General features: G+C 72.7%; 46 protein-coding genes and 2 pseudogenes (1 of these 48 only partly in view). 27 read left to right on the top strand and 21 right to left on the bottom strand.

The features are described from left to right. The 6 genes from ABZZ04_RS10640 to ABZZ04_RS10615 form a co-directional block, all read right to left on the bottom strand. Window positions 1-5458: the 5' portion of a type I polyketide synthase gene (locus ABZZ04_RS10640; protein ID WP_356931820.1), read on the bottom strand. Its footprint begins 2870 nt before the window's first position; the window shows 5458 of its 8328 coding nt (coding positions 1-5458); its start codon is at window positions 5456-5458; its stop codon lies off the left edge, out of view. Continuing rightward, a complete protein-coding gene (locus tag ABZZ04_RS10635) occupies window positions 5455-5994 on the bottom strand; it encodes a PQQ-binding-like beta-propeller repeat protein (protein ID WP_356931819.1) in 540 nt (179 codons plus the stop codon). Before ABZZ04_RS10635 ends, ABZZ04_RS10640 begins: the two co-directional genes overlap by 4 nt. A gap of 127 nt (window positions 5995-6121) precedes the next feature. After that, a complete protein-coding gene (locus ABZZ04_RS10630; protein ID WP_356931818.1) occupies window positions 6122-6301 on the bottom strand; it encodes a hypothetical protein in 180 nt (59 codons plus the stop codon). 385 nt (window positions 6302-6686) lie between these two features. After that, entirely contained in the window at window positions 6687-7373 is a 687-nt protein-coding gene (locus tag ABZZ04_RS10625; RefSeq protein WP_356931817.1) for a DUF402 domain-containing protein, read from the bottom strand. Between the two features lie 160 nt (window positions 7374-7533). Next, entirely contained in the window at window positions 7534-8532 is a 999-nt protein-coding gene (gene gap, locus ABZZ04_RS10620) for a type I glyceraldehyde-3-phosphate dehydrogenase (protein WP_356931816.1), read from the bottom strand. A 107-nt stretch (window positions 8533-8639) separates the two neighbouring features. Beyond that, window positions 8640-9596, bottom strand: a complete 957-nt coding sequence (locus ABZZ04_RS10615; RefSeq protein ID WP_356931815.1) for a helix-turn-helix domain-containing protein — start codon at window positions 9594-9596, stop codon at window positions 8640-8642. A 722-nt stretch (window positions 9597-10318) separates the two neighbouring features. Here ABZZ04_RS10615 and ABZZ04_RS10610 point away from each other — a divergent pair. Continuing rightward, window positions 10319-11113: a GH25 family lysozyme gene (locus ABZZ04_RS10610; protein WP_356931950.1), complete on the top strand. Its 795-nt coding sequence runs from the start codon at window positions 10319-10321 to the stop codon at window positions 11111-11113. A gap of 305 nt (window positions 11114-11418) precedes the next feature. After that, complete coding sequence (locus ABZZ04_RS10605) at window positions 11419-12561, top strand: glycoside hydrolase family 3 N-terminal domain-containing protein (protein WP_356931814.1); 1143 nt, start codon at window positions 11419-11421, stop codon at window positions 12559-12561. Between the two features lie 83 nt (window positions 12562-12644). Here ABZZ04_RS10605 and ABZZ04_RS10600 read toward each other — a convergent pair whose 3' ends face one another. Both ABZZ04_RS10600 and ABZZ04_RS10595 read right to left on the bottom strand, forming a co-directional pair. After that, window positions 12645-13205 (bottom strand): cysteine hydrolase, encoded by a 561-nt coding sequence (locus ABZZ04_RS10600; RefSeq protein ID WP_356931813.1) that lies wholly within the window; start codon window positions 13203-13205, stop codon window positions 12645-12647. A gap of 121 nt (window positions 13206-13326) precedes the next feature. Continuing rightward, entirely contained in the window at window positions 13327-13947 is a 621-nt protein-coding gene (locus ABZZ04_RS10595; RefSeq protein ID WP_356931812.1) for a TetR/AcrR family transcriptional regulator, read from the bottom strand. Between the two features lie 96 nt (window positions 13948-14043). Between ABZZ04_RS10595 and ABZZ04_RS10590 the strand changes: the two genes are divergently transcribed. Next, window positions 14044-15306, top strand: a complete 1263-nt coding sequence (locus ABZZ04_RS10590; RefSeq protein ID WP_356931811.1) for an NADH:flavin oxidoreductase/NADH oxidase family protein — start codon at window positions 14044-14046, stop codon at window positions 15304-15306. Window positions 15307-15577: 271 nt separating this feature from the next. Here ABZZ04_RS10590 and ABZZ04_RS10585 read toward each other — a convergent pair whose 3' ends face one another. The 3 genes from ABZZ04_RS10585 to ABZZ04_RS10575 all read right to left on the bottom strand — a co-directional run bounded on the left by ABZZ04_RS10585 (window position 15578) and on the right by ABZZ04_RS10575 (window position 19409). Beyond that, window positions 15578-16447 carry an endonuclease/exonuclease/phosphatase family protein gene (locus ABZZ04_RS10585; protein WP_356931949.1) on the bottom strand — a complete coding sequence of 290 codons (870 nt, stop codon included), beginning with the start codon at window positions 16445-16447 and terminating at the stop codon, window positions 15578-15580. Between the two features lie 268 nt (window positions 16448-16715). After that, a complete protein-coding gene (locus tag ABZZ04_RS10580; protein ID WP_356931810.1) occupies window positions 16716-18092 on the bottom strand; it encodes a deoxyribodipyrimidine photo-lyase in 1377 nt (458 codons plus the stop codon). A 195-nt stretch (window positions 18093-18287) separates the two neighbouring features. Then, window positions 18288-19409, bottom strand: a complete 1122-nt coding sequence (locus tag ABZZ04_RS10575; RefSeq protein ID WP_356931809.1) for a PP2C family protein-serine/threonine phosphatase — start codon at window positions 19407-19409, stop codon at window positions 18288-18290. Window positions 19410-19579: 170 nt separating this feature from the next. Between ABZZ04_RS10575 and ABZZ04_RS10570 the strand changes: the two genes are divergently transcribed. Continuing rightward, the gene (locus ABZZ04_RS10570; protein WP_356931808.1) at window positions 19580-20614 is read left to right on the top strand and encodes a helix-turn-helix domain-containing protein; all 1035 of its coding nucleotides are present in this window, start codon (window positions 19580-19582) and stop codon (window positions 20612-20614) included. A gap of 135 nt (window positions 20615-20749) precedes the next feature. Then, window positions 20750-24142, top strand: coding sequence for a S8 family serine peptidase (locus ABZZ04_RS10565; protein WP_356931807.1), 3393 nt, complete (start codon window positions 20750-20752; stop codon window positions 24140-24142). A gap of 82 nt (window positions 24143-24224) precedes the next feature. On the opposite strand, the gene ABZZ04_RS10560 is transcribed toward ABZZ04_RS10565, so the two are convergent. Together ABZZ04_RS10560 and ABZZ04_RS10555 are read right to left on the bottom strand one after the other, a co-directional pair. Further along, window positions 24225-25757, bottom strand: coding sequence for a hypothetical protein (locus ABZZ04_RS10560; RefSeq protein ID WP_356931806.1), 1533 nt, complete (start codon window positions 25755-25757; stop codon window positions 24225-24227). A 129-nt stretch (window positions 25758-25886) separates the two neighbouring features. Then, on the bottom strand, window positions 25887-26651 hold the full coding sequence (locus ABZZ04_RS10555) for an aminoglycoside adenylyltransferase family protein (RefSeq protein ID WP_356931805.1): 765 nt from the start codon (window positions 26649-26651) through the stop codon (window positions 25887-25889). 535 nt (window positions 26652-27186) lie between these two features. Between ABZZ04_RS10555 and ABZZ04_RS10550 the strand changes: the two genes are divergently transcribed. From ABZZ04_RS10550 to ABZZ04_RS10530, 5 genes are all read left to right on the top strand, one after another. Further along, window positions 27187-27768, top strand: a complete 582-nt coding sequence (locus ABZZ04_RS10550) for a restriction endonuclease (protein ID WP_356931804.1) — start codon at window positions 27187-27189, stop codon at window positions 27766-27768. 190 nt (window positions 27769-27958) lie between these two features. After that, window positions 27959-28798: a type II CAAX endopeptidase family protein gene (locus tag ABZZ04_RS10545; protein WP_356931803.1), complete on the top strand. Its 840-nt coding sequence runs from the start codon at window positions 27959-27961 to the stop codon at window positions 28796-28798. Next, complete coding sequence (locus ABZZ04_RS10540; protein ID WP_356931802.1) at window positions 28795-29952, top strand: histidine kinase; 1158 nt, start codon at window positions 28795-28797, stop codon at window positions 29950-29952. Before ABZZ04_RS10545 ends, ABZZ04_RS10540 begins: the two co-directional genes overlap by 4 nt. Next, window positions 29949-30608: a response regulator transcription factor gene (locus ABZZ04_RS10535; protein ID WP_356931801.1), complete on the top strand. Its 660-nt coding sequence runs from the start codon at window positions 29949-29951 to the stop codon at window positions 30606-30608. The genes ABZZ04_RS10540 and ABZZ04_RS10535 overlap by 4 nt, the downstream gene beginning before the upstream one ends. Window positions 30609-30722: 114 nt before the next feature. Continuing rightward, window positions 30723-31592, top strand: a complete 870-nt coding sequence (locus ABZZ04_RS10530; protein ID WP_356931800.1) for a hypothetical protein — start codon at window positions 30723-30725, stop codon at window positions 31590-31592. Window positions 31593-31670: 78 nt separating this feature from the next. On the opposite strand, the gene ABZZ04_RS10525 is transcribed toward ABZZ04_RS10530, so the two are convergent. Together ABZZ04_RS10525 and ABZZ04_RS10520 are read right to left on the bottom strand one after the other, a co-directional pair. Beyond that, a complete protein-coding gene (locus ABZZ04_RS10525) occupies window positions 31671-32108 on the bottom strand; it encodes a hypothetical protein (RefSeq protein ID WP_356931799.1) in 438 nt (145 codons plus the stop codon). A 225-nt stretch (window positions 32109-32333) separates the two neighbouring features. Continuing rightward, window positions 32334-33185, bottom strand: coding sequence for a helix-turn-helix transcriptional regulator (locus ABZZ04_RS10520; protein ID WP_356931798.1), 852 nt, complete (start codon window positions 33183-33185; stop codon window positions 32334-32336). Between the two features lie 211 nt (window positions 33186-33396). Here ABZZ04_RS10520 and ABZZ04_RS10515 point away from each other — a divergent pair, with 211 nt between their 5' ends. Then, on the top strand, window positions 33397-34872 hold the full coding sequence (locus tag ABZZ04_RS10515) for an MFS transporter (protein ID WP_356931797.1): 1476 nt from the start codon (window positions 33397-33399) through the stop codon (window positions 34870-34872). Window positions 34873-35069: 197 nt separating this feature from the next. Here ABZZ04_RS10515 and ABZZ04_RS10510 read toward each other — a convergent pair. Further along, window positions 35070-35247, bottom strand: a pseudogene (locus ABZZ04_RS10510) (alkene reductase); the annotation flags it as partial. Between the two features lie 181 nt (window positions 35248-35428). Here ABZZ04_RS10510 and ABZZ04_RS10505 point away from each other — a divergent pair. Beyond that, window positions 35429-35977: a GNAT family N-acetyltransferase gene (locus ABZZ04_RS10505; protein WP_356931796.1), complete on the top strand. Its 549-nt coding sequence runs from the start codon at window positions 35429-35431 to the stop codon at window positions 35975-35977. A gap of 156 nt (window positions 35978-36133) precedes the next feature. Beyond that, complete coding sequence (locus ABZZ04_RS10500) at window positions 36134-36823, top strand: maleylpyruvate isomerase family mycothiol-dependent enzyme (protein WP_356931795.1); 690 nt, start codon at window positions 36134-36136, stop codon at window positions 36821-36823. Window positions 36824-36830: 7 nt separating this feature from the next. On the opposite strand, the gene ABZZ04_RS10495 is transcribed toward ABZZ04_RS10500, so the two are convergent. Beyond that, window positions 36831-37754 carry a LysR family transcriptional regulator gene (locus ABZZ04_RS10495; RefSeq protein WP_356931794.1) on the bottom strand — a complete coding sequence of 308 codons (924 nt, stop codon included), beginning with the start codon at window positions 37752-37754 and terminating at the stop codon, window positions 36831-36833. Window positions 37755-37912: 158 nt separating this feature from the next. On the opposite strand from ABZZ04_RS10495, the gene ABZZ04_RS10490 reads away from it, so the two are divergent. The 7 genes and pseudogenes from ABZZ04_RS10490 to ABZZ04_RS10460 form a co-directional block, all read left to right on the top strand. Beyond that, complete coding sequence (locus ABZZ04_RS10490; protein WP_356931948.1) at window positions 37913-38788, top strand: EamA family transporter; 876 nt, start codon at window positions 37913-37915, stop codon at window positions 38786-38788. Window positions 38789-39020: 232 nt separating this feature from the next. Further along, window positions 39021-40043 (top strand): MBL fold metallo-hydrolase, encoded by a 1023-nt coding sequence (locus ABZZ04_RS10485; protein ID WP_356931793.1) that lies wholly within the window; start codon window positions 39021-39023, stop codon window positions 40041-40043. Between the two features lie 380 nt (window positions 40044-40423). Beyond that, window positions 40424-40711, top strand: a complete 288-nt coding sequence (locus ABZZ04_RS10480; protein ID WP_356931792.1) for a transposase — start codon at window positions 40424-40426, stop codon at window positions 40709-40711. Continuing rightward, the gene (locus ABZZ04_RS10475; RefSeq protein ID WP_356931791.1) at window positions 40665-41225 is read left to right on the top strand and encodes a transposase; all 561 of its coding nucleotides are present in this window, start codon (window positions 40665-40667) and stop codon (window positions 41223-41225) included. The genes ABZZ04_RS10480 and ABZZ04_RS10475 overlap by 47 nt, the downstream gene beginning before the upstream one ends. 47 nt (window positions 41226-41272) lie before the next feature. Next, entirely contained in the window at window positions 41273-41872 is a 600-nt protein-coding gene (locus ABZZ04_RS10470) for a TetR family transcriptional regulator C-terminal domain-containing protein (RefSeq protein ID WP_356931790.1), read from the top strand. Further along, window positions 41869-43659, top strand: coding sequence for an alpha/beta fold hydrolase (locus ABZZ04_RS10465; RefSeq protein WP_356931789.1), 1791 nt, complete (start codon window positions 41869-41871; stop codon window positions 43657-43659). The genes ABZZ04_RS10470 and ABZZ04_RS10465 overlap by 4 nt, the downstream gene beginning before the upstream one ends. Before the next feature lie 181 nt (window positions 43660-43840). After that, window positions 43841-44405, top strand: a pseudogene (locus ABZZ04_RS10460) (transposase family protein); the annotation flags it as partial. 36 nt (window positions 44406-44441) lie between these two features. Here ABZZ04_RS10460 and ABZZ04_RS10455 read toward each other — a convergent pair. Together ABZZ04_RS10455 and ABZZ04_RS10450 are read right to left on the bottom strand one after the other, a co-directional pair. Further along, on the bottom strand, window positions 44442-45275 hold the full coding sequence (locus ABZZ04_RS10455; RefSeq protein WP_356931788.1) for an SAM-dependent methyltransferase: 834 nt from the start codon (window positions 45273-45275) through the stop codon (window positions 44442-44444). After that, complete coding sequence (locus ABZZ04_RS10450) at window positions 45272-46141, bottom strand: helix-turn-helix transcriptional regulator (protein WP_356931787.1); 870 nt, start codon at window positions 46139-46141, stop codon at window positions 45272-45274. The genes ABZZ04_RS10455 and ABZZ04_RS10450 overlap by 4 nt, the downstream gene beginning before the upstream one ends. 165 nt (window positions 46142-46306) lie before the next feature. Between ABZZ04_RS10450 and ABZZ04_RS10445 the strand changes: the two genes are divergently transcribed. From ABZZ04_RS10445 to ABZZ04_RS10435, 3 genes are all read left to right on the top strand, one after another. Continuing rightward, a complete protein-coding gene (locus ABZZ04_RS10445; RefSeq protein ID WP_356931786.1) occupies window positions 46307-46606 on the top strand; it encodes a hypothetical protein in 300 nt (99 codons plus the stop codon). A gap of 37 nt (window positions 46607-46643) precedes the next feature. Beyond that, window positions 46644-47312 (top strand): aminoglycoside phosphotransferase family protein, encoded by a 669-nt coding sequence (locus ABZZ04_RS10440; protein ID WP_356931785.1) that lies wholly within the window; start codon window positions 46644-46646, stop codon window positions 47310-47312. 142 nt (window positions 47313-47454) lie between these two features. Then, window positions 47455-48504 (top strand): aldo/keto reductase, encoded by a 1050-nt coding sequence (locus tag ABZZ04_RS10435; protein WP_356931784.1) that lies wholly within the window; start codon window positions 47455-47457, stop codon window positions 48502-48504. Window positions 48505-48563: 59 nt separating this feature from the next. Here ABZZ04_RS10435 and ABZZ04_RS10430 read toward each other — a convergent pair whose 3' ends face one another. Further along, on the bottom strand, window positions 48564-49391 hold the full coding sequence (locus ABZZ04_RS10430) for an acetylxylan esterase (RefSeq protein ID WP_356931783.1): 828 nt from the start codon (window positions 49389-49391) through the stop codon (window positions 48564-48566). A 594-nt stretch (window positions 49392-49985) separates the two neighbouring features. Between ABZZ04_RS10430 and ABZZ04_RS10425 the strand changes: the two genes are divergently transcribed. Together ABZZ04_RS10425 and ABZZ04_RS10420 are read left to right on the top strand one after the other, a co-directional pair. Further along, window positions 49986-50930 (top strand): tetratricopeptide repeat protein, encoded by a 945-nt coding sequence (locus ABZZ04_RS10425; protein ID WP_356931782.1) that lies wholly within the window; start codon window positions 49986-49988, stop codon window positions 50928-50930. Window positions 50931-51011: 81 nt separating this feature from the next. After that, window positions 51012-51710, top strand: coding sequence for a nucleotidyltransferase domain-containing protein (locus ABZZ04_RS10420; RefSeq protein WP_356931781.1), 699 nt, complete (start codon window positions 51012-51014; stop codon window positions 51708-51710). A 93-nt stretch (window positions 51711-51803) separates the two neighbouring features. On the opposite strand, the gene ABZZ04_RS10415 is transcribed toward ABZZ04_RS10420, so the two are convergent. Then, window positions 51804-52673, bottom strand: coding sequence for a hypothetical protein (locus ABZZ04_RS10415; RefSeq protein ID WP_356931780.1), 870 nt, complete (start codon window positions 52671-52673; stop codon window positions 51804-51806). Window positions 52674-53308: 635 nt separating this feature from the next. Between ABZZ04_RS10415 and ABZZ04_RS10410 the strand changes: the two genes are divergently transcribed. Together ABZZ04_RS10410 and ABZZ04_RS10405 are read left to right on the top strand one after the other, a co-directional pair. Continuing rightward, window positions 53309-55909 carry an SdrD B-like domain-containing protein gene (locus tag ABZZ04_RS10410; protein WP_356931779.1) on the top strand — a complete coding sequence of 867 codons (2601 nt, stop codon included), beginning with the start codon at window positions 53309-53311 and terminating at the stop codon, window positions 55907-55909. A gap of 162 nt (window positions 55910-56071) precedes the next feature. Further along, a complete protein-coding gene (locus ABZZ04_RS10405; protein WP_356931778.1) occupies window positions 56072-56902 on the top strand; it encodes a hypothetical protein in 831 nt (276 codons plus the stop codon). The last annotated feature ends 185 nt before the right edge of the window (window positions 56903-57087 follow it).

The following is a 57087-nucleotide window of genomic DNA, read 5'->3' as shown; positions in this document are numbered from 1 at the left end:
ACACCTCGCCGGCCGCCCCGGAACCGTTCGCGGCGAGGCCGTCCAGGGCCAGGGCGTGCAGCGCCGCGTCGAGCAGCGCGGGATGCAGGACGAACCCCGCACCGCCCGCCCCCGGGCGCGGTGTCCGGACCGCTTCGGGCAGCACGACGTCCGCGTACAGCTCCTCCCCGTGCCGCCAGGCGGCGCGCATGCCCCGGAAGGCGGGGCCGTAACGCAGCCCGCCGACGGCCAGCAGCTCGTACGGCCCGGCACCCGGATCGCCGGAGTGCAGGGGCCGGGCGCCCTCCGGCGGCCAGGGCGTGTCCGGCAGCGCCGCGCCACCGCCTCCGTCCGCGGACGGAAGTGCCGGGGAAAGGGTGCCGACGGCGTTGCGGAGCCAGGGCCCGTCACCCGCCGGAGCGTACGGCCGGGAGTGGAACAGCACCGCCCGCCGCCCCGTGTCGTCCGCTCCGGCCACCTTCACCTGCAGGGCGACGGCACCGTCCGGGGGCAGTACCAGCGGTGCGGTCAGAACGAGCTCGTCCAGGACGGGTGCACCCACCGACCCGCCCGCGTGGAGGGCCATGTCGACGAAGGCGGTCGCCGGCAGCAGGACCTGCCCGGCCACCACGTGGTCGGCGAGCCACGGCTGCTCGCGCACCGACAGCACCCCGTCCAGCAGCACCCCGTCGTCGTCGGCGGTCCGGGTGCCCGACCGCAGGAACGGATGGGCGGGCCCGGCGACCGGGGACACGGGCGGATGTTCCGGGACGGCCTCCAGCCAGTACCGGCGGCGCTGGAAGGCGTACGTGGGCAGCGCGACGCGCCGCCCGCCGCGCCCGGCGAAGAAGGCCGGCCAGTCGACGGGCACACCGCGGGAGTGCAGCGCGGCCAGCGTGTCGAGCAGGGCGTCCGCCTCCGGCCGCTTCCCGCGCAGCGTCGGCAGGACCAGCGGTGCCGGGCCCCGCCCGCCGCCCCCCGTCCCCGTCCCTGTCCCCGTTCCCGTTCCCGTCCCCGGACCGGACGGGTCGAGGCAGTCCCGTACCAGACCGGTGAGCACCCCGTCCGGCCCCAGCTCGACGTAGTGTGCCGCGCCCCGCTCACCCAGGCGCGCCACCGAATCGGCGAAGCGGACCGGACGGCGGACGTGGTCCACCCAGAACTCAGGCGTGCACACCTCGTCGACGCTGGCAGCCCGGCCCGCCACGGCGGTGACCAGGGGAAGCTGCGGCGCGGTGAAGGACAACTGCCGCACCACATCGGCGAATTCGGCCAGCACGGGCTCCATCCGGGCGGAATGGAAGGCGTGACCGACCCGCAGCGGCGTCACCGAACGGCCCCGTTCCCGGAAGTGCGCGGCCACCTCCCGCACCGCCGGCCCGTCGCCCGAGACGACCACCGACGCGGGCCCGTTGAACGCGGCGATCTCCACCGCGCCCCCGGTCCCGGCGAGGTGGGCGGCCACCTCCTCCGCACCGGCGGCCACCGCGGCCATCGCGCCGCCCGGCGGCAGCGCGTCCATCAGCCGGCCCCGGGCCGCCACCAGCACGCACGCGTCCGCGAGGGACAGCACCCCGGCGACATGCGCCGCCGTCACCTCGCCGACCGAGTGCCCGGCCACCTGGCCGGGACGCACCCCCCACGCCTCGAACTGCCGGAACAGCGCCGTCCCCAGGGCGAAGAGCGCCGGCTGCGCGAACCGGGTCGTGTCCAGCAGCGAGCCCGCCCCCGCCTCCGTACCCGGCCCGGCGAACATGACGTCCAGCAACGGCACCGGCAGCAGCGGGTCGAACAGGGCGCAGCACTCGTCCAACGCTTCGGCGAAGGCCGGATGCAGGTCCCGCTCCCCGTACAACTCAAGGCCCATGCCGATGCGTTGACTGCCCTGTCCGGTGAACAGGAAGGCCGGCGAGGCGTGTCGGCGGGACACACCCGTGTGCACCCCGGCCCGGCCGTCGCCCTCCGCCACGGCCCGCAGCGAACCGAGCAGTCCGGCACGGTCCCGGGCCACCACCACGGCCCGGTGCTCCAGGGCCGCACGCGTGGTGGCGAGCGAGTGCCCGAGGTCCACCGGGGACACGTCGTCGGCAGCGGCGGCCACGTGGTCGTACAGCCGCCGTGCCTGGGCCCGCAGCCCCGGCGCACTCCTCGCCGACACCGGAAGGACGACCGCGGCCCGTCCGGGAGACGCCGAACGCCCCGGTACCGCCCCGCTCGTGGCGTCGGGCGGCGCGTCCGCCCCGCCCCCCGGGGCTTCTTCGAGGACCACGTGGGCGTTGGTGCCGCTGATCCCGAACGACGACACCCCCGCCCGGCGCGGACGGTCCGTCGCGGGCCACTCCAGCGCCCGGGTCAGCAGCGCGATCCGCCCCGACGACCAGTCGACCCGGGGCGTCGGCTCGTCGGCGTGCAGCGTGCGCGGCAGCACACCGTGCCGCATCGCCTGCACCATCTTGATCACACCGGCCACCCCGGCGGCGGCCTGGGCATGGCCGATGTTCGACTTCACCGAACCCAGCCGGAGCGGATGCTGCCGCGCGTGGCGCCCGTACGTCGCGAAGAACGCCTCCGCCTCGATCACGTCGCCCAGCCGGGTGCCGGTGCCGTGCGCCTCCACCGCGTCGATGTCCCCGGTGCCCAGCCCCGCGTCCGCGAGCGCCTGCCGGATCACCCGCTGCTGCGCCGGACCGTGCGGTGCGGTCAGCCCGTTGCTCGCCCCGTCCTGGTTCACCGCCGAGCCGCGCACCACGGCCAGCACCGGAAGTCCGGCGCGGCGCGCCCCGGACAACCGGCTCAGCAGCAGCATCCCGGCGCCCTCGGCCCACCCCGTGCCGTCGGCGGACGCGCCGAACGCCTTGCAGCGGCCGTCCGGGGACAGCGCCCGCTGACGGCTGAACTCCACGAACGACGAGGGCCCCGACATCACCGTGGCACCACCGGCCAGCGCGAAGGCGCACTCGTCCCGGCGCAGCGCCTGGGCTGCCAGGTGCAGGGCCACCAGGGACGAGGAACACGCCGTGTCCACGGTGAGGGCCGGACCCTCGAGACCGAAGGCGTACGCGATGCGGCCCGAGGCGACGCTTCCGGCGTTGCCGAGACCGAGGTACCCCTCGACCTGTTCGGGCGTCCTGGCCAGGCCGCGCGCGTAGTCGCTGTACATCAGCCCGACGTACACCCCGGTCGCCGAGCCGCGCAGGGTGTCGGGGACGAGACCGGCGTGTTCGAAGGCCTCCCACGCCACTTCGAGCAGCAGCCGGTGCTGCGGATCCATGGCCAGCGCCTCGCGGGGCGAGATGCCGAAGAACCCGGGGTCGAAGCGGTCCGCACCGGAGAGGAAACCGCCCTCGCGCACGTATGTCCGTCCGGGCCGCCCGGGGTCCGGGTCGTACAGCGCGTCGACGTCCCAGCCCCGGTCGGCGGGGAAGGGGCCGATGGCGTCCCGCCCGTCGGCCACCAGTTGCCACAGCTCCTCGGGAGAGGTCACGTCACCGGGATAACGGCACGCCATGCCCACGATCACCACGGGGTCGTCGTCCGGCCGGGCCGAGCCCCGGTTCACGGGGCCGGCCCCGGACGGCACGGCGGCGTCCCGTTCCCCGAGGTGGGCGGCGAGCGCGGCGGCCGTGGGGAAGTCGAAGGCGACGGCCTCGGAGAGCGGCAGCCCGGTCGCCGCCGACAGCCGCTCCCGCAGCACCGTCGCCGTCAAGGAGTCCATGCCCAGATCCCGCAGCGCCGTGTTCGGCTCCACCGCCTCGGCCGTGCAGCCGAGCACGGCCGCCACCTCGCCCCGCACCAGGGCCAGCAGGTCCTGCGACGGCCCCCCGGCGCCCTCCGTGCCCAACGCCCGCGCCGGCAGGCCGGCCAGGTCCCGTCGCAGGATCTTCCCGGAGGCGGTACGGGGAATGCCCGCCACCTCGAAAAGTTCGACGGGCACCTTGGAACCGGACAGCTCCGCACGGCAGGCGGCGAGGACACGTCCCCGGTCCAGCACGTCACCACCGGACCCGGCGACCAGATAGCCGACCGGCACCTCGCCGAAGACGGGGTGCGGGCGTCCGGCCACGGCCGCGTCCGCCACCCCCGGCAGCCGCCGCAGCACCGCCTCCACCTCCGTGGGATGCACGTTCACCCCGCCCCGGACGATCAGATCGCTCGCCCGGCCGGTGATCGTCAGCCCGCCGGAGGCATCGACCCGGGCCAGGTCGCCCGTGCGGAACCAGCCGTCGCGCAGCACCTCCGCGGTGGCCTCCGGCCTGCCGTGGTAACCGGCCATCACACCGGGCCCGCCGACCCACAACTCGCCCTCGCCCGTGTCCCGGCCGTCGGGGCCCCCGCCGACCCGGACCCGGGTGCCGGGCAGCACCCGGCCGCACGAACCGGCCCCCGTGGCCCCGCCCGGCGCCGACATGGTGACCGGGCCCGCCTCGGTGCTGCCGTAGTGCTCCAGGTAGGGCACCCCGCAGACCGCCTCGAAGGATTCGCGGAACCCGGGCCCCGCCGCGGCGCCACCGCTGACGCAACCCCGCAGCGCGGGGGCGCCGAGACCGCCGCCGTCCGCGCCGCCCCCTTCGCCCGCCTCGCCCCGGACCGCGTCGAGCAGCGCCGAGTACGTGGTCGGAACCCCGCCGAGCAGGGTGAACGAGGCATCCTCGCGCCGCAGTTCGCCGAGCACGCCCGCCACCGAGAACCGGGGCAGCAGCACCGCGCCCGCCCCCACCGCGACCACTCCGAGGAAGCCCACGACCTGGCTCATCGCGTGATGGAGCGGCAACGGCCACAGCACACGGTCCCGTTCGGACAGGCCCAGCACCCCGACCAGGCCCGCCGCGACCGGCGAGAGCCGGTTGCGCTGGGTGGACAGGACTCCCTTGGGCACACCGGAGGAGCCCGAGGTGTAGAGCAGCCAGGCCACTTCGTCCAGTGCGAGATCGTCCCGGGCCGGCGTCCGCGGCTCCGTACCCGCCAGCTCCTCGTACCGCAGGACACCGTTTGCGTCCCCGCCCGTGACGCCGTCCGCGAGTCCGACGGGCGGCCGGTCCCCGGCCCCGTCCCCGGCGTCTGCCTCGGCGCCGCCCTCGGCCATCACCACGGCAAGTCCGGCGCGTGACAACAGCGTTCGCCGCCGCGCCGTGCAGGCGGCATCGGTGATGAGCACCCGTGCGCCGCTGTCGTCCAGCAGGCGGGCCAGCTCCTCCTCCGGGCTCCCCGGGTCCAGGGGCACGCCCACACCGCTCGCCCGGGTGACGGCGAGCAGGCTCTCGACCGCCTCGACGCGGTTGCCGAGCAGTACGGCCACCCGGTCGCCGCGCGCCAGACCGAGCCCGGCCAGGTGCCCGGCCAGCCGCGCGGTTCTCCGCTCCAGCTCCCGGTAGGTCACACGGCGGAGCCGGTCCTCGAAGCAGACCTTGTCCCCGAGCCGCCGGGCGTGCCGCCCGAGCAGTTCCGGGAGCGGCTCGACGACGTCGGCGTGGCTGATCACCGAATGACCTCCTTGGGACGACCCGCCGTTGAGGACGGTGGCGCGGTGGACCGGGTTGCCTCCCGAGGACGGGACACCACCAACGGGGTACCACGCACGCAGACCGCCCACGGGGTGCCCCGCCCCGCCGGGCGCAGGCACCCGGGCCCCGCGTCCGGGCGGCGGCCTCGATGACGGCGCTGTTCAAGGCGTAGACGCTCCTGTCGTCGCTGCCCACGTACATGAAGCCGGCCGGCCACGGCCGGGGACGAGGTGACCACACCACCGGTGGCGTAGGACCATTTCTTCTTCCCGGTTGCCGCGTCCAGGGCCAGCACCCTGCCCTCCCAGTCGTCGCCCGTGCCCTCGTAACTGCCGACGTACACGACCCCGTCCACGACGGCCGGTGTCGAGCAACCGCCGTAGGGATTGGACTTGATGGCGTGGGCCCACTTCTTCTCACCGGTCGTGGCGTCCAGGGCGTACACGGTGTGGACGCTGCGGATGTACACGATCCCGTCGGCCACGGTCGCGCGGGGCCGTTCCGGAGATCCCATGCCCGTTACCGGCGCATCGGCGGAGGGCCGGAATCGACTCGAACCCGAGATGTCGGGCGCCCTCGTGCCGGACACGACGAAAACCCCGGCCGCCGGGCGCGACCGGGGTTTTCGTCGAGGTGCCGATTCAGACAGCCCGGCGGATCCGCACGCACCTGAGCAACGGGACGGCGGCCAGGCCGATGAGCTCGTGCGGGGCCTGCGGGAGCAGGAGGAGCACGGCGCCGGCGATGGCCGTGTTGAAGGCGTCCTGCCATTCGGGGCGCCGGTACTGGAGGCCGACGGTCTTCCACTTCTGTGGTTGCATGGATTCGTCCCTTGCTCGCGGTTCGTCTCGTGCACGCGGACACCGCAGGGACCGCCCCGGCCAGGGGGCGGTCCCTGTCTGCGTTGCCGATGACGGTATGCGGCGGGCGCGGGCCTTGACGTGACCATGGGCAGGCGTCGGCCAAGACGATATTCCTCCGCTGGTCCACGAACGGTCCACGCGGATCACTGGAAGAAGAAGCCGCAGGTCGGAGCGGCCCGGTGGTTCCCGAGAACCGATGTCGGCAACCAAGTCTCCAGTAAACAGGGGAGAGTTCAATTTTGGCCGGTTCTCGCCGACGTGCGCGGTGACGTGCCTCGACCCCGGGCCGTTTCGCCGGTCGTACCTTCGGTCCCTGTCGGTGGGCAATTGTCCGGCCGGCGGTTCAGCCGTTCGCGGGCCCGGCCCCCTCCACGGTCGGAGCGGGCCGCGGCAGGCGCGGCGTGGGCCAGTCCGGCTCCCACCGCCAGGCCGCCCACCGCTGCGCGTGCGCGAAGAAGCCGGTGCGTTCGGCGAGCATCGCGAGGACCTGGGCGCGGGCGGCGTCGACGGCCCGGTGCTCGATGTCGGAGATGATGCCGAGCCGCCGCACGTGCGCGTACTCGTCCTCGTCCTTCCACTCCCAGCGGGTGAGGTCGGGGTCGACGAGCAGGTCCACGGCGAGGTCGAAGGTGTCGAACCCGGCCCCGGTGCGGAGAGCGGGGTGCTCGAAATTGACGTACCAGTTCCGCAACCGGCGTCCGTCGCCGTCGGGGACGAAGAAGGCGTTGATGCTGAACCAGGCCGCCGGGGGCTTCCACAGCAGCAGGTCGGTCTCCTGCCACGTGGCTGCCCCGAGCTCCCACCGGCCGGTCGCCATCGCGTCGAACGCCGCCGTGCGCACCGAACGGTCCCCGTCCGCGCGGGCCTTCGCGTACAGGACGGGCCACCGGGCCTCCGCTCCGGGCGCGCAGGCGGTCACCAAGGCCTCGTCGGTGTCGCCGACGACCCGCATCGCCTGCTCGCTCCACACCCGGCCGGAGTGGTGCACGTCGCGCCGTACGACCGTCCGGCCCGTCTCGAAACCGCGCACCGCGTCCTCCCCCTGCACCGGCCACGGCCGGGACGTCCGGCGGGGCGGCACCATCTCAGCGCGCCCCGGCCGGGGTGGGCAAGCCGCCGCCCGGGGGCGGCCCGCACACGGCCCGGCCGGTTGGAGCGTTCGGACGCGGTCGCCGGAGGAGGGCGCCGCCTCAGTGGCCGGCGAGGAGACCGAGCGTGTCGATCACACGGTTGGAGAAACCCCACTCGTTGTCGTACCAGGCGACCACCTTGATGTGGCGTCCGTCGACGCGGGTGAGGGCGGAGTCGAAGATCGACGAAGCCGGGTTGCCCGTGATGTCGGACGACACGAGCGGGTCCTCCGAGTACTCCAGCACGCCGGCGAGCGGACCCTCGGCGGCGGTGCGGTACGCGGCCAGCACCTCGTCGCGCGTCACGTCGCGGGCGACGGTCGTGTTGAGCTCGACGATCGAGCCCACCGGGACCGGCACCCGGATCGAGTCGCCCGACAGCTTCCCGTCGAGGTTCGGCAGCACGAGACCGATCGCCTTGGCGGCGCCCGTGGTGGTCGGCACGATGTTGACCCCGGCGGCGCGGGCACGGCGGGGGTCGCGGTGCGGGCCGTCCTGCAGGTTCTGCTCCTGCGTGTAGGCGTGCACCGTCGTCATGAAGCCGTGCTCGATGCCGGCGAGCTTGTCGAGAACCGCGGCCAGCGGCGCGAGCGCGTTGGTGGTGCAGGAGGCGTTCGAGACGATGGTGTGCACGTCGGGGTCGTACGCGTCGGTGTTGACGCCGTACGCGAGCGTCACGTCCGCACCGTCCGACGGGGCGCTGACCAGGACCTTTTTCGCACCCGCATCGAGGTGGCCGCGAGCGGCCTTGGCCGAGGTGAAGCGGCCGGTGGCCTCCAGGACGATGTCCACGCCGAGCTCCGCCCACGGCAGCTGCGCCGGCTCGCGCTCGGCCAGCACCTTGATGCGGCGGCCGTCCACGACGAGGACGTCCCCGTCGACGCTCACCGGACGGCCGAGGCGGCCGGACGTCGAGTCGTAGGCCAGCAGCCGGGCGAGCGCGGTGGGCTCCGTGAGGTCGTTGACGGCGACGACCTCGAAGTCGCTGTCGCGCTCCAGCAGTGCGCGCAGCACGTTGCGTCCGATGCGGCCGAATCCGTTGATGGCGATGCGAGTCATGAATGGTGTCCCTTCGGTTCGCCACCAATGTCGCGTGCCGCGCCCGCCCGCGACAGCGGCATGATCGCCATGGTTCAAAAGGATCTCGCCACACGGTGGGCGGCGGGCTACTCGCCCTGGGTGAAGGTGCGCCGGTACTCGCTGGGCGTCGTGCCGAGGATCCGCTGGAAGTGCAGCCGCAGATTGGCCCCGGTGCCGAGGCCGACGTCGATGGCGATCTGCTCGACGCTCCGTTCCGAGCGTTCGAGCAGCTCGCGGGCCAGGTCGAGGCGGGCGCGCATGATCCACTGCATCGGTGTGTACCCCGTGTCCTCGACGAAGCGGCGCGAGAACGTGCGCGGCGACACCGCCGCGTGCCGGGCGAGCGCGTCGAGGGTGAGGGGCTCGCCGAGCCGGTGGAGCGCCCACTCGCGGGTGGCCGCGAACCGCTCGCCGAGCGGCTCGGGCACGCTGCGCGGCACGTACTGCGCCTGGCCGCCGCTGCGGTAGGGGGCGGCGACGAGGCGCCGGGCCGCATGGTTCGACGCGGCCACCCCGAGGTCGCCGCGCAGGATGTGCAGGCACAGGTCGATGCCCGAGGCGGCACCGGCCGACGTCAGTACGCTGCCCTCGTCGACGAACAGCACGTTCTCGTCGACCCGGACGAGCGGATGCCGTGTCACCAGCGCCCGCGTGTAGTGCCAGTGCGTCGTGGCGCGCTTGCCGTCGAGCAGGCCCGTCGCGGCGAGCGCGAAGGCGCCCGTCGAGATGGCGGCGAGCCGCGCGCCCCGGGCGTGGGCGGCGATCAGCGCGTCGAGCACGGCCCGCGGAGGATCGTCGCGGTCCGGGAACCGGTAGCCGGGAACGAAGACGATGTCGGCCCACGCGAGTGCGTCGAGGCCGTGGGCGACGTCGTACGACAGGCCGTCGCCACCGGTCACGAGGCCGGGTGCGGCCCCGCACACCCGCACCTCGTACGGCATGCTCGCGCGGGTCGCGAAGACCTGCGCGGGGATGCCGACATCGAGCGGCTTCGCCCCTTCGAGCACGAGGACGGCGACGCGATACAGACGGGAGGCTGACACGGGAGAGAGGTTACGTGGGGCGCGTCCCCGACGTGTCCACCGCGTGGACCGGGCGGCCCGGACGGACGGCACCGACCGGACCCTCTTCCTTCGCGGCCCACCGGTCGTCCCGCCTCGCCCCGTCCCGGGCGGCGGCGCCCACCGCACCGTGTCCGTCGTCCTCCCGTGTGCCCGTGTCCCGTGTGCCGGCCCGTCGGCCCGTACGGCCCCGCCACTTGTAAAAGTTCTGTCGGCATCGTTGTGTTTCCGCAGCTCATCGAAGCGCAGATCGGTCTAGACCACTAACGAGGCGGAAAACCGTTTACCGCATGCGTGTTCCTGTGGCTCACTATGACGTGTCCGCATCAAGTAGACGCGCGTAGACCGCTCTGCGGGAAGCGCGCGGCCGAGCCTTTCGACCGGACGCGATCGGTGTCGTCCGGGCACGACCACCACCACCGGGACCCGCGCCACGGCGCATGTGTTCCCGCGGCGCGGCAAGGGCCGTCCGCTCCCGGCGGCCGACCCCGCACCACGCCCGCCCTCCCGTCCGTCGTACAGCCTCCCGCCCCGGGCGCGTGGGCATCCACCGCGCCGGAGCACCGACCGGCACCACCGCATCCCGTCCCTCGACCAAGCAGGAGGAAACCTTGTTCTCCCGGATCCGTTCCGCGAAGTCCGTACAGGGAAGATTCGCTGTGGCCGGTGCCGTCGGCGCGAGCGTCGCACTGACCCTCGGCCTGATGTCGGGCACCGCCTCCTCGGCGCCGCTGCCGTCCGACAGCGCCGTGCCGCAGGGCAAGGGCTACATGGGCGTGGGCTACGTCCAGGACAGCAAGGACTTCAAGCCGGACACCCGGCAGCTGGACCTCGGGAAGAAGGCGCCGGGCGCGGACCTCCTGGCGAACCCCGTGGGCGTGGACGTCTCCAACTGGCAGGGCGCCATCAACTGGGGCTCGGTGCGCGCCGCGGGCATCGAGTTCGCCTGGATGAAGGCGACCGAGGGCACCACCTACAAGGACCCCAGGTTCAGCGCCAACTACCTGGGTGCCTACAACGCCCGCGTGATCCGGGGCGCGTACCACTTCGCGCGGCCCGACGTGTCCGGCGGCGCGGCGCAGGCGGACTTCTTCGCCGGCAACGGTGGCGCCTGGTCCCGAGACAACCTGACGCTCCCGGGCGTGCTGGACATCGAGGGCAGCTGCTACGGCAAGACGCCCGCGGCGATGCAGTCGTGGATCCTCGACTTCTACAACAGGTACAAGGCCCGCACCGGGCGCGACGTCGTGATCTACACCAGCGCGAGCTGGTGGAACTCCTGCACCGGCGGCTGGACCGGCATGTCCGCCCGGAGCCCGTTGTGGGTGGCCCACTGGACCACCGCGGGCAGCCCGAGCATCCCGAAGGGCTTCCCGTACTGGACCGTCTGGCAGTACACCTCCACCGGTTCGGTGAGCGGCATCTCCGGGAACGTCGACCGCGACCGCTTCAGCGGCGACCGCTCCCGCCTGCTGGCCCTGGCCAACAACACCCCGTGACCGCGGGGCCGGGCGTACGGTGATCTTCCCCGGGGGCCTGTGACCCCCGTGCGATCGGCTCCTCGGGGCGGAGCGGGCCAACGGGCCCGTCCCGCCCCGAGGTTGTGACCGACGGCCCGACAGTTCGGCGGTCCGACGGTCCGACGGTCCGACGGGCCCGACAGTCCGGCGGTTCGGTACGGCGGGGAGGCGCCCCTCGCCCCGCCGGGCGGCCCCGCTCGGGTCCGTGCCGTCCGACCCGGGCTGTCCGACCTGTGCCGTCCGACCCGTGCCGGACACAACGGCAGTTCACGAAGGAGAGAGCCATGAGTTCGACACCGGAGTTCCTCAGCAGGCGCGGCGCCCTGCTCGCCGGAACGGCCGCCCTGGTCGCCGGGCTGGGGCCGGCTGGCCGTACGGACGCGGAGGCGCGCATCCCCGACAGGGTGCGTTCCCCGCTGCCCGCCCTGACCCCGGCACAGCGCGCCGGGCAGTGCGTCATCCACTCCTACCCGGGACTCACCCCTCCGGACCGGCTGATGGAAGCGATCGGCCAGGGCCGTACGGCCGGGGTGATCTTCTTCGGGGAGAACATCGGGAGCCCGAGCCGGATCGAAGGCGTCGTCCGGGAGATGAACGAGGCGCACGCCTCCGCCCCGGTCAAGGCACCGCTGCTCCTGATGACCGATCAGGAGGGCGGCATGGTGCGCCGTCTGCCGGGCGAGCCCGTGCTGTCCGCGAAGGACGTCGGCGCCTCCGCGGACCCGGAGGGGCAGGCGGAGTACACCGGCAACGGGGCGGGCCTGAACCTCGCGGGCGTCGGCATGAACGTCAACCTGGCGCCGGTGCTCGACGTGTACCGCAGGACCGGTGACTTCACCGACCGGTACGAGCGGTCGTACGGCAAGCGCCCGGAGGCGGTCGGCGCCTGCGGCTCGGCCTTCATCACCGCGCAGCAGGACGTCGGGGTGGCGGCCACCGCCAAGCACTTCCCGGGCCTCGGCCCCGCCGCCGCGAACCAGAACACCGACCTGGGCCCCGTCACCCTCACCACGTCCGCGGCCACCCTGCGCGGCGTCGACGAGGTGCCGTACCGGGCGGCGATCTCCGCCGGGACGAAACTGGTCATGCTCTCCTGGGCCGTCTACCCGGCACTGGACGCCGACCGGCCCGCCGGTCTGTCCCCGGTCGTGGTGGGCGAGCTGCGCGACCGGCTCGGCTTCCGGGGCGTGACGGTCACCGACGCCCTGGAGGCCGGAGCCCTCCAGGCGTACGGCGGCACGGCACGGCGCGCAGTACTGGCCGCCGCGGCCGGCATGGACCTGATCCTGTGCTCGGCCCGCGACGTCGACCAGGGGGACGAGGCCGTGGCCGCGCTGAGCGGGGCCCTGGCGGACGGAACCCTCGACGGGACCGCCTTCGACGCGGCGGCCGGGCGCGTCGGCACCCTTCGCGGCAGCCTGTCCTGACCGGGACCGCCGCCGTCTTCCGGCGCCGACGGCCCGGCCGCGCACCGGTCCCTTCCCGGTGGGTCTGATCCGGACGGGAGGCCCTAACGGGATGCCAGGGCGGTGACCCAGTCGTCGACGGTGACGACGTCCGCCCACTGCGGGAACAGCTTCTCGGTGAGGAACCGGTGCACCTCGGCGTCGAGGTCCAGGCAGGCGTCGCCGAGGACGGTGAGGCCGAAGTCCAGGTCGTTGGCCTGGCACAGGGTGTGCAGCACCACGGCACTGGTGGCTATGCCGGTGAGGACGAGGCTGTCGATGCCGCGTGCCCTGAGCACCACGTCGAGGTCGCTGCCCGAGAACGCGCTCGCCCGCCTCTTGGTGACCACCACCTCGCCCGGCAGGGGCGCGATGTCGGGGTGGATCCCGGTGCCGGGATCGCCCTCGACATGGAGCCCGGCCCGCGCGACGGCGGTGAGCGCCCTGTTGCGCGGGCTCACTTCCGGGAAGCCCGGACGCAGCGCGATGACCACGTAGACGACGGGAATGTCCGCCGCCCGGGCGGCGTCGATCGCCCTGCGCAGGCGCGGCAGGTATCCGGAACCGTCGTCGGCGATGTCCACGACGTCGCGCTGGACGTCCATGACGAGAAGGGCGCTGCTCATACGGTCTCCAAGAAGGTGTCGGTTCGGACTGGGGCTGGGGGCGAGGGGGCCGACCGGGTCCTTGCGGCGTACGGGCGGGGCGGCCGGGGCGTTGCCTTCCGCATCCGTGACGGGCGCGGGCTCAGCCGGGAGGCGTGGGGGCTTCCGCGGTCCGCCGCCCGTGCCATGCCGACGAGGCGTCGAACAACGCCTGCACGGCGCTGCGGACCTGTCCGGCGACCACCTCCGGGGTCGATGCGTCGAGATTGCCGTCGAGGTGCAGGAACGCCAGGCCGTGGACGAGGGCCCACACCGTGGTCGACAGGGCGGCCGGGTCGGTGCCCGGGAACGTGTCGTGGGTGATGCCGTGGACGTACTCCCAGATGGCGGCGGTCGCGGCGACCCGCTCCGTGTCGTCCGGGTCGCACGGTTCCGCGAACATCACCCGGAACATCGCCGGGTGGTCGAGCGCGAAACGGACGTAGGCGACGGCGACCGTCGCGAGGTCGTCGGCCGACCTGGGGGAGGGGTGGGCCGCGGCCAGGTACTCGGCGAGCTCGCGGTAGCCCTCCGCCGCGACCGCGGAGACGAGCGCCTCGCGGTCCGCGTAGTGACGGTACGGGGCCGCCGCCGACACGCCGGCCCGTCGTGCCACCGCCCGCAGGGACAGCGCGGCACTGCCGTCCTCCTCCAGGAGCTCCCGCGCCGCGCGCAGGCAGGCGGCGCGCAGATCTCCGTGGTGGTACGCACTTGCTTGCGACATGGTTCACACCCTCTCATGTTTACACCGCTCACATCGCCCCCTAATGTGAGCGGTGCATACATTGTGATCGGCTGAGAGAAAGAAGGGGGAACGCGGATGACCGACGAGCTGTTCTCGCCGCTGCCCTTGCGTTCCGGGGCGACGCTGGGCAACCGGATCGCGAAGGCGGCCCTGGAGGAGGACATGGCCGGCGACGGGCAGCTGCCCGACCGGCGACTGCTGGTCCTGTACCGGCGCTGGGCCGCCGGCGGCACCGGACTGCTGATCACCGGCAACGTCATGGTCCACGCCGAGGCGCTGACCGGCCCCGCGGGCATCGTGCTCGACGAAGCCGCGCCGCTGGAGCCGTTCACCGAGTGGGCCGCGGCCGCCAAGTCCGGCGGCGGGGCCGCGTGGATGCAGATCAACCACCCCGGCCGCCAGATCCAGGCGAACATGCCGGGTGTGGTGTGGGGCCCCTCCGCGGTGGGCGTCGACCTGGGGCGGCACAGCAGCCGCTTCGGCCGGCCGGTCGCCATGACCCCGGAACAGATCGAGGCCACCGTGGCCCGCTTCGCGGTCACGGCCGCGCGGGCCGAACAGGCGGGGTTCGACGGCGTCGAGATCCACGCCGCGCACGGCTACCTCCTGTCGCAGTTCCTCTCCCCGCTGTCCAACCGGCGCACCGACGCGTGGGGCGGGCCGCTGGAGAACCGGGCCCGGATGCTGCTGGACGTGGTCCGTGCCGTCCGCGCCGCCGTCTCGCCCTCCTTCGCGGTCGCGGTGAAGATCAACTCCGCCGACTTCCAGCGCGGGGGATTCGACGCGGACGACGCCCGGCAGGTGATCGCGATGCTCGAACCGCTCGGCGTCGACCTGGTGGAACTGTCCGGCGGCAGCTACGAGAGCCCGGCGATGACCGGCCGCTCCGCCGACGCCCGCACCCGGGACAGGGAGGCCTACTTCCTGGACCTGGCGAAGGACCTCGTCGGAACCAGCCCACTGCCGTTGATGCTCACCGGCGGCATCACACGACGCGAGACCGCGGAGAAGGTCCTCGCCGACGGCGTGGCGCTCGTCGGGATGGGCACCGCCCTCGCCGTCACCCCCGACCTGCCCGACCGCTGGCGGGAGGGCCGTGAGGCCGAACGGCGGCTGCGGCCCGTCGACTGGTCCGACAAGACCCTCGCCTCCGCCGCCGGGATGGCGCAGGTCCGCCAACAGATGCGCCGCATCGCCCGCGGAAGCGACCCCGCGCCCGGCGTCCACCCGGCGCGCACCCTGATCGCCGAGCAGCTCCAGCAGTGGCGAGCGCTGCGCCGCTACCGCGCCTGGCTGTCCGGGGCACGGGACACCGCCGCCGCGGGCCGTACCATGTGAGCCGGACGGCACCGGACGCGCGGAGCCGCCGTGGGAGGCAGCCGGATCTGCTCCCGGCCCGGGGAACGGCCGGCCCCGCGGGGAGAAGCGCGTGCCGTGGGCCATGGGCCTCCGAAGCACGGCCGGGGCGAGCGCCGGAACGGCGGTACGAAGGACACCGGAACACGGCCGCCAAGCACGGCCGGCCGTGCCTCCTCGCCGTGCGCTGCGGCGAGGGCCCCGTCCTCCCCGGACCTTCGCGTTCACCCCGCAGGGGCGTCGGGCGAGTGCCTCAGCCCAGTTCGATCCGGGCGACGACCGGCAGATGGTCGCTTCCGGTGGGCGGCAGGGTGCGGATCTGCCGGACGGTCGCCGAGCGGGCCATGACCTGGTCGATCCGGGCCAGGGGGAGGCCGGCGGGGAAGCTGAAGGCGAAACCCCGCTCCGCCGTGTTCATCCGTGAGGTCAGCGGGGCCAGCCCGCGGTCGTCGACGGTGCCGTTGAGATCGCCGAGCAGGAGGACCGTTCGCGCGCTGTCGGCGGCGACGGCCCTGCCCAGCAGGTCGGCGCTCTCGTCGCGCCGGGAGGACGCCAGGCCGCTCGCCCCGACGCGGACCGAAGGCAGATGCGCGACGTACGCCGCGATGTCGCCGTGCGGAGTGCGGACCACGGCCCGCAGCCCCCGGCTCCAGGCCCCCGTGATCCCCCGGGGCCTGATGTCCACCGCCCCGGCGTCGGTCAGCGGATGCTTCGACCAGAGCCCGACAGTGCCCCGGACGGCGTGGTGCGGGTAGTCCGGGGCGAGAGTCCGCGCATACGCCGTCAGCGCCGGGGGCACCAGCTCCTCCAGCGCGATGAGGTCGGGCCCGGCGTCGGCCAGGGCGCGGGCCGTGCCCGCCGGATCGGCGTTCTCGTCGCTGACGTTGTGCTGCACCACGACCAGCTCGTCCGGGCCGGCCCCGGCCCCGGGCAGGAGCAGCCCCCCGAAGAGGTACGTCCAGGCCACCGCCGGCAGCAGCAGCGCCGTCAGCGCGATCGCCGAACGGCGCAGCAGGGCCAGGACGAACAGCACCACGGCCACCGGACCGAGCCACGGAAGGAACACCTCCAGCAGACTGCCCAGGCGGCCCACGGAGTTGGGCACCACCCGGTGGAAGGCCATGAGCCCGGCCGTCAGCACCGCGAAACCGGCGAGCACCCGCCCCCGCTCCCAGGCCGACCGGTGCGGCGAATCCCGCCTCGCGCCGTCGCCCGCGACCCGCGGCACCGATCGCCGTCGTATCCACCCGGCCACTGCTGTCTTCCCCTCCACCACGGCTCCCCGTCTGCGTCCGCTCGACCTCGCTGCCCAGGACGGGCCGCCGGGCGGAACAGTTCCCGGGCCCCGCCCCCAGGAGGGTACGGGCGGGGCCCACCGGGTCCGGACGCGCTCAGTCCGCCAGGCCGCGGGCCCTTCGGAAGCGGTCCCTGCCCTCGGACAGCGTGACGACGGGGCCGGGGTAGTCGTACCGGGCCCGCTCCGGGGCCGGCAGCTTCCACGGCTCGTGCACCGCGGCCCCCGCGATCCCGCCGAGCTCGGGCACCCAGCGGCGGACGTACGCCCCCTCGGGGTCGTACCGCTTGCCCTGCGTCACGGGGTTGAGCACCCGGTTGGGCCGGGTGTCCGTGCCGGTGCCGGCCACCCACTGCCAGTTGAGCTGGTTGTCGGCCACATCGCCGTCCACCAGCAGGTCCAGGAAGTGGCGGGCGCCCACCCGCCAGTCGACGTACAGCGTCTTGACGAGGAAACAGGCCGCGAGCAGACGCCCCCGGTTGTGCATCCAGCCCTCGTGGGCGAGCTGCCGCATCGCCGCGTCGACCACCGGATATCCGGTAAGGCCCTGCTTCCACGCGGCGGTCTCCTCCTCCGCCGCCGTACCCGACCGCCAACGGTCGTGCCGGGTCCGGTAGTCCACGACGGCTGCCGCGGGCCGGGCCGCGAGCACCTGATGGTGGAAGTCGCGCCAGCACAGCTGCCGGACGAACGCCTCGGCGCCCGCACCGCCCACGAGGCGCGCACGGTGGACGAGTTCCGCGGGGGAGAGCGTGCCGAAATGCAGATGCGGGGAGAGGCGGGAGGTCGCGTCGCCGGCCAGATCGTCGTGGCGGTCCGCGTAATCCGCCGCGCCCGTGCGCCACCAGGCCGTCGCGCGCCTGCGGCCCTCGCTCTCCCCGCCCGTGGCCAGCCCCTTCGACACGCCGGTCACCGAGGCGCGGGAGGGCAGGCCCTCCGACGCGACGCCGTCGGGCACGGACACCGCCCGCGGAGCGGGCAGCGGGGTCCGCGGGAGCACCTGCGACCAGCGGCGGAAGTACGGGGTGAAGACCGCGAAGTGGTCCGACCCCGCGGGCGTCACCGCGCCGGGCGGGACCACGGTGGTCACCGCGTCGTGCACGCGCAGACGCCGGCCCGCGGCCGCCAGCGCCTCCCGCAGCCGCGCCTCCCGCGCCAGTGCGAAACGGCTCGCTCCGGCCGACATGTGCACCTCGCCCGCGTCCACCTCCGCGGCGACCCGGCACACCTCCTCGACCGTGCCGCCCGAGCGCACCACCAGCCTGCCGCCGCGCCCGCGCAGGGCGGCATCCAGGTCGGTCAGGCAGTCGGCGAGGAACGCCCGGCGATTGGGCGGGGCGAAGCCGGCCGCGTCGATGGCGGAGTCCCGCACGAACAGCGGCACCACTTCGTCCGAGGCCGCGAGCGCCGCGCGCAGCGGCGGATGGTCGTGCACCCGCAGGTCGGCGGTGAACAGGACGATCGGGACGGTCATGGCATCACTCCTGGGCGGGTCCGGTCGGGGGGGGGGGAACGGCCCCCTGACAACCGTGCGGACCCCCCGGCGGTGGCGGGGGCCGCGGCTGTTTTTCGGGCCCGAAGCGATGCGTCCCCGTCGGGCGGCGACCGGTGAGGGGGGACAGGGCCCCGGCGGACCGCCGGAGCACCCGGGCGGTCCGCGCCCGGCCCGTCAGCGGCGCGGTGACCGCCGCACCGTCAGCACCGCCACGTCGTCGTGCCGGTCGCCGCCCCCGGCGAACTCGCGGGCGTCGTCGTAGAGCGCGCGCGGCAGATCGGTGGGGGAGAGCGAAACGTGCCGGGTGAGGCTCTCGGTGAGGGGGTAGAACGAACCGTCCGCACCACGGGTCTCGGTGAGCCCGTCCGTGGTCAGGAGCAGGGTTGCACCGGGCGGGAAGACGAACCAGTCGACCGTCGCGGGCTCGTCCGCGAGATCGGCGAGACCGAGGGGGACCCCGGAGGTGAGGGCCGGCGTCATGACGGTGGAGTCCTGCAGCAACTGCGGCAGGACGTGACCGCAGTTGATGGCCTGCGCCTCCGCGCCCGCGTCGATGCTGAGGACGAGCGCGGTGACGAACCGCTCGTCGTCGCCGGTCTGCGCGGCATAGGAGTTGTGCCGTACGACGGAGGCGTCCAGGGCGTCGACGAGCGCGGTCAGGGTGGGCTCCCGGTGGGCCGTCGCACGGAAGGCGCCGATGACGGCGAACGCGGCGCCGACCGCCGGGAGGCCCTTTCCCTGGACGTCGCCGATCAGCACCCGGGTACCCCACGGCGAGTCGACGACGTCGTAGATGTCCCCGCCGACCAGACGGTCCTCCTGCACCGGCTCGTACACGCCGTTCACCAGGACGTCGTCGGTGAGCATCGGCAGGGGGCGCAGGATGTGACGCTGCATCGCGGCCGCGGTGGAACGCAGCCGCATCATCTCCTGCTCCCGGCCGATGCGGCGGTGGCACGCGTACACGGAGGCCGCCCCCAGGACGAGGGTGAGCAGGATCATGAGGATCCTGTCGAGCCACGGCCACCCGTCCCCCTGCCGGACCAGCATGGCGAGGATGACGACGAACTCGGTCCAGGCGGCCACGAACTGCGTCTGCCGGACGGTGCACAGCGCGGACGCCGCACCCGGGAGGAACACGAGGAGCCCGAGAAGCCACACCGGGGACTGCGACAGGGCCCCCAGAACCGTCACCAGCAGGGTCACCACGGCGACGGCGATCACGACTTCGGCCCCGCTCGGAGGCTCGATGGCCTCCACCGGGCGCGTCGGCTTCTTCGAATGGTTACGGAGCACGGGACCTCCGGGACAGATGGTGCATTTCCCTTTACCGTAGACAGCCCCCGGCCGCAGGGCGACCGCGCCTCGCCGGGCGGCCGTTCCCCTCCCGGCGGCAGGCGTTCCGGGGCGGCGCACGGCGTGCCGGGCGGCGGGGATAGGGTTCCGCCCGAAGGGGAGGGAACCGGATGCTGCAGGCACTGGGACTGGGACCGGCCGAGGAGGCCGTCTACACCGCTCTGCTGCCCCGGACGTCCGCCACCGCCGAGGATCTCGTCCGGCAGACCGGACTGGAACGCGCCGGTATTGCCCGCGTCCTGCGCGACCTGGCGACACGCGGTCTGGTCGCGGTGGTGCCGGGGGAGCCGGGCGGCGGGGCACCCGCCCCGGCCGACCGGGAAACCGGCGACGGACCCGACACCCGGTACCGGCTCACACCGCCGTCCGTGGCCCTCGCCCCGCTCCTCGTCGAGCAGCGCAACGCGTTGCAACGGGCCGAGACCGCGTTCTCGGTGCTCACCGAGCAGTACCGGAACACCGCCGCGCACCCCGCGGGCAGCGTCGTGGAGGTGGTCGTCGGCGTGGAGCAGGTCGCCCACCGGTTCCACCAGTTGCAGCGCGGCGCACAGCGGGAACTGCTCGTGTTCCTCGTGGGCGAGCCCATCGCGGTACCGCGCGAGGACACCGACCTGGCGGAGAGTTCCGCACTGGACCGCGGGGTCGATTTCCGGGTCGTGGCCGCGAAGGACTACCTCGACGGGCACGAGGTGGCACCGGACATGCGGGAGGCCATCACGGCGGGGCTGGAACTCCGCCTGGTCGAGAACCTGCCGCTGAAGATGGTCGTGTCGGACCGGGAACGCGCCATGGTGCCGCTGGAGGTGGCCGGCTCCTGCGGCGAACCGAGCGCCATCGTCGTGCACCGCAGCGGCCTGCTCACCGCCCTTGTGCACCTGTTCGAGAAGGAGTGGGCGCAGGCCCGGCCGCTGTACCCCACCACCACGGGCGTACGGGCGCAGGTGGCAGCGGAGAAGCAGCCGACCGAAGGCGAACTCGAGGTCCTTTCCCTGCTGTTGGCGGGAGTCTCCGACCGGCGGGCGGCCTCGCAGCTCGGCGTCTCCATCCGGACCGTGGAACGGCGGACACGCCGCCTGATGGACCTCGCGGGAGCGGACTCCCGACTGCAACTCGGCTGGCACGCGGCCCGTGCGGGCTGGCTGTGACCGGCAACGACACGACCCTCTGACGGAAACCCGACATGCGGGAAACCCGTCATGCACAGGCATCCCTGCACCGTCCGAACCTCTGCCAGGCTGCAGCCGCACCACGGCATTCCACTGCGTCGAGTAGGGAGACCCATGCGCCCCATCACCCGCATAGCCATGGCTGTGGCATCCGCCACGGCCATGGCTCTCACCGCGGTCACACCGTCCGGTGCGGCGGACGCACCGCGTGACACCGCATCGGGGAAGAGGCCCGTCGTAGGCAGCGAGGCCGCGCAGAACCGCGGCAAGCAGACGACGGTCACGCTCGTCACCGGCGACAAGGTCCTCGTGACCACGGACAGGTCGGGCCGCAGCTCCGCGGCGGTGCTGCCCCGCGAGGACGGCACGCAACCGCTGTTCCGGACCCACCAGTTCGGCAAGGACCTCTACGTCTACCCCGAAGGCGCCACCCGCGCCATCGGCGAGGGCGTGGTCGACGAGCAGCTGTTCAACGTCACCGGGCTCATCCGCCAGGGATACGACGACGGACACACCGACGCGCTCCCGCTGATCGCCACCTACGGAAACGGCGTGGACGTCGCCAGGAGCGCACCGAAGGCACCCCGCGGCTCCGAACGGAGCCTGCTCCTCCCCGCCGTGGGCGGCGTCGCGCTCAAGATGGACAAGGACACCGCCGCCACGTTCTGGCAGGACGTCACCGCCCCGCGCTCGCGCTCCGCCTCCACACCGCGGAAGCTGTGGCTGGACGGCAGGGTCGAGGCCAACCTGGAGCGGTCCACCGGGCAGGTCCACGCGCCCGAGGCATGGGCGGCCGGCTACGACGGCAGGAACACCAAGGTCGCGGTGCTGGACACGGGCGTGGACGCCGAGCACCCGGACCTGGCCGACCGGATCACCGCCGCCGAGAACTTCACGGACTCCACGGGCACCGGGGACCGGGTGGGCCACGGAACCCACACCGCTTCCACGGTCGGCGGGTCCGGAGCCGCCGACAAGGGCCGCAAGAAGGGCGTGGCCCCCGGTACCTCCCTGCTCGTCGGCAAGGTCCTCAACGACAGCGGGTACGGCCAGGACTCCTGGGTCATCGCGGGGATGCAGTGGGCCGTCGACCAGCAGGCCGACGTCGTCTCCATGAGCCTGGGCAGCCCCTCGGCGGGGGACTGCACCGACCCGGTGGCGCAGGCCACGAAGCAGCTCGCGAAGAGCACCCGCACCCTGTTCGTCGTCGCCGCGGGCAACGCCGGCTCCGCCACCGGGACCGTCTCCTCGCCCGGATGCGTACCCGACGTGCTGACCGTCGGCGCCGTGGACCGGGACGACACCACCGCCTGGTTCTCCAGCCGCGGCCCCGTGGCCGCCACCCACGCGCTCAAGCCCGAGATCGCCGCCCCCGGCGTCGACATCTCGGCGGCCAGCGCGGGCGGTCGCGGCGTCTACGCCTACCGGACGATGTCGGGCACCTCGATGGCGACCCCGCACGTCGCGGGCGCCGCGGCCATCCTCCGCCAGGCCCACCCGGACTGGACCGCACAGCAGATCAAGGCCGCACTGGTCTCCTCGGCCCGCACCGGCGGGAAGGTGGCCGGCGCCGACCAGACCGGCGGCGGCGTCCTCGACGTCTTCGCCGCGGTCGAACAGAAGATCCTCGCCGCCCCCTCCGTCCAGGCCGGCAGCTACAACTGGCCGCAGGACGCCTCGGACCGCACCACCGTGCAGGTGCCCTTCACCAACACCGGCGACAAGGACCTCACCCTGGACCTGAAGGTCAGCGGTGTGCACGGCAACGACGGCAGCACGGTCCGCTCCGGCATCATCGGGCTCGAACGGCACAGGGTGACGGTCCCCGCGGGAACCACCGTCCAGTTGCCGGTCCGGATCGACCCCACCGCCCGTCTCCAGGACTCCCAGTACGGCGCGGTCACCGGCCGGATCCTGGCCACCGGAAACGACGTGCACGTCTCCGTGCCGATCACGCTCCACGTCGAGCCAAAGACGGTCACGCTCCGGGTCAAGACCCTCGACCGCAACGGCGCCGCCGCGACCGGCAACTCCTCCCTGGACCTCGTCGGCCTGGACACCGACAGGGGAGAGCGCCGTAACAATGCCGGAGCGCCCGACCAGACCTATCGCGTCCGTCCAGGAAGCTACTCCCTCAGCGGCTTCGTGACGACGTACGACGCCGGCAACGCGCCCGAATCGATGAGCTACCTCGCGCGGCCGCAGCTCCGCCTCACCCGGGACACCGTCGTCGTCCTCGACGCCCGCAGGGCCCACCGGCTGAGCCTGGACACGGAACGGCCCGCGAAGGTGGACACGACCACCCTCAGCTATGCCCGCAGCTGGGACGACACCTGGCAGGTCTCCGGCTCGCTCTCCGCGGACGACACCGTCCAGAAGTTCTACGCGGACGTCGACGGGCGTGCCACGGACGGCACCTTCACGTTCCGGCCCACCTGGCGTGCCTCCGGGTCCCAGGACGGCTCGTCCTACGTCTACAACCTGACGTTTCCCACCTCGGGACCGCTCGACGCCGACCGGACGTACCGGCCCAAGGACTCCCGGCTGGCGCGGGTCACCGAGACCTGGAACGCCATGGGCAAGGAAGCGGACTACCTGGACGCCATATTCCTGCGCCCCGCCGAGGACAGCGCCGCGTACATTCCCGTGAGCCCGTACGGCTCGGTGCACGTGCCCGGCACCCGCACCGCCTACTACACGGCCGCCGAGGACGCCGTCTGGTACCACGGCGCCATGTCCAGCTTCCCGTTCGCCGCGTTCATGGTCGACCAGGAGCGCACCTACCGGCCCGGCGAGCGACGCACCGAGGAGTGGTACGGCGACCTCCTGAGGCCGTCCGCGCCGCGTGACAGCGACGGCAAGCTGCTGCTGACCGCCGAGCGCCAGGGCAATCTGATGGGTTTCCAGACCGGGTTCTGGCTCGACGGCTCCGGGGACCACTGGTCCTACGGCGGCTCCTTCGGTGACATCGGCAACCTGGCGCTGAAGCGCGACGGCGAGCTGATCGGCAAGCGCATCGACCCCTTCGGCGTGTTCGAGGTGCCGGACGAGGACTCCGCCTACGAACTCACCCAGAACCTGGAGAAGATAGACACCTCGGACCGGAACTGGCTGCGCTCCACCGCCGTCACCACCTCCTGGAGCTTCCGCTCCCACCGGGAACCGGACGTCTACTCGCGCGGTCTTCCGCTGCTCTTCCCGGCCTACGACCTGCCGGTGGACGGCATGAAGACCCTGCCCGCGGGGAAGGGGCTGAAGGTCGGCCTGTCGGTCGAGGGCCACGCCGGATACACCCCGGGCGCGATCACGCAGGCCACGCTGTCCTACTCCTACGACGGCGGAACCACCTGGACCCAGGCGCCGACCGAGCAGCAGGACGGCCGCTGGACGGCGGTCCTCGACCACACCGGAGCCTCCGGCGAGAAGGTCACCCTGAAGACGACCCTCACCGACGCCAACGGCAACGCGGTCACCCAGACCGTCACCCGCGCCTACGACGTCCGGTGAGCATCCGTTAGACACCCGGAAGACACCCGGCCGGGCCGCGTGGGCCAGTACGTCCGCCACGCGGCCCGGCCGGGTCGGGCCGTCAGTGGGCGCAGACGTGGGGAGCCGCGACACCCGTGGCCGGGGGCTCGCTCGCGGCGGCGGCGCGCGCCACGTCGGACAGCAGGCGCAGGCGCTCCGCACGGTCCAGATAACGGCCCGCGACCAGGACGGAGTCGATCCGCCGCGTATGACGGACGTCGGTGCGCGGGTCCGCGTCCAGGACCAGCAGATCGGCGCGGTCGGCGGGCAGGCCGAGCATCCGGGCGGGCGCGGCGGTCGCGGCGTGGAGGACGTCCCGGGTGGGCAGTCCGGCCTCGGAGAGCAGTTCCAGCTCGTGGTGGAGGGAGAAGCCGGGAACCGCGTAGCCCGTTCCGGTGTCGGTGCCCGCGAGCAACTGCACACCGGCCCGGTGGAGTTCCGCGACGAGGCGCAGCCGGTGCTCGTAGATCCGGTGGATACGGGCGGTGTCCCGCGCGGTCCGCCCCGCGGTCAGGGCGGACCACACGTCGGGCCAGTATCCGGTCATCCAACCGGGCAGATACGCGAACTCGGGTGAGTTCTGAGGGAGTTGATCGGTGCGCTCCAGGGAGTGGTGGACGGTGAGGGTCGGCACGACACGGGTGCCGTTGGCTGCGAGCCGGTCGAACAGGGCCCGGGCGCGGCCGACGTCGTACGTCTGCACCGCCTGCCACTCCACCGCGTGCACCTGCCGGAACCAGCTCGCGTAGCGCTCGAAGCTGGTGCCGACGGCGGGGTCGATGCGGACCTTCGCCATGGCCCGCCCGATCTCGGACTCCCGGGCCGAGGTGGCGAGGAGAAGGGCGTGGAGGTGCTCGATGGACTGCTGCCCGGCGTCACTGGCACGGGCGACGGGCAGGGTGTCGGGGCAGTGGCCCGCGTACCGCAGGCCCTGCCGGCGGGACTCGTCGGCGATCGCCTCGTACGCCTCGGGCGTGAGCCGCGAGTACACTTTGACGAAGTCCGCGCCGCTCGTCTTCGTCTCGCGCACCGCGCGGCGCGCGGACGGGGCGTCGGTGACCTCGACGACGCGTTCGTCGAGGTCGTCGGCCCACAGCGAGGGGCTCCCGTCGATGATCGAGCCGGCGATCACCCAGCGGGGGCCGAGGAGTTCGCCCGCACGGACCTTGTCGCGCCACTCGTGGTGGACCGGCCTGCCCCACATCTCGCGCACCGCGGTCACACCGTTGAGCGGGAAGAGGGGCGGCAGCACGTCTTCCGGCCCGTTGTTGTGGACGTGGGACTCGACGAGGCCGCCCGGGACGATGTACTTGCCGGTCAGGTCGTACACCGTCGCCCCGGGGGGAACCGGGACCTCGGCCGAACGGCCCGTACGGGTGATGCGGCCGTCGTGCACGAGGACGGTGTGGTCGGGGCCCGCACCGAGGACGGTGGCGTGGGTGAGGGCGATGGTGGTACCGGAACGCCGGTCGGACACGGACGTCGTGTGTCCCGGTGTCATGCGGGGGGCGGCCGCCGCGGACGGTGCGGCGGACAGGAGGGCGCCGCCGGTGAGGGCGGCCGAGGCGGCGAGGGCTTCGCGTCGAGTGGGCATGGCACCACTCTGGCCCCGGCCCGGGCACCGGTCACTGGCTCCAGGCGGTGAGCGGGAGGTGTCGGTGGCAACACCATGGGGAGTGGCACCACGACCTCGGACGGACCGGCGGGGCCCGTGGTGCCGGGATCACGGCCCCGGGCGGCGCGGAGCGTCGATCTCGGCGAGCACGTGCTCGACGTGCGGGCGCACCCGGGCCCTCAGCCCGTCGCTCCAGGTCTCGTCCCGGTAGTGGCTGGTGAGGTACAGGTTCCTGGCGTGCTCCAGGACGGGACGGTGCTCCGGGGGCAGCCGGGCGAGGGCCCAGTCGGCGGCGGCGTCCTTCGACTTGATCCCGCCCGTGACGAGGGTGGTCCAGACGCGTGCGAGGGTCAGGAGGACGTTGCGGGTGTCGTCCTCCAGCTCGGCCAGGAGCGCGGGGACGCCCGCGACGCTCGCCCGGACGAGGTCGGCGTGCGGCACCGGGTCGAGGACCTCGGCGGGACGCGGCCCGGTCAAGGGGTGATCGCCCGCCAGGACCGCCGTGAGCACGAGGGCGAGGTCCGGCATCGGGCCGGGGCGCGGAACGTGCCCCGCCTCGTATTCGGCGCGCAGCCACTCGCCGTGGAGGAAGTCCCCGGTCGGCGGGAACCGCCAGGGACGGACCTCGGACCGGACCACCACGGTGAGTTCGACCGGCCGGACCGCGGGCGTGAGACCGGAGATCTCCAGCAGGCCCGCCAGGAGCGACCGTCGCTGACGGTCACTCAGGCTCCGGCGTGCGACGGCCAGGACGTCCAGGTCACTGGCCGGGACGAGCCCCCCGAGCACGGCGGACCCGTGGAGGTAGGTGCCGACGAGGTCCGGTCCCAATGCGTCGCGGACGAGTCCGACGGTCCGTTCGAGCTGATCCATCACAACAGTGTCGGACACGCGCGGCCACATCGACGCCGAAGAGGGGCACAACACCCCGAGCGGCCCGTGCGGAGGAGCGGTTCCGCATCATGCGCGAGGCCCGGGGCGGTTTTCTCCGGCCGGCCGGCGCGTGATATTCGGCCAGGAACGATCGCTTCGTGCCATTCATCATCAACTGTCCTCCGGTCCGACCGGGGCCCGGCTACACAGGAGGACGGGGTCGTCACACCGCGTCCCCGAACGGTGGCCGGTCATCGAGGAGGTCCGGACGGTTGTTGACCATCGATGTGGCGGTGCCGCCCGCAGTTGTCGTCGCCCTGCGGCTGCGCCGGTGTACGCGGGCCGGCCGGTGAGCCCCCGCAGGCGCCGGCCCGCGGCGACCTGGCGCCCGCCGGCCCGGCGGCGTACCCGCGGGCCCCACGGACCCGGCAGGCCGGGCCGCCCCAACAGGTCCGGGGGACCCCGCAAACGGCAACGGGCGGACGACCGGCTGATCGGGCCCCTCGCAGCCGCGGCCCTGGGCATCGCCCTGACGGTGACCGTCGTCAACTGGCTGCTGGCCCACCGGTGGATCCTGATCGCCCTGTGCGTCCTCGCGGCACTGGCCGGCGCGGGCCTGCTCCACCGGAGGCGGCAGCGGGAGCGATGGGAAGCGGTCCGGGCGCGGGGACTGCGTTACGCGCTGCCCCAACTGGACGCCCTGCACCACACCCGGTTCGAGGACGCGGTACGGGACCTGATGCACCGTGACGGCTGCCGGGACGCCACCCGGGTCGGCGGCAGCGGCGACCTGGGCGCCGACGTGAAGGCCACCGACCCCTACGGGCGCAGATGGGTGATCCAGTGCAAACACCGCCGTGACGGCCTCTCCGGCTCCGCCGTGGGCACGCCGGACCTCCAGATCCTCAATGGCACCGCCCGCCAGGTCCACGGCGCCGACATCGCGGTGATCGTCACCAACGGCCGGGTGACCGCCCCCGCCGTGACCTTCGCCGAGCAACAGCGTCTGCACGTCGTCGACCGCCACACCCTGGGGGCGTGGGCGGCCGGTTCACGCCCGTTGTGGGAGCTGCTCCGCGCCGTCCCGCCACCCCGCGGACCGGCCCCGCTCTCCTGAACACCGCGGGGCCGCGCCGAAGGAGGACGCCTCACCGCGAAGCCCCCTGCCGCTCCGGGCCGTCGGGCCTTGTCCCCCGTGCGAGCCACAGCCGGATGTCCACCGTGAGGTGACGATCTCCGGCCGCCGGATCCGTAACGTCCGTCGCGGACCGCGACACGCCGTTCACGGGTTCGACGAAGGAGCATCGATGAGGTTCGTCCAGCAGTTCCTGGCCGTCATGGTGATGTACGCCATCGGCGGCACCACCGTCACCGCGGTGAAGGAGAACGACTGGCTCACGTGCGCCCTCGGCCTCGTGGCGGCCGCGCTGGCGGTGTTCGTGTACGCATGGGTCGTACGGCGCACCGAGCACCGGCGGGCCCCGGACGTGGCCCGCGAGGGCGCCGCGGCCAGGACCGGCTGGGGGGTCCTGATCGGCGCCGGGATGTTCGGCGCCGTCATCGTCAACCTCTTCTCCTCCGGTCACTACGAGGTCGACGGCCCGGGCTCGGTGCAGGGCGCGCTGGGGCTGTTCGGCTTCATGGCCGCCGCCGCCGCGACGGAGGAAGTGGTCTACCGCGGTGTCCTGTTCAGAATCGTCGAGGAGCACATCGGCACGTACGTCGCGCTGCTGCTGACCGGCCTCGTGTTCGGGCTCTCGCACCTGCTCAACGAGCACGCCACGCTGTGGGGCGCCATGGCCATCGCCATCGAGGCCGGCTTCATGCTCGCCGCCGCGTACGCCGCCACCCGCAGCCTCTGGCTGACGATCGGCGTGCACTTCGGCTGGAACTTCGCCGCGGCCGGGATCTTCAGCACCGAGGTCTCCGGCAACGGCGGCAACCTGGGGCTGCTGGACGCCACCATTTCGGGCCCGGAACTGCTCACCGGCGGCAGTTTCGGACCGGAGGGCAGTGTGTACTCGGTGGGCTTCGGGGCCCTGCTCACGCTCGTGTTCCTGTGGCTGGCCCACCGGCGCGGCAACATCGTGCCGTTCGGCGCTCGGCGCGCCGAGCGCGCCGAGTCCACCGTTACACTGCCCCGATGATCATTCGCCGGCGGGTTCCGGAGTCGTGGCGCCGGCTCGACATCACGGTACGGGACCTGCCGCTCGGGCTGCTGCTCCTCGTCGCCTCCCTGCTGCCTTCGCTGCACGGGAACGGGACGGAGGTCGGCGGTCTGCCCAACAGGCCCGCGGACGCGCTCGCCGGGGTCGCGGCCGTCCTCCAGTGCCTCCCGCTCGCCGTGCGCCGCCGGTGGCCGTCGGTCTGCGTCGCCCTGGTCATGGCCGGCTTCGTCCTCGACCAGCTCCGGGGCTACCACCTGTTCGCCGGCTCCGCACTGCCCGTCGCCCTGCTGAGCGCGGGCTCCTACCTGGAGCGGTACCGGCGTGCCGTCCCCGTCGTCCTCTCCGTGGTGTTCGGGGCCCTGTCCGTCGTGCTGTACCGGATCGGCCCGGGGCGCGACCCGCTGGCCGAGTTCGTGACGTTCTACCTGGCGCTGGCCCTCGCGTGGGGCATCGGTACGTGGATGCGTTCCGCCCGCGCCGCGGAGGCCGACCGCCGCAGACGCGGCGCCGAGGACGCCCGCAACGCCGAACGCACCCGCATCGCACGCGAGTTGCACGACGTCGTCACCCATCACGTCACGGCGATGGTCGTGCAGTGCGAGGCCGCCCGGTATCTGACCGCCGCGCCCGAACGCCTCGATCGGAGCCTGGCCGCCGTCAGCGACACCGGCCGACGGGCCATCACCGACCTGCGGCACCTGCTCGACCTGCTCGACCCGGACCACGGCCCCGAACCCAGGACACCGCCGGGCGGCCGGCTGCTCACGCTCGTCGAGCAGACCCGCCGGGCGGGGCAGCCGGTGGAGTTCACCGAGGAGGGCACCCCGGCGACGACGACCGGCAGCGCCGACCTCGTGGCCCACCGCGTGGTGCAGGAAGCCCTGACCAACGCCCTCAAGTACGACCACGGCGGCAGGACCTCGGTCCTGGTGCGCCACTGCGAGAAGGAGATCATCGTGGAAGTCGGCACGGACGGTTCGGGCTCGCGGGCCGGGGCCCCCGGCGGGAGCGGACGGGGGCTGGCCGGTCTGCGGGAACGGGTCGACCTCCTGGGCGGCGACTTCAGCTCCGGCCACCGGACGGGCGGCGGCTTCGTCGTCCGGGCCCGGATACCCGGGAGGAACCCGTCGTGAGCGCACCGGTCCGGGTCCTCGTCTGCGACGACCAGGTGCTCGTCCGCACCGGCCTGTCCACCATCATCGACGCCCAGCCCGATCTGGAGGTGGCGGGCGAGTGCGGGGACGGGCTGAGCGCGGTCGGGCTCGCCGGCCAACTGCGCCCGGACATCGTGGTGATGGACGTGCGCATGCCGGTGCTCGACGGCATCGAGGCCACCCGCCGACTGGCCGGCCCCGGCGTGGAACATCCCGTCAAGGTGCTCGTGGTGACGACGTTCAACCTCGACGAGTACGTCTACGAGGCACTGCGCGCGGGCGCGAGCGGGTTCCTGCTCAAGGACGCGCCGCCGGACCGGCTGCTGCACGGCATCCGGACCGTCGCCACGGGCGCGGCGCTGCTCGACCCCGACGTGACGCGTCGGCTCGTGGGCCGGTACGCCGCCCGGATCCGGCCCACCGGGGGCACCGCGCAGGACATTCCGCTGACGCCGCGCGAGATGGAGGTGCTCCGGCTCATCGCGGACGGCCGTTCCAACAGCGAGATCGCAGCGGCCCTCGTGATCAGCCACGAGACCGTCAAGACCTTCGTGTCCCGCATCCTCACCAAACTCGGCCTGCGCGACCGCGTCCAGGCGGTCGTCTTCGCCTACCGCCACGGCCTGGTGACCTGAGCCCGCCGGGCGTGGCCGGATCCGTCGGCGCCCTGTTCCCCCGGCCCGCCCCGTGCGGAAGGCTGTGGCGTACGAACCACGACCGGCGGCCCGACCGACAGAACGGGGCATGTGATGGCCGAGGTACGGGAAGGCGACGCGGGGGAGCCCGCGCAGCACACGATGACCTCGTTCGACGACATCTACGACCGGGCCGACCCCCGCGCCTTCTTCCGCGAACTCGGCGCGTTCGGCTACCGGACACCGCATCACGCCCAGCGCGTCCTCCGCCGGCTGGCGGCACTGCGGCTGCGGGCCCCGGGAGAAGCGGTGCTGGACCTGTGCTGCTCGTACGGCATCAACGCGGCTCTGCTCAACCACGAGTTGACCCTGGACGACCTGTACGCCCACTACACGTCGCCGCGGGTGACCGCCATGACCTCGGAGGAACTGACCGAGCACGACAGGTCCTTCTTCCGTGCCCGCCGCAGACGGGACGCCGTCCCGGTGATCGGCCTGGACATCGCGCCCAACGCCATCGCCCACGCACGGGCGGTCGGCCTGCTCGACGCCGGGTTCGCCGAGAACCTGGAGACCGCCCCGCCGTCCCGGGACCTGCTGGAAGCGGCCCGGAGCGTCCGGCTCATCACCGTCACGGGTGGTGCCAGCTTCCTGTCCCGGGCCACGTTCCAGCCACTCCTGGACAACGCCCGCCCACTGCCGTGGGTCGCGGCCTTCGTCCTGCGCACCGGCTCCTACGCACCCATCGCCGACCATCTGGCCGGTCACGGCCTGACCACCGAGACGCATACCGGACGCACCTTCGTCCAACGCCGCTTCACCGGCGCCGCCGAGCAGCGGTACGCCGTCGACGCGGTGACCGCCCAGGGGCATGACCCGGACGGCAGGGAATCGGCGGGCCATTTCCACACCGCACTGCATCTCTCGCGCCCCGCGGCCGATGCCGGCACGCCCCCGCTCGACGAACTGGTCGCGGACGAATGATCCCCGCCCTCCACCGGGAGCGCGGAACACACCCGTCGGGCAACCGCCCGGCAGAGGCCGAGGCCCCGGCAGCCGTGCTCAGCCGTCCTCGCTCAGGACGACCCCGTACTCGTCGTCGTAGCCGTCGTCCTTCAACAGGAGCGACAACGTGCCGCGTTCACCGGTGAAGCGGATGTCGACGGTGCTCTCCTTCTCCCCCAGGAGGAAACGGGCCGTGGCCGGACGGCGGGCGGCCTCGCCCCAGCGGGCCACCCAGCGTTCCGCATCGTCCCCGGACCCCTCGCCCTCCACCGCGAGATCGGCCAGCCCGTCGACGTCCCGGGCCCCGAGCCGCGCCAGAACCCGCTCCGTGACGGAGAGACTGCCCGGGGTGGGGCGGCCGGTGACCTCCAGATCGAGCTCGGAGACACCGCTCCTGACCCGGGCGGGCGTCTTGTCCGTGTTCAGGGCATCGCATCCGCCGAGTACCAGCACCGCCGCACCCACCAGGCCCGAGGTCCGGTACGCCCGCCTCAACCGAGCCTCCCCGGACGGTCGACGGCCGGCGGACGACAAAGCGCCGGGCAGGTGGCCGCGAACCACCTGGATCCGGGCATGGCTGTGCTCAGCAAGAAGAACCCCTTCCATTTCTGCAAAGGCCGAGAAATCGCTAAGGCCTCCTCCGGCCGCCCCAGAGGGACGACGGCGCCCCGGGCGCTCCCGGCCGGGGCGCCGTCGCTCGGGCAGAGCGGCGGTCGGAGGTCAGTGGCCCCGGTCCCGGCGTTCGGCAGCGGCCTGTTCCAGCGCCCTGTGGGTGGGGGAGCCCTCGTCCGTGGTCAGGACCACAAGTTCGAGCCGGTCGGTGCCGGGGACGACATAGGCGGTGTAGTCCAGGTCGAGCCGACCCGCCCGGGGATGCAGGAACCCATGGCTTCCGATGGTCGGCCCCTGCACGTCGTGCTCCTCCCAGATGGCGGCGAATCGGTTGCTCCGCTCCGTCAGGTCGGCCACCAGCCGACGGCCGCGCTCGTTGTGGGGGTCGGAGGCCAGCGCGTGACGCAGCCGGTGCACATTGCTGTGCGCCGTCTTCTCCCAGTCCGTGAGGAGCCGGGACGCGCGTGGGTCGCAGAAGACGAACCAGGCGAAGTTCCGGTGCTCCACGGGAAGCTCGGCGAAGTCGAGGAGCAGCCAGGACTCCGCGTCGTTCCAGGCCAGGATGTCGCGCATGGGGGTGACCACGTGCGCGGGCCAGAGGTCCAGCGAACCGAGCAGCCGCAGGGTTGCTTCCGGTACGTCCGGGGCCTCGGCGGAGCGGCCGTGGGGTGCCGGACCCCCGGCGCCGAGGCGGTGCAGGTGGCGGCGGGAGTCCTCGTCGAGTTGCAGGGCGGTGGCGAGCGCGTCCAGGACGTCGGGCGAGGGACGGCGCTGGCGGCCCTGTTCGAGGCGGGTGTAGTACTCGGGGCTGATGCCGGACAGCGCGGCGACCTCGGCCCTGCGCAGCCCGTTCAGCCGTCGGGTGCTGCTCCGGGGCAGGCCGGCGGCCTCCGGGGTCAGCCGGGCCCTGCGTGAACGCAGGAAGTGGGCCAGGTCGGGGAGGGCTGCGGATGGTGCCATGCACCGAGTATCGAGTACCGGCCCCGCCCCACCCAAGGGTGGCCCTGCCGGGGCCACCCCCGGCGACACCTGCCCGCAGCGGTGTCTCGTGGCCGTTTGGTACCCGGCCCAGACTGAGCCGGACAACGACCACGACGCAGAACGGCCGTGTCGCCGACGGGTCCGATCCGCCCCGTCGGGACATCCGCGCCGCCTTCCCCGAAGCCTGCCCATGTCCACATGCCCTGACGGAACACTCCCGTCCTCCAGCCCCACCCCGCCGCCCGCCGATCCGGCGCCGGCGGCCCACCCCGACCCGTCGGCGTCCGACGGACCGGCGCCCGCCCGGTACGCGCCCCTGGCCGTGCTGAGCGCGGCTGCCGGCCTGGACGCCGGTGGTGTCGCTGTGCTCAACAGCGCCCTGCCCTCGATGGGCGCGCACTTCGGCACATCGGCACAGAACCTGTCCTGGGCGGTGACCGGGTACGCGCTCGCGTTCGCCGGTCTGCTGCTGTGCGGCGGGGCGATGGCCGACCGGTTGCGACGCCGGAGGGTGCTCGTCCAGGGCCTGGCGACCGTGGCTGTGGGCGCCGTGCTCGCGTTCGAGGCGCCTGTGTTCTGGATGGTCGTTGCGGGACGGGTGCTGCAGGGTGCGGGCGCGGCGATCACCATGCCGGCCGCTACCGCCCTGCTGACCTCGGTGTATCCCGGCGGCCCGATGCGCTCACGCGCCCTCGGGGTGTTCTCCGCGGCACAGGCGGGCTGCTACGGCGCCGGGCTGGTGTTCGGCGGCGTGATCACCGGTGCTTTCGGCTGGCGCTGGGTGTTCGCTCTGCAGGCAGTGGCAGCCGCGCTCACCTCCGTGGCCGCGCTGCGTTGGCTGCCGCAGGGAGCACGACACCACCGGGCCCGCCTGGACCGGACAGGGAGCGTCGCGCTGGTGGCGGCCGTCGTCCTGACCGTCCTGGGCGCCGACCTGGCGTCCCGGTCCGGAGGCGGCCTGCTCGCGGGTGCGGCGGCCGCGGCCGCCGCGGCCGGCGGATACCTGTGGTGGCGCCGGGGCCGTACCCGCGGCGGGGACACGGTCCTGCTGGACCGCGGTCTGCTGCGGGTACGCGGGGTACGGACCGCGACGCTGGTGGCGGGCGCCTTCTACTTCTGCGTCACCGGCTCGTTGTTCCTGCTGCCGCTCTACCTCCAGCAGGTTCGCGGGATGTCCCCGGCCTCGTCCGGCCTCGCGATCCTGCCGGTCAGCCTGGCCGTTGCCGCAGCCGCGCTCGTCTCCGGACGCCTGATGAAAGCCCACGGGCCGCGCCCGCTCCTGGCCGCGGGAATCCTGCTCACGGCCGGCGGCGTACTGCTGTGGTGCACGGCCGGAGCGCACAGCCCCTACGGGGGAGCGGTACTGGCCGGCTTGGTCGTCACCGGCGTCGGGCAGGGCCTGACCTTCCCCGCCCTCACCGCCACCGGCCTGCGGGGAGTCCCCGAGCATGCTCACGGCACCGCATCGGCCGTCACGACCACTGCCCTGCAGATCGGCAGTGCTGTCGGCCCCACTGTCCTGGCCGGAGTCGCCCAGACCGCAGGACCTGCGGGCCACGGCACGCTGTCCCTGCCCGGCCACCACCTCGCCCACGCCGCGGCAGCCGGCCTTCTGCTTCTCGTCGGCCTGCCGGCCGTCGCACGCCTCGGCAGGAGAGAGGGGTGAACCGGACCGGTCCGCCTGCCGCGAGCCGGGCCTGCGCATCAGCGACGTCACCACCACCGGCTTCAAGATCCGCATGAACGGACTCGTCAGCGTCGGCAAGGCGTTGTCGGACGAGCCGTACACCTTCGAGACCGTGGGCCGGATCGTGTCCAGCGTGTGACCACTCCCGCGGGCCGGGAACCGCTGCCGGGGGCAGCCCGTCGGCCCTCGACGTGCCTGTCCCGGTGGATGGCCGGGATGTTCGGGTACGTCGCACCGACCTCGTTCGGCGTCGTGGCCTCGGCGATGATCAGCCCGGCACCGGCCCGCTGCGCGTAGTACTCGCCCATGATCGGCAGCGGGGTGCCGTCGGGCGGCGACCCGGTTGCGGGTCATGGGGGCCGTCACGAGACGGTTCGGCAGGCCGAGCGGGCCGAGCCGGGCGGGCTCGAACAGGTCGCGGGCGGTGGCGGCGTCGCCCGCGGCGGTCTGCGACAGGACCGGCACGCCGCCCCGGCCCAGGCCCCACGACGCGGCCGCGACGTATCGGTGCCGCCGGGACGATAGGTTGCCCACCATGACCGAACTCGGACCCGACACCTGGCCCCCCGCCCCGATACGTACCGAACGGCTCGTGCTCCGCGAGTCCGAGGCCCGGGACCGCGCGGCGTTCATCGAGCTGTTCGCCTCGCCCGAGGTGGGCACGTACATCGGTGGTGCCCGGCCGCGCGACGAACTCGAACGCGCGGTGCCCGAAGTGGCGGGACGACGCCCCGGCTGTTTCGTCGTGGAGTCGGACGGGGCGATGATCGGCATGATCACGCTCGATCGGCGCGACGCGGACCGTCGGGGGCACGTCCGCCCGGAGGGCGGGGAGGCCGAACTCGGCTACCTGTTCCTGCCGCAGGCATGGGGGCAGGGATACGCCGCCGAGGCGTGCGCGGCGGCCCTCGACTGGTCCGCCGCCGCACTGCCCGGCGAACCGGTGGTGCTCAGCACGCAGACCGCCAACGAACGTGCGATGCGCCTGGCGGCCAAGCTGGGGTTCACCGAGGTGGAACGGTTCGAGGAGTGGGGCGCCGAGCAGTGGTTCGGCGTACTGCGCCCGGGCACGCAGGCCGGTTGAGCCGATGCCCGACATCCCCCCGTACGGTTCCGGCGCGGTAGTCGGGTCCGGCGCCACGGGCACGTCTGGCGGTCACGGGCGGGCCCGTGACCGCGGACAGCGGAACGACCCGGTGACCCGCTCCATGCTCCGCGCGGAGCGGAACGGCGGTGCAGCGTGAACCAGGACCGGGACCGTGTGCTCGAAGCGTTCCGTCTGGAATCCGGGGCCCTCGCCGACGCCGTGTCCGGGCTCTCCGAGGCCGAGTGGAACCTCCCGACCCGCTGCACCCCCTGGACCGTGCTCGGTCTGCTCGGGCACGTATGCGTGGTGGTGGACTGGCTTCCGGCCATGCTGGACGCGCCGGCACCCGGTGGAGCGGAGATCTCCGCGGTGGAGTACTACCGACCGGACGACCGCTTCTCGCCGCGGACCAACGACAAGCGGATCGCGTTGGCCCGGGACCGTGCGGCGCGGTCGGCCGACGGCGCCGCCTGCGCCGAGGACTTCGCCGGGACCTGGCGACGGGTCGATCGGCTGTGCCGGGCCCAACCGGCCGGCCGGACCGTCCGGACGCGTCATGGCGACGCCATGCTCCTGTCGGAGTTCCTCCTCACCCGGGTCGTGGAGGTCGCCGTCCACGGCCTGGACCTGGCCGACGCGCTCGGCCGCGAACCCTGGCTGACCCCGGCGGCCGGTGAGGCCGTGACGGAGCTGCTCCTCGGCACGGAACACGTCGGGGCCGTCGACGAGTTGGGGTGGAGCCGGTCCCGTTTCCTGCGCAGGGCCACCGGCCGGGAGCCGCTGACCGAAGCCGAAGCCGCACAGATCGAACGGCTCGGCATCCGATGGCTCGCGCTGGGCTGACCCCGTATCAGGCGAACCGCTGATCCCGCACGGGGCCCCGTGCGGGGGCCCGGCCGTCCGTCCGGTAGAGGTCGATGGCGAGGGCGACGGCGGCGTGGGTGGCGGGGTGGGGGTCCTGCCGACGCCAGACGAGGTGGACCGGGACGGGCGGGGCGTCGTGCAGGGGGCGGTAGATGATGCCGTCGCGACGGTACTGGGCGGCGGTGGCCTGCGGGGTGACGCCGACACAGCGGCCGGAGGCGATGGCGGCGAGCCAGTCGTCGATGTCGTGGGTGTGCTCGACGGCGGGCCGTTCGCCCTCGGGCCACAGGTTCGAGGCGGTGGTGCCGGTGCGCCGGTCGAGGGCGAGGGTGCGCGTGGCGACTTCGGCCAGGCGGACACCGCGGCGCCGGGCCCACGGGTCGTCGGAGGCGAGGGCCAGCCAACGGTGCTCGTGGCCGACGAGGGCGTGCGACCAGGACTTGAGGTCGAGGGCCCCGCGGACGACCGCCAGGTCGCACAGCCCTTCGGCGAGTCCTCCCGTGGCCGAGTTGTGGCGGATGAGCCGGAGTTCGACGTCGGGGTGGTCGTGGTGCCAGCGACGCTGGAACTCGGTGGTGTGACGGCCGAAGGCCGACCAGGCGTGGCCGATGTGCAGGCGGCTGTGACCGGTGGTGGCCTCGGCGACGAGCTCGTCGGCGCCGGCCAGCAGCAGGCGGGCGCGGGCGAGGACCTGCACGCCCGCCGTGGTGGGCTCGACCGTGCGGCTGGTGCGGTGCAGCAACCGCACCCCCAGGACCTTCTCCAGGGCGAGGAGGGTGCGGGAGACGGCGGCCTGTGAGACGCCCAGTTCCAGGGCCGCGTCCGTGAAGCCGCCGGTGTCGACGATGGCGACCAGACAGCGCAGGTGCTTCAGCTCCAGGCCGGCGGAGCTCCTTCCACTCTCATCCATACGCCCAGCGTATCGACAGTGCGACGGATGCATTTTGCGTATCGCACGGGGGAGCGCACGGTGAGGGAATGGAGACCTCACAGGACGCCGGGAAGGCCCTCGCCGCCGACGGCGGTGCACCGGGCCGGGGCGGGAGCGGCCGGGTCGGGGCGGCGCTGATGCTGGGCAGCGGCCTGTCCAACCAGATCGGGGCATCGGTGGCAGCGCTGGCGTTCCCGGTCGTCGGCCCGGCCGGAGTGGTCGCGATCCGTCAGTGGGTGGCCGCCGGGGTGCTGTGGGCGGTCGGCAGGCCGCGCCCGCGCTCGTTCACCGCGGCGCAGTGGCGGCCGGTACTGGGACTGGCGCTGGTGTTCGCCGTGATGAACCTGTCCCTGTACACGGCCATCGACCGCGTCGGACTCGGGCTGGCCGTCACGCTGGAGTTCTGCGGGCCACTGGCCGTGGCACTGGCCGGCTCCCGCCGCCGGATCGACGCCCTGTGCGCGCTGGCGGCCGCGGCCGCCGTCGTGGTACTCACCCGCCCCTCCCCGTCCACCGACTACCTCGGCGTCGGCCTGGCGCTGCTGGCCGCGGCGTGCTGGGGCTGCTACATCCTGCTCAACCGTACGGTCGGCCGACGCCTGCCGGGCCTGGAGGGCTCCGCCGCCGCGGCGGCCGTCTCCGGCATCCTCTACCTCCCCGTCGGCGCCCTGGTCCTCTGGCGGCATCCCCCCACCCCGGCCGCCCTCGCCTGCGCGCTGGCGGCCGGGGTGCTGTCCTCGGCGGTGCCGTTCCTCGCCGACCTCCTCGCGCTCCGACGCGTCCCGGCCCACTTCTTCGGCGTGTTCATGAGCCTCAACCCGGTCCTCGCCGCCCTGGTCGGCCTCGTCGTGCTCGACCAGCACCTCGACGCGGCCGCGTGGACGGCCGTCGGGGTCGTCGTCGGCGCCAACACCGTGGCTGTCACGGCGTCCTCCTCCGGAGGCCGTGCCGCTCCGGTCCGGGCGCCGGGCACGCGGCCCGCGCGCTCGTGGCTGTCGCGGGCCCGGCGGTGACCGCGGCGGACCCCCGGCCCGCGCTCACCGCCCCGACAGCATGCCCCTCCTCCGGCTCCGAACGGTCCGGCCGCGCCCCGCCCCGGCCGCCCGGGACGTCACCCGCATCGGCGGTGCCATGATGATCGTCATCGGAACGACCGCCATCGGCGCCCTCCCGCCGGTGGAACACCTGACCGGCCGAGGAACCGTCCCGCCCACCCGGCACGGACCCGAAGGAGAGTGTTTGCACGTGAAGGACCGGATACCGCAGGAGCAGGCCCGTCGCACGAGCCCCCGGCAGTCCGCTCCGGCCCTGCCGCCCTGGCTGATCCGGTGGCAGCGCCCCTTCCCCGACGCCAACACCTTCCTGCTGCCCGGACGGCGGCCGGCCCTGATCGACACCGGCTTCGTCGGCCACGCCGACGAGACCGCCGCCTGGGCCCGTGCCCACGCCGGGGACATCGACCTGGTCGTCAACACCCACTGGCACTCCGACCACGTCGGCGGCAACGCCCTCCTCCAGGCCCGGGGCGCCGCCGTCGCCGCCGGAAGACCGGAGGCCGAGGCGATCACCCGCCGGGACCCCGGCTGCTGCGCGGCCGAATACCTCGACCAGCCCGTCGCCCCGTACACCGTGGACGTACCGCTCGACGACGGCCAGGTCCTCCGCCTCGGGGACACCGACTGGGAAGTCGTACGGACCCCCGGCCACACCCCGGGCCACCTCGCGCTGTGGCAGCCGGAGGAACGGCTCCTCGTCGTCGGCGACGCGCTGTCGGACTACGACGTCGGGTGGGTCGACCTCGCCCTCGACGGCCCCGAAGCGGCCGGCACCGCGCTCGCCTCCCTCGAACGGATGGCCGACCTCGACCCGCGCGTGGTCCTCCCCTCCCACGGCCCGGTCCCCACCGACCCCACAGCCGCGTTCGCCGCCGCCCTGCGCCGCGCCCGGCGCCTCGTCGACGACCCCGAAGGGGCCGTCCGGTACGGCGCCCGCCGGATCTTCGCCTTCGCCCTGATGATCCGCGACGGGATCCCGGCCGGCGAGGTCGAGCCGTACCTCCACGCCCGTGCCTGGCTGACGGATGCCGCCCGCCTCCTGGACAAGAGTCCCGAGGCCCTCGCGACCGAACTGGTCACGACCATGCTCCGCAATGGCGCCGTGGTCCTGCGCGACGGCCGCGTCCACGCCGCCGCCGACCACACCCCGGTGCGGCCCGAGGCGCTGCGCGTGCCCCACCCCGGGGCCTGGCCGACGGCCGGGCCGCGCTGACGCCCGAGGGGACGAGGGGCGGGGGCATGCGCCCCGCCCCTCTCGGCCGTCCGCCCCGGCATGATCCGAACGAGGGCCCTAGTACTCCAGTCTGACTTCGTGATCTTGTCGCAGACCCGGCTGGGAACAGGTACGGCCACCGCGTGATCATCGGGGGTTGTGTGGACTCCTGAAGATCGTGCGGTGGCCGCAGGCCATAGCGTAGACCCTGCCCGCTGGCGGGCGATGTTCGACCAGGTCATGGCCCGGATCGCGGGCAGGTTCGGGCGAGTTGAGCCCCGGGCCGCGGCCCGCGCGTACCTGCTCGGACTGCTGTCGGGTGTCGAACGGAAGAACTGCTGGCAGCCGGCCGAACGGCGGGCCATGCCCGGCCGGGGCCGATGCAACGCCTGCTGCGCCACGCCCGCTGGGACGCCGATGTGGTCCGCGACGACCTGTGTGCCTACGCCGCCGAACATCTCGGCGCCGACGGCAGCGGTCTCGTCGTCGACGAGACCGGTTTCCTGAAGAAGGGCCGGTCCTCGGCAGGAGTGCAGAGCCAGTACACCGGCACCGCGGGACGTATCGAGAACGCTCAGGTCGGCGTGTTCCTCGCCCACGCCACCAGCCGGGGACGGGCCCTTGATCGACCGACGGCTCTATCTCCCCGAACACTCCTGGTCCAATGATCCCGAACGCCGCACCGGGGCCGGCATACCCGAGTCGGTGCAGTTCGCCACCAAGCCCCGCCTGGCCTCGGAGATGATCACTGCCGCGCTGGAAGCCGGGATCACCGCCTCCTGGGTGACCGGCGGCGAAGCCTACGGCCAGGACCCCCAGCTCCGCGCCGCCCTCAAGGCGCACGACATCGGCCATGTCCTGGCCGTCGCCTGCTCGACACGGGTGAGGATCAACCACAGCCGCACTCCCGCCCGCGCCGATACCGTCGCCGGCCTCCTGCCCGCCACGGCCTGGCACCGTCAGAGCGCCGGATACGGTGCGAAAGGCCCGCGGTACTACGACTGGGCCTGGATCCACATCGGCACCAACAGCCATCGCCACCTGCTCATCCGACGCAACCGGTCCACCGGCGAACTCGCCTACCACCTGTGCTGGTCGCCCACCGAAGTACCTCTGTCCGAACTGGTCCGCGTCGCCGGTGCCCGCTGGAGCGTCGAGGAGTGCTTCCAGGCCTCGAGCTGAGGCGGATCACTTGCGCAAAATCTATAGACCGGTCTATTTTTTAGACCATGACATCCAAGGGAGACAAGACCCGGGCTCGGCTCGCCGAATCGATGCTCGAACTCATCCAAACCAGCGGCTACAGCGGCACTGGTCTGAACGCAGTGATCGAGCACGCCACGGCCCCCAAGGGATCGATCTACTTCCACTTTCCTGATGGGAAGGAGGGCTTGGGGGTCGCCGCGATCGAACTCGCCACCCAGCAGTTCGAGGCTCTGATCGCCGAATCTGTGGCCTCATCGGGTGGCGCTGCCGCAGCGGCACGCACCGTCGTCGAGACTTTGGCCGCCATCGTGGGCGAGAGCGACTTCCGGCTCGGCTGCCCGGTATCCGTCGTTGCTCTCGAAATGGGTGCGGAGAGCGAGCGGCTGCGTCACGCCTGCGCAACGGCCTTTGAATCATGGATCGCCCGGACTGCGAGGTTCCTCGAAGCGAACGGGCTCGCTACCGAGAACGCCCGCAGCCTGGCGACCGTCATTGTCTCGACGATCGAGGGCGCAGTCATTGTCTCCCGCGCGACGCGTAGCACCCAGCCGCTGCACACAGCCGCCGAAGTTGTGTCCGAACTCATCGCGCATCGCATCAACAACACGGAAGAGACCCGATGAAAACTCATGGAACATCACGACATGCGCTAATTTTCGGAGCATCCGGGCTCATCGGACGACACCTCGTCATGACCCTGGCTGAAGCAGGCGCGAACGTGACCGCGGTGGTGCGAACTGTCGAATCAGGAGCTCGCGTCATGCGGTGGTTCCGCACGCACGGTCTGACACAACCCGTCAACGTGGCAATCGTCGACTTCGACGCGCCTGAGATCCTGGTGGGCGGCACGGCGGCCTTCGCGGACGTGACTGAGATCCATAACTGCGCCGGCTCCTTCCGGTTCGGAATGCCGGCTGAGGAGGCGCGCAGCGCGAACGTCGGCATCGTCGAGAAGCTGATCGATTTCGCTTCGGATCTCCCGCAATTGCAGCGCCTGGTGCACATTTCCGGTTACCGCGTCGGTGGCCAGAATCCCGCTGCCGTGCCTTGGTCGGACGAGCACCGCGCGGCGGTGTATGCGGAGCTGGGTGGCTATGAGGCGTCAAAGGTTGAGTCCGATGCCATCTTCCAAGCCCGGGCCGCCGAGCGTGGGGTCCCCTGGACCATCATCAATCCGGCCACCGTGATTGGCGACAGCGCAACCGGTGAGTCAGATCAACACATTGGGATCGCCACCACTATCGAGCAGATGTGGCGCGGCACCGCGTCAGCACTCCCCGCCGGGAAGTCCACGTTCGTCCCGGTCCTGACAGTCGACTACATGGCGAACTTCATGGCCGCTGCAGCGGTCGATCCCCATGCTGCGGGCAAAGCGTACTGGATCCTTGACGATGCGACCCCGCCGCTCGCGGACCTGTTCACCCATGTTGGTCAGCACCTCGGCGCGAAGGTCCCGAGCCTGAGGATCCCGATCGGTGCCATCAAGCACCTTCCCCAATGGGTCACCAAAGCGGATCCGGAGACCCTCGGCTTCCTGTCCTCCGATCGATACCCGACGGGGCCCGCCATCGAACTCGCCGCAAGGCATGGCATTCCAATGCCCGACGTACGGATCTCGCTCGAGCGCTGGGCGGACTACATGGCCGCACACCGGTTCGGTGCGTCGAGGGGCGACGAACGGCGGTTCATCGATGCAGGAGGCGTGCGGACATTCGAACTCGGCGCAGCTGGATCCAGCAAGTTGATCCTACCGGGCTTGCCGGTCAACGCCGATACCTGGGCCGATGTCGCCGCGAGCATCGGCGCGCGAGCGGTCGATCTGCCCGGCCTCGGCCTGAGTGGCGGATCGGGCATTCGGGACTGGGAACGCTGGCTGCCAGCGGTACTGGGCGAGGAACCTGTCGAACTCATCGGCCATTCCATCGGTGCGGCCGCGGCCGTGCTCGCGGCAGACCGGATTCCGGCTCGAGTCTCATCCCTTACGCTGATCGCACCGTTCTTCTTGCAACCCCTTGCAGACGCAGGGACTAGGTTGCGGCCGTTCGTACGCAGTTACCTGCGACACACGGATGCACACCAGCTGTCACGTCGACTTACTGGGTCGGATGCGAGCGCGACGGCGCTCGCGACCACAGTTGACGACCTCAGACGTGGCCGTGCCGCGTACGTGGCCAGCCAGCTCGTACGCACAGGATCGAAGCGCTGGCGCGCCGAGCTATGGGAAGCGCTCGGGCGGTTCGATGGCCCCGTCCATATCATCACGGGAAGCGATGACCCGCTCGACCGGAGCGCCGCGAACGAGCTTGCAGCGCTCCCGAATGTCAACCTCGTCTCGGTACCGGGTGCCGGACACCACCCTCAGCTGACCCACGGTGACGCACTCATCGATCTACTCAAGGACTTGAAGTAGACAGGCGTTCCGGGGAAGCGTGCACACATGAGGAGCGGCCGCCCCACAGCGCGCGACGAACGGTCTGCCTCCTCGAGCTCAGAACCGGAGCCGCCCAGCAGGAAAAGCCTATTACGAGCTGGTGTGTGATAGCGGGTGATGTGTTCTTGCTGGTGGGTGGCATGATCCGGGTGCGGCGATCATGCTCGGTCGGACGGTTCTCGCGCATCAGGTGTTCACAGGGGTCTCCCGGGGGGCATCTCGCCTCCCTGGTTGAGGAGTTGGCTGATCCGTGGCAGGCCGTGGTCGAGGGGCGTCGTCACGAAGCTCGCGGCGGGGCCAGGAAGCGCGAGGCAGGAGCCGGTGCCCGGCATCGGCTGGTGTTCGTCGACCGGCTCGTGGCCCCGCTGATTCACCTGCGGCACGATCTGCCGCATGCGGCGTTGGCGCTGCTGTTCGGCGTTGACCGCTCCACCATCACCCGTGCGACCGCCGTCCGCAACGAAGGCATCGATACCTGTTTCCAGCACTTTCCCGACGTGGAGGTTCTCCTGGACGACGGCTACCCCGGGCTCCGCCGCGATCACCCCGGCCAGGCAGTGACCCCACCCAGGAAGGGAAACAAGATCAGCCCGCCCGAGGTCCTCGAAGCCCGCCTACGGGCCCGGCACCGGCACTCCTCAAAACGCATCACCGTCGAACACGCCCTCGCCGACCACAAACGCTGGAAGCAACTGGCCCGCTGGACCCACCGCCGGCCTCGTCTCCGACCGCAACACCACCCACTGACACAAACCCACAGCTCAGGAACCCGCGTCTTCAACACAATCACGCACCAGCTCGTAAGCCGCCTTGTAGGCGACGTACCCCCATTGCTCGCTGTCCGGGCCGGGGGCGGCGTGCGGGTCGGGGAACCAGCGGTTGATCGGGCCGAGGCCGGGCGGAGGAATGGTGAGGCCCTTCGCCATCGCCGCCATCGCCTCGGCGGAGCTCGTCACGTAGGGGACGGCCCCGGAAGATCCGTAGGAGTCGCTCGCGGCGTCGGCCTCGGGGGACGCCAGAGTCGTGCACAGCACCAGACAGCTGCCCGGGGCGAGCCGGGCTGTGTACTCCTGCACCAGGGCGGCGGCCTCGGCCGGGTCGGTGATGTGGCCGATGACGGACATCAGCATCAGCGCGACCGGCCGGTCCAGGTCCAGCGTCCGCGCGGCGTGGGCGAGCACCGTGTCCGGGTCCGCCAGATCGGCGTCCACGTAGTCGGTGGCACCCTCGGGCGTGCTGGTGAGCAGGGCGCGGGCGTGCGCGAGGACGATCGGGTCGTGGTCGACGTAGACGATCCGGGCGTCGGGCGCGACGCGCTGCGCGACCTCGTGGGTGTTGTCGGCGGTCGGCAGCCCGGTGCCGATGTCGAGGAACTGCCGGTACCCCTGCTCGCCGGCCAGGTGCCGTACCGCCCGCCCGAGGAACGCGCGGGTGGCGAGGGCCAGGTCGACCATGACGGGGTACTCGCGCTTGATCTGCTCGCCGAGCTCCTGGTCCGCGGCGAAGTTGTCCTTGCCGCCCAGCAGGTAGTTCCAGAACCGCGCGGAGTGCGGTTTCTCGGGCTGGAGGTCCAGGTCCTGCGTGCCGTCGGTCATGAGGGGGAGTCCTTTCCGGTCCGGATGCGGGTGGTCGGGGGCGGGGCGAGGGCCGCGGTCGCGTCCATCGCGGCGAGGTAGGCGAGGACCGCCCCCTTGTCCTCCGTGACCGTCGACGCCTCCGGGTGGAGGCCGCGCACGATCAGCCGGTCGGCGAGCTGCCGGTGGGGGTAGCGCAGGATGTCCGCCGATCCGCTCAGCAGCAGCGGGTGCTGCCCGGCCGTCGTGGGGATCACCTGCAGGGTGACCGCTCCCCGGTGCACGGTGAAGTGGTCCAGGCGGGCGAGCTGCTCGGCCATCACCTCCCGGCTCCCGATCACCCGCTCCAGTACAACGTCCTCGACCAGGGCCCACAAGCGCACGGGCCGGTCCGCGCGGTGGACGGTGTGCCGCTGACGCTCCTCCAGGAGCCGCAGCCGCCGGCAGATCTCCTCCGCGCCGGCCCGGGGGTGCCGCAGCTCCAGGAGCGCGCGGGCGTAGCCGGGGGTCTGGAGCAGTTCGGGAACCACGCCGGGGGCGTAGGTACGGATCAGGCTGGCGGCCGATTCCAGGTCGATCACCCCGGCCAGGTGGTCGGGGAGGATGTCGCGGTACGGGTGCCACCAGCCCGGCTTCCGCACCTCCTCCAGCGAGGCCAGGACCGTCTCCGCCTCGGCCTCCGGGGTCCCGTACAGACGCAGCAGATGGCTCACCGTCGCACGGCGCGGGGCGGTCCTGGCGAGCTCCAGACGGCTGAGCGTCATCTCGTGCACGCCGAGCGCCGCGGCGGCGGCCTCCAGGGTGAAGCCCGCGGCCTCGCGCCGGGCGCGCAGCTCGGAGGCGAACAGGCGCAGGGCCACGGTGGGGCCGGAGCGGGGCCGTGACACAGACAGAGCCCTTTCTCGTCGGTGGGTCCACGTTCCACGATCCAACAGTGACCGCCGCCCCGCACTCTGCAGGGTTGCAGAGTGTGGGGTGACCCTGGATAGTGGTTTAGGCCACTTGGCCGAAAATTCTTCTCCCGGTCGTCCCCCCGAGGAGTGGAGGTACTCATGTACGTCTGTATGCCGGCAGGCCTCGGCTCGATCCGCCACACCCAGCGCGTCGTCGCAGCCGAGCTTCGGCTGCGCCACTGCCCGCCCGAGCAGATAGCCGATGCCCAGCGGGTCGTCGCAGGCCTTCTCGATCCGCTCTGCCGGGCCGCGGACGTCCGCCAGTACGGCCTCACCCTCCAGCAGTCCACCAACCTGGGCACGGTCTTCGTGAGCGTGGACGCGGACGGCACGAACATGCGGCGCGAGATACCCATCCCCCGCCCCCGGCCCCCCGTCGACGACGTCCCGGGGCTCTGAGCGGGCAGCCGGCGCGCCGACGGGACAGACTCCCCGCATGGAGCTGATCGCGCGGGGGCGGGACGCCGACGTGTACGCGCTGGACGGGGCCAGGGTGCTGCGGCGCTACCGGCACGGGGGACCGACGGAGCTGGAAGCGCGGCTGATGGAGCACCTGGCGGCCCGCGGGTACCCGGTGCCGAAGGTGTACGGGTTCACCGGTACCGACATGGTCCTGGAGCGGCTGACCGGGCCGACGATGCTGGACGAGCTGGCCCGGCGCCCGTGGCGGGTCCGCTCCCTCGGCCGGACGCTGGGCCGCCTCCACGACCGGCTGCACGCGTTGTCGGCGCCGCAGTGGCTGCCCCGGCGGTTCGCGACGGCGGACGACGACCGGGTGCTGCACCTGGACCTGCACCCGGGCAACGTGCTTCTCACCCGGAGCGGTCCCGTGGTGATCGACTGGCGCAACGCGGGCGCCGGCGATCCCGCCGCGGACGTGGCGATGACCATCGTGACGGTCGGCGGCGCCGAGGTCTCCGGACCGGCCGCCCGCCTGGGACGGGGCCTGTTCGTGCGCGGAGTGCGCAAGGGCTGCCGCACCGACCCCGAGGGGCGCATCGGGGAAGCGATCGAGGCCAGACTGGCGGACCCGAACCTGACGGCCGCGGAGGCGGCATGGCTGCGCCGTCGCGCCGACGGCCGGAGCGGGCGGCGGGGCCGCTGAACGGAGGCCGGACGCGCGTCGCTCCCGCCACCGGCCACGACGTGCCCCTGGGCGCCGGATCCGGTGCTTGACTTCGAGCCCGCTCCAACTCGTAGGCTCCGCCGGGCACACCGCAGCCCGTACCACCGGCCCAGGAGTCCTCATGCGATACCGCACGCTCGGCAGAACCGGCATCGAGGTCAGCGTCCACTGTCTCGGCACGATGATGTTCGGCGCGATCGGCAACCCCGACCACGACGACAGCGCCCGGGTGATCCACGCCGCCCTCGACGCCGGCATCAACTTCGTCGACACCGCGGACATGTACTCCGCGGGCGAGAGCGAGGAGATCGTCGGCAAGGCGCTCGAGGGCCGCCGCGACGACGTCGTGCTCGCCACCAAGGTGCACTTCCGGATGGGAGAGGGCCGCAACCGCAGCGGCAACTCCCGGCGCTGGATCGTCCGGGCGGTGGAGGACAGCCTGCGACGGCTGCGGACCGACTGGATCGACCTCTACCAGATCCACCGCCCCGACGAGAACACCGACATCGAGGAGACGCTGTCGGCCCTGAGCGACCTGGTCCACCAGGGCAAGATCCGCGCCTTCGGCTGCTCGGCCTTCCCCGCCGAGGACCTGGTCGAGGCCCACCACGTCGCCGAGAAGCGCGGCCTGCTGCGCATGCGCACCGAGCAGCCGCCGTACTCGATCCTGGCCCGCGGCATCGAACGGTCGCTGCTGCCGGTCTGCGAGCGCCACGGCATGGGCGTGCTGACCTGGAGCCCGCTCGCCGCAGGCTTCCTCTCGGGCAAGTACCGCAGGACACGGACGGTCGACATGAACACCGGCCGCGCCGCCCTGCAACCGTTCCGCTTCGACCCCGAACTCCCGGAGAACGCCGCCAAGTACGAGGCCGTGGAGCAACTGGCCGAGCTCGCGGCCGACCTCGGCTGCTCACTGCCCGAACTGGCCGTCGCCTTCGCCGCCACGCACCCCGCCGTCACTTCGGTCATCATCGGCCCGCGCACACAGGACCAGCTCGCGGGCCTGCTGAAGGGCGCACAACTCACCCTCGACGACGCGACCCTGGACCGCATCGACGAGATCGTCCCGCCGGGCACGGACGTCTACCGCGCGGACGCCGTCTGGGCCCCGCAGTCCCTGACCGACCCGGCACGCAGGCGACGCCCCCTCACGGAGCGCTCCGCGGGCTGAGCGCCGTATCCGCTCCGGGGACAGAGCGGCGCCGGCCGCCCCCGGAGCGGATACCGGAATCACCGGCCGGCCGGCCGGGCCGACCGATTCGGGCCCGCCTCTCGGGCCGTCGGAGCGGAAAGCCGCAGCGCGGCGGCGTTCCGCTCCCAGCCGGACCACAGGGCGGCATCCGTGCAGTAGCCGCAGTCCGGGCCGAAGAACATCCGGCCGGCCGCCCCGTCGCCCATCAGCCAGTAGCGGAACCAGGCGGTGGCCGGGGCGCGGAAGTCCCCGCCGTCGCCGATCGAGTCGAGGTGACCGGCGCCCCGGACCTCGCCGTAGACGGCGGGGACGTGATCGGAGTCCTGGTACATCGACTTCACCAGCACCGGCCACACGATCCTGTCCTGCTGGCCGGCCAGATAGAGGACGGGCTCGTCCATCAGATCCGGATCGGTCAGGGGACCCGGCTGGATGGGCACGGCGGTGATCACCCGTGGATCGATCGCCGCGTTGACGGCGGCCGCGCCGCCCTGCGAGTGACCGGCCGATCCGATGTGCGCCAGATCCACCTTGCGGTAGTAGGGACTTGAGCTGTCCGCGTTCCGCTGCTCCAGCACGTCGATCCCCAGACGCATGCTGATCGCGTAGTTGGAGGTCGGCGTGTTGGCGGCGGCCACGATGAAACCGTGACTCGCCCAGTGCCGCAGCAACGAGCCGTACACCGCGGGCACCGCCCCTGTGCCATTGCCCCAGATGATCACCGGGTGGGGTCTGCCCGACTGCCCCAGGTCCTGCGGCCGGTAGAAGGTGTGCACGACCCCGACCTCCACGCTCACGGCGTACGGCCCCGGCGCACCCCAGTCGGCACCGGCGGACGGGACGCCTCCCGAGTCCGCCGACACCATCGACGACGCCCCGGTCGGGCCACCCGCCCCGACGGCACCTGCGGAAACCCCGGGCGCCGCCCCCACCGTCAACACGGCGGCAGCCAGAAGCCCGCCGACCGTACGCCACCTTCTCCTGCCCGACATGGCAACTCCTCCACGGATACGGCACGTTGCGCGTCCTCGCAGCGTGACCAGAGCCATGATGGGATTTTGTTTCGCTCCTGTCTGTCCGCAGGTGCCCAGCCGTCGCACCGGATTCCTGGGCGTCTGCACAACGCCGCTCCACGCACTCCCGGGGCGATCCGTGGTGCGGCACCCCCGCGGGAAGCCTGGAATTCCCCGGCGGGACCGCGTCTGCGGCCAGGCACGGACGGGGGCGGGTGTGGAGTTTCGGCTGCTGGGTGGGATTGGGGCACGCACGGACACCGGCCCCGTCGAGCTCGGGCCGGCCCGGCAGCAGACGGTGCTGGACGCACTGCTCATGACCGCCAACCGGCCGGTGACGGTCGACCGGCTGGCGGACCGGGTGTGGGGGGCGGGCCGCCGCAACGCGCCACGCAGACCCTGTACAGCTAGCTACGTGTCCCGGCTGCGCCGACTGCTGCCGGGGACATGCCGGCCGCCCTCGAAGCCGTGCACCTGGCCCTGGAGGGATACCGCCGTGCGGGATTCGCACCCGGCGAGGGCGCCATCCTGACCAACCTGGCACTCCACCACGGGCAGCGCGGCCGGATGCGCCACGCGCTCGGCTGGCAACAGGAGGGCATCGCCAACGCCCGCTCCCTCGGGCAGCCCATTTCGCTGGGCCGGGGGCTCAACATGGCGGGCCTGATCCACTCGTACCTCGGAGAGCTGGACCAGGCCCTCGCATGCACGACCGAGGCGATCGAAACCTATGTGCGGGCCGGACACCATTCCTTCGTGATCAGTCCCCGGATCAACCGGGTCATCGCCCATCACGCACTGGGAAGGTACGAGGAAGCACTGGCCGACGGCACCGAGGAGCTGCGCCTGTGCCACAGCCATCGGCAACAGCACAGTGAGGCCGGTGCCCACGAGATCCTCGTCCGGGTCCACCGCGACACCGGACGCCTCGACCTCGCCGGCACGCACGCCGGGCAGGCACTGCGAAGAGCCCGGGAGACGGGCGACCCGGCCAACGAGACGGACTGCCTGATCACCCTCGCCGGCCTGCACCGGCTGCACGGCCGTTCGGACCGGGCCGTCGAGTGCCTGGAAGAGGCTCTGCGGATCACCCACCGCTGCGACTTCCGCCACCAGGAGGCCGACGCCCACACCCAACTCGCGGCCGGTGACACGGACCTCGCGTCGCACCACGGCGACCGGGCGCCGGCCATCGCCCGTGCCCTGGAGCTGCGTCCCGCGGAACACCGCGCGCTGACGGCCCTCGCCGCCGTCGCCCGCACCACCGGTGCCACCCGGGCGGAGGCCGAACACACCGCACGGTCCCTGCGGATACACGAGGAAACCGGCTACCGCCCGTCACCCGCCGACGTCCCCGCCCCTGCCGGCACACCGGACGGGACGGGCCGCTGAAGCGGAGCGGGGCCGCCCGCCGTCCGTGACGCGGCGACCCCGCCCTCCTGCGGGGCCGACGCCGGCACGTACGCTGCGGCCATGGACGACCCTGTGCTCACCGCCCGGGAACTGGTGCGGGACCGGTTTCCCGCCGCCCGGGCGGCCTTCCTCGCCGGCAGTGTGCTGACCGATCGCCGGACGCCCACCTCCGACCTGGACATCGTGGTCCTCCTGGACGGACCGCCCGCCCCCAACCGGGAGAACCTGGTGCACCGGGGCTGGCCGGTGGAGCTGTTCGTGCAGACGGAGGCCGCCTGGCACGGCTTCGCCGACCAGGAGACCGAGCAACGGAATTCGCCGCTGCTCGCCATGTGCGCCGACGGCATGCTCCTGGTGGACACGGACGGGCTGGGCGCCTCGCTCCAGGACGAGGCGCGGAGGCGTTGGGCCGCGGGCCCGCCGCCGCTCCCGGACGCCGAGCGCGACCACCGGCGCTACACCCTGACCGACCTGCTCGACGACCTGCGCGGCTGTGCGGACCCCGCGGAACGGGCGTACCTGGTCGCGCACATGCTGCAACAGGCCTCGGAACTGGTCCTGTCGGCCGGCGGGCACTGGCTCGGCGGAGGCAAGTGGCTGTCGCGGCGGCTGTCCGGGGCCGACCCCGAAACACACCGCGCGTTGTCCGAAACCGCCGCGAAGGCGATGTCCGGGGACGTGGAACCCTTCGCCGCGGTCGTGGCAGAAGTGCTGGACCGGTGCGGCGGCCCCCTGTGGGACGGGTACGCCATCCGGTGAATCCGGCGGGGCGGGCTCCCGGGCGGGTCCGGGGCCCGCTCACCGGGACGCAGCCGTACGGGACCGGCCCCGTGCACACGGGGACCGGCGTCCTCATCCACCGTTGAAGAAGACCGACAGCCCTCGTGCCGAATCGGACGCGGTGGACAGGTTGGCCACCGCGACAACGGCCACGACCAGCGACAACGACGCCGTCAGCACACCGGATGCCCCCAGTGCGAGCCGGGTGCGCCTGTCGGCCGGCCCCGTTCGCAGGAACCGCCTCCACAACACCGAGCTCAGGGCGACGAGGGCGACCGCCACGATCGCGGCCATCACCGCCAACGCCACGTGGTACCGGGAGTTGTCGCCGATCATCATGTCGAGAACGGGCGGGGGAGAGGCCCCCGAGTCCGAGGAGTCGGCCAGTCGCTGTCGGACCTGATCGAGCGTGCCGGCGAGTCTTCCGTGATGGGTTCCCACGGGCAGCATCGACATCAGCGAGGTGAACGGCGCCACCGCGCCCTGGATGTTGGCCACCACGACCACCGACGAGAGCAGGGCGAGCACCGTGACGACGACGCCGCCCGCCGCGACGGCGGCCCTCCTCGCCGGCCCGGCACCACTGCCCCGCAGGAAGGACTTCCGGAGAAGGACGCCGAGCATCACGAGCACGATCGACAGGGCCGCGGCGATCGCCGCCTTGGCCACGTGGAAACGGAACCAGTAATCGACGACCCTCTCCATGCCCGGGGAAAACATTCGGTCATCGGAGTTCCAGTACCGGACGAATTCCTCGCCGACGGTGTCGATGAGATTGCGCTGGTCCGCGAAGCCGTCCTGCGATCCGTCCGCCGCCAGCATGTGCGGCACCACGAGGACGGCGGGGACGAGGACTGCGGCGAGGGCGGCGAGCAGGGCGGGCACACGGCCCGGGACGCCTGCGAACCACCCGGACCGCACAGGGGCCGCGGGACTGGACATGATGGAGACTCCCCCTGGAGAACGTTGCAGTGGCCGGGTCGACAACCCTGCCTCATCCCGCCCGCCCGGTCCCTGGGGAACACCACCTGTTCCGCCGGGGGTTTTCCCCACCCGACGACGGGGCGCCGCGCGGGGTGCGTGCCGGTGATCCGGCTCCCGGGGCGGTTGCCCGGGAGCCGACGGAGGCGAATCCGCAGTGGGCGCGGAAGTCGATTTCCCGTCACCGAACAAATGTCCCTATTCAATTGTCTCGCCGGGCAGTTCGTGCAGCGTGTGCGCCGCACGGTCGTCGACGGGGCGGCATGGAATTCTCCTGAAAAGGATGCCGCCCGGGAGTGAATTCGCCATTCGATCACGATCTTGATCGGCTTCCCTTTAGGATCGCCGAAAATGCGGTTCTCCGTATCTCCATGTACTCCCTCACGAGCAGGGCCGCAGGCCCTTCCGAACGCTGAGAGCAGGGGATGACATCAACAAGTGAACAAGTGAAGGGAGCCGCGCCCCGACCGCGTCGGCGACGACCGGGGTTACTCGGCCGCCGCACCGTCGGCTGTCTGGTCGCGCTCGCTTCGGGAATCGGCAGTGGTTCGTTGGCCGGGGCGCCCTCGGCGCACTCGCAGGAGAAGGACGGATCGGTGACGGTCCGGGTGGTCCGGGCCGTGGACACCGACGGAGTGTGGACACCCGCGCTGGAACCCGGCATGGCAGGCGTCGAGGTGACCCTCACCGACGACGCGGGGACGGGCATCGAAGGGGTCACGGCGGCCGACGGCACCGTGACACTGACTCCGCCGGAGGGCGGGGTCACCAGCGGCAAGTACCGGGTACAGGTGGTGAATCCGAAGCCGGACGTGCTGTTCCCGGCCTTCGCCTCGCGCCAGGGGCTGGACGGCGCGCCCGACCGGATGAGCAGCAACGAGGAGTTCGTCGACCTCTCCGACGGGAAGAACGTGACGTACACCACCGGGCTGTGGAGCCCGGGCGACTACTGCCAGAAGAACGCCCCGCTGGTGACGACCTGTCAGTCCGCCACGAGCGAGGGCGGATCCGGGCGCACACTGGTCTCCTTCCCGTACGACGCACGCGGCCAGGACGGCGTCGACGTCGACGTCACGGACATCGCCACCGGCGCCGAGACCGGCACGCTGTTCGGCATCGCCTGGAACAAGGCCGACAAGCGGGTGTTCTCCGCCGCGACGGCCAAGCGCACCACGGCCTACGGCCCGGGCGGCGCCGGCGGGATCTACGTGACCGACCGCGCGCAGAAGAAGACCACCCTGTTCACCGTCGTCCCGGACGCGGGGGCGACGGCACACGGCCCGGGAACCGACGACGCCTTCGTCGCCGTGCCGGGAAAGGAGAGCCTGGGCGGCATCAAGATCACCGATGACGGCAGGGACCTGTTCGTCGTCAACCTCAACAACCGCAAGCTCTACCGCTACGACGCCACGGCCGCGACCGCGGCGAAGCCGAAGGCCGTCACGGCGATCCCGGACCCGGGCTGTCCGGCGCCGGTGGACTGGCGGCCGTTCGGCCTCGGTCTGCGCGACGGCGTCGGCTACGTCGGCGGAGTGTGCTCCGGCGAGTCCACCGGAAAGGCCGCGGACCTGCGCGCGGTGGTCCTCCCCTTCGACCTTGCCACCGGGGCGTTCCGGAAGCCGGTCCTCGACCAGCCGCTCGACTACCCGCGCAAGCCCACGGGCGGTTCGCCCCCGTGCGAGGGCGCGGGCTGGTTCCCCTGGACCGACACCTTCCCGACCTCCCAGAACGGCCAGGCGTGCCAGACCTATCTGGCCCGTCCCGAACCGGAGTTGGGCGAGATCGCCTTCGAGACCGACGGCTCCATGCTGCTGGCCTTCCGCGACCGCCTCGCCGACCGGGCCTCGGCCGCCGCCCCCACACCGGGTTCGATCGCCAACGTCCTGGCCGGCGGCGACCTGAACAAGGCATGCCTGGCGGGCGGGACATACGTGATGGACACCAACAACGGCTGCGGGCTCTCGCCCAGGGGCACCCGCTTCTTCGACAACAGCCGGATGGGCGCCATCCACCCCAACGGGGCCTTCGCGGGCATGGCGCGCTCCGCGGTCGAGGACACCATCGCGACCTCCGGTTTCGACCCCAACGACACCGCCTTCGGGTACGGCACCTCCTTCGTCCGGCGCAACGGCGAGCGGGACCCGAAGTTCGGCCTGCGCCTCAACCCGCCGGGAACCATCGCCCCGTTCGGCAAGGGCGCCTCGATGGGAGACCTGGAGGTGCTCTGCGACCAGGCGCCCCTCCAGATCGGCAACCGGGTCTGGTACGACCCCGAGCGCAAGGGCATCCAGAACCCCGGCCAGAAACCGGTCGAGGGCGCGACCGTCCACCTGTACGACCGGTCGGGCAAGATCGTGGGAACGACCAGGACGACGGCGCGCGGTGAGTACTACTTCGACGACTCCAACGTCGCAGGCGGCCTCCTGCCGAGGACCGAGTACACCGTCCGCCTCGACGAACCGGCCGACTACGCCGAGGGCGGGCCGCTCCACCAGTGGGTGCCCACGGAAGCGGACGTCGGCGACAACCACTTCGTCGACTCCAAGGGCGTCGTCCCGCGCGACGCGAAGTTCCCGCAACGGGAACTCACCACCGGCGGGCCGGGGGAGAACGACCACACCTACGACTTCGGCTTCCGGCAGCAGGAGGGCGAACTGCGCCTGGTCAAACACGACCAGGACGGCAGACCGCTGGCCCGCGCGAAGTTCCAGCTGTGGAAGGAGACGAACGGCTCCGACGACCTGCAGACCACCGGAGAGAAGCCGGACACACGGGTCGGCAGGCCCTGTGAGACCGAGACCGACGGCATCTGCCGGGGCACCGGCACACCGGGCACGTACTACTGGCAGGAGACCGGCCCGCCGGCAGGGTACGCCGCGCCGGACATGGCGGTGTTCGGGCCGCTGGAGCTGACCGCCGAGAACCTCGACGACGGGGTCTCGGTGACAGCGGTCAACCGGCGACTGCCCGACACCGCACCGACACCGAAACCGGGTGAGCCCGACGGGCCGGACGCACCGAACGTGCCGGACACACCGGGCGGGCCGAACGGCCCGGGCCACGTGCCCGACTCGGGCCTGGCGTCCACCGGCACGGGCCAGGCGGTCCTGGCGGCCCTGGCCGGTTGCGCGGTGCTCACCGCTCTCGGTGCGGCACTGGTCGTGCTGATGCGCAGACGAAGGGTGCGGCACCCATAACCCCTCCGAGGGCCTGCCGCACGACCGGCCGCCCCGCCCGGCAGGCTCCGGGCGGGGAAGCCGGTACCGGTGGACCCTCCGGGCCGGATCGGGCGGGTTCGCGGACCAGCGGTTCGCGAACCCGCCCTCCCGTGTGACCGACCGATGAGAGAAGGCGACTGCATGGCTCGGAAGAGGAGGACCGGCGGCCGTACGCCGCACCGGACCCTCTGGCTCGGAACCCTGATCGCGATCGCGGTGTGCGGCATCGCGGCGGGCGGCACGGCCGCCTACCGGACACTCTCCGACGACCGTCCCGCCGAGCGGCCGGTCACGATGGACGAGGCGTCCAGGCTGGGGCTGTCACGGTTCAATCTCTACCAGGCCAGTCCCGTGGCGGTGACCCTCACCGCCACCGAGGGCGGCGGAACGGTGGTGCGGGTCGAGGGGGTCGTGGACTACCGGACCCACCGGGCCGTGGGAACGTACCGGGTCACCGGACCCACCGGGACCCCCGGATCCTCCGGGCCCGCCGCCGGGCGGCTCGACCACGGCCTGATCGTCTGGGACACCGGCGGCCTCGGCCTGGCCCCCGCGCCGAAGGGCGGCAGCGGTCCGCCCTGGCGGCAGGCGGAGCGCATCCCGCGCTCGGGCTGGTCCGCGCGCTCCTACACGGCCGACCCCCTGGACGCCGGGCTCCGGCTGCTGATCGGGCTCGGCGCGGACCGCCCCGACAACCCGCTGCTGCTCGCACAGTCCGGGGCCCGCCGGCTGGAGCGCGATCGCATCGACGGCCGCGACTACGACCGGTTCGCCGGGCCGCGCGCCCGGGGCACCACGCCCGGTGCGGGGCCCGAGGACGGACGGTCGCCGCTGACGTACTGGGTCGACGGCGACGGCGACCTGCGGCGGGTGACGATGCGGATGCCGGGCCTGGGAACCCCGACCACCGTGGATTTCTCCGGGCGCGACAGCGGCGCGAAGCTCCCCGCGACGCCGTGGGGCACCGGTTGACGCCCCCGATCCCGCGGCCCTCGGTGTCTGTCGTGGGTGGTTTCGTGGTCGGTGGGGGTGAACTCTGTGGTGGGTCAGTGGAGTTGGTTTCCGAGGGGCTGGCCGGGGGGTGGTGGGGGGAGTACGTGGGCGATGGCGGATGCGCGGTGTTCGATGTAGGGGTTCATGGCGTCGTCGGTGGCGAG

Source organism: Streptomyces sp. NPDC006435, assembly GCF_040612315.1.
In the GTDB taxonomy this organism is placed as follows: Bacteria; Actinomycetota; Actinomycetes; order Streptomycetales; family Streptomycetaceae; genus Streptomyces.
This window is presented reverse-complemented; position numbering and strand designations above follow the sequence as displayed.

What these genes read in the sequence shown, in the direction of transcription:
- ABZZ04_RS10635 (WP_356931819.1), bottom strand. Translation starts at nt 5,994, where the DNA reads ATGGGATCTCCGGAACGGCCCCGCGCGACCGTGGCCGACGGGATCGTG.
- ABZZ04_RS10630 (WP_356931818.1), bottom strand. Translation starts at nt 6,301, where the DNA reads ATGCAACCACAGAAGTGGAAGACCGTCGGCCTCCAGTACCGGCGCCCC.
- gap (WP_356931816.1), bottom strand. Translation starts at nt 8,532, where the DNA reads ATGACTCGCATCGCCATCAACGGATTCGGCCGCATCGGACGCAACGTG.
- ABZZ04_RS10610 (WP_356931950.1), top strand. Translation starts at nt 10,319, where the DNA reads ATGTCGGGCACCGCCTCCTCGGCGCCGCTGCCGTCCGACAGCGCCGTG.
- ABZZ04_RS10605 (WP_356931814.1), top strand. Translation starts at nt 11,419, where the DNA reads ATGAGTTCGACACCGGAGTTCCTCAGCAGGCGCGGCGCCCTGCTCGCC.
- ABZZ04_RS10600 (WP_356931813.1), bottom strand. Translation starts at nt 13,205, where the DNA reads ATGAGCAGCGCCCTTCTCGTCATGGACGTCCAGCGCGACGTCGTGGAC.
- ABZZ04_RS10595 (WP_356931812.1), bottom strand. Translation starts at nt 13,947, where the DNA reads ATGTCGCAAGCAAGTGCGTACCACCACGGAGATCTGCGCGCCGCCTGC.
- ABZZ04_RS10590 (WP_356931811.1), top strand. Translation starts at nt 14,044, where the DNA reads ATGACCGACGAGCTGTTCTCGCCGCTGCCCTTGCGTTCCGGGGCGACG.
- ABZZ04_RS10585 (WP_356931949.1), bottom strand. Translation starts at nt 16,447, where the DNA reads ATGGCCTTCCACCGGGTGGTGCCCAACTCCGTGGGCCGCCTGGGCAGT.
- ABZZ04_RS10580 (WP_356931810.1), bottom strand. Translation starts at nt 18,092, where the DNA reads ATGACCGTCCCGATCGTCCTGTTCACCGCCGACCTGCGGGTGCACGAC.
- ABZZ04_RS10570 (WP_356931808.1), top strand. Translation starts at nt 19,580, where the DNA reads ATGCTGCAGGCACTGGGACTGGGACCGGCCGAGGAGGCCGTCTACACC.
- ABZZ04_RS10565 (WP_356931807.1), top strand. Translation starts at nt 20,750, where the DNA reads ATGCGCCCCATCACCCGCATAGCCATGGCTGTGGCATCCGCCACGGCC.
- ABZZ04_RS10560 (WP_356931806.1), bottom strand. Translation starts at nt 25,757, where the DNA reads ATGCCCACTCGACGCGAAGCCCTCGCCGCCTCGGCCGCCCTCACCGGC.
- ABZZ04_RS10555 (WP_356931805.1), bottom strand. Translation starts at nt 26,651, where the DNA reads ATGGATCAGCTCGAACGGACCGTCGGACTCGTCCGCGACGCATTGGGA.
- ABZZ04_RS10545 (WP_356931803.1), top strand. Translation starts at nt 27,959, where the DNA reads ATGAGGTTCGTCCAGCAGTTCCTGGCCGTCATGGTGATGTACGCCATC.
- ABZZ04_RS10540 (WP_356931802.1), top strand. Translation starts at nt 28,795, where the DNA reads ATGATCATTCGCCGGCGGGTTCCGGAGTCGTGGCGCCGGCTCGACATC.
- ABZZ04_RS10530 (WP_356931800.1), top strand. Translation starts at nt 30,723, where the DNA reads ATGGCCGAGGTACGGGAAGGCGACGCGGGGGAGCCCGCGCAGCACACG.
- ABZZ04_RS10520 (WP_356931798.1), bottom strand. Translation starts at nt 33,185, where the DNA reads ATGGCACCATCCGCAGCCCTCCCCGACCTGGCCCACTTCCTGCGTTCA.
- ABZZ04_RS10515 (WP_356931797.1), top strand. Translation starts at nt 33,397, where the DNA reads ATGTCCACATGCCCTGACGGAACACTCCCGTCCTCCAGCCCCACCCCG.
- ABZZ04_RS10505 (WP_356931796.1), top strand. Translation starts at nt 35,429, where the DNA reads ATGACCGAACTCGGACCCGACACCTGGCCCCCCGCCCCGATACGTACC.
- ABZZ04_RS10495 (WP_356931794.1), bottom strand. Translation starts at nt 37,754, where the DNA reads ATGGATGAGAGTGGAAGGAGCTCCGCCGGCCTGGAGCTGAAGCACCTG.
- ABZZ04_RS10490 (WP_356931948.1), top strand. Translation starts at nt 37,913, where the DNA reads ATGCTGGGCAGCGGCCTGTCCAACCAGATCGGGGCATCGGTGGCAGCG.
- ABZZ04_RS10480 (WP_356931792.1), top strand. Translation starts at nt 40,424, where the DNA reads ATGCAACGCCTGCTGCGCCACGCCCGCTGGGACGCCGATGTGGTCCGC.
- ABZZ04_RS10470 (WP_356931790.1), top strand. Translation starts at nt 41,273, where the DNA reads ATGACATCCAAGGGAGACAAGACCCGGGCTCGGCTCGCCGAATCGATG.
- ABZZ04_RS10465 (WP_356931789.1), top strand. Translation starts at nt 41,869, where the DNA reads ATGAAAACTCATGGAACATCACGACATGCGCTAATTTTCGGAGCATCC.
- ABZZ04_RS10455 (WP_356931788.1), bottom strand. Translation starts at nt 45,275, where the DNA reads ATGACCGACGGCACGCAGGACCTGGACCTCCAGCCCGAGAAACCGCAC.
- ABZZ04_RS10445 (WP_356931786.1), top strand. Translation starts at nt 46,307, where the DNA reads ATGTACGTCTGTATGCCGGCAGGCCTCGGCTCGATCCGCCACACCCAG.
- ABZZ04_RS10440 (WP_356931785.1), top strand. Translation starts at nt 46,644, where the DNA reads ATGGAGCTGATCGCGCGGGGGCGGGACGCCGACGTGTACGCGCTGGAC.
- ABZZ04_RS10435 (WP_356931784.1), top strand. Translation starts at nt 47,455, where the DNA reads ATGCGATACCGCACGCTCGGCAGAACCGGCATCGAGGTCAGCGTCCAC.
- ABZZ04_RS10430 (WP_356931783.1), bottom strand. Translation starts at nt 49,391, where the DNA reads ATGGTGTCGGCGGACTCGGGAGGCGTCCCGTCCGCCGGTGCCGACTGG.
- ABZZ04_RS10425 (WP_356931782.1), top strand. Translation starts at nt 49,986, where the DNA reads ATGCCGGCCGCCCTCGAAGCCGTGCACCTGGCCCTGGAGGGATACCGC.
- ABZZ04_RS10420 (WP_356931781.1), top strand. Translation starts at nt 51,012, where the DNA reads ATGGACGACCCTGTGCTCACCGCCCGGGAACTGGTGCGGGACCGGTTT.
- ABZZ04_RS10415 (WP_356931780.1), bottom strand. Translation starts at nt 52,673, where the DNA reads ATGTCCAGTCCCGCGGCCCCTGTGCGGTCCGGGTGGTTCGCAGGCGTC.
- ABZZ04_RS10405 (WP_356931778.1), top strand. Translation starts at nt 56,072, where the DNA reads ATGGCTCGGAAGAGGAGGACCGGCGGCCGTACGCCGCACCGGACCCTC.